At 70.0% G+C, this 49,150-nt stretch carries 42 protein-coding genes and 1 pseudogene; 39 read left to right on the top strand and 4 right to left on the bottom strand.

All coding sequences use genetic code 11. The annotated features are described in order from the left end of the window. Positions 1-295 precede the first annotated feature (295 nt). Positions 296-1,297, bottom strand: a complete 1,002-nt coding sequence (locus ACYQ0U_RS20470; RefSeq protein ID WP_459975732.1) for a LacI family DNA-binding transcriptional regulator — start codon at positions 1,295-1,297, stop codon at positions 296-298. 519 nt (positions 1,298-1,816) lie between these two features. Here ACYQ0U_RS20470 and ACYQ0U_RS20465 point away from each other — a divergent pair. The 11 genes from ACYQ0U_RS20465 (at position 1,817) to ACYQ0U_RS20415 (ending at position 14,296) form a co-directional block, all read left to right on the top strand. Beyond that, positions 1,817-3,280 carry a nicotinate phosphoribosyltransferase gene (locus ACYQ0U_RS20465; protein WP_459975731.1) on the top strand — a complete coding sequence of 488 codons (1,464 nt, stop codon included), beginning with the start codon at positions 1,817-1,819 and terminating at the stop codon, positions 3,278-3,280. Positions 3,281-3,429: 149 nt separating this feature from the next. Further along, positions 3,430-4,524 carry an LLM class flavin-dependent oxidoreductase gene (locus ACYQ0U_RS20460; protein ID WP_459975730.1) on the top strand — a complete coding sequence of 365 codons (1,095 nt, stop codon included), beginning with the start codon at positions 3,430-3,432 and terminating at the stop codon, positions 4,522-4,524. A 31-nt stretch (positions 4,525-4,555) separates the two neighbouring features. Continuing rightward, entirely contained in the window at positions 4,556-4,897 is a 342-nt protein-coding gene (locus ACYQ0U_RS20455; protein ID WP_459975729.1) for an NIPSNAP family protein, read from the top strand. Positions 4,898-5,050: 153 nt separating this feature from the next. Then, positions 5,051-6,553 (top strand): aldehyde dehydrogenase, encoded by a 1,503-nt coding sequence (locus ACYQ0U_RS20450; protein ID WP_459975728.1) that lies wholly within the window; start codon positions 5,051-5,053, stop codon positions 6,551-6,553. After that, a complete protein-coding gene (locus ACYQ0U_RS20445; protein ID WP_459975727.1) occupies positions 6,550-7,233 on the top strand; it encodes an HAD family hydrolase in 684 nt (227 codons plus the stop codon). The genes ACYQ0U_RS20450 and ACYQ0U_RS20445 overlap by 4 nt, the downstream gene beginning before the upstream one ends. Then, positions 7,230-8,027 carry a glutamine amidotransferase gene (locus tag ACYQ0U_RS20440; protein ID WP_459975726.1) on the top strand — a complete coding sequence of 266 codons (798 nt, stop codon included), beginning with the start codon at positions 7,230-7,232 and terminating at the stop codon, positions 8,025-8,027. Before ACYQ0U_RS20445 ends, ACYQ0U_RS20440 begins: the two co-directional genes overlap by 4 nt. Before the next feature lie 34 nt (positions 8,028-8,061). Next, entirely contained in the window at positions 8,062-9,012 is a 951-nt protein-coding gene (locus tag ACYQ0U_RS20435; protein WP_459975725.1) for a PfkB family carbohydrate kinase, read from the top strand. A gap of 54 nt (positions 9,013-9,066) precedes the next feature. Then, positions 9,067-10,140, top strand: coding sequence for a ribose-phosphate diphosphokinase (locus tag ACYQ0U_RS20430; protein ID WP_459975724.1), 1,074 nt, complete (start codon positions 9,067-9,069; stop codon positions 10,138-10,140). 43 nt (positions 10,141-10,183) lie between these two features. Beyond that, positions 10,184-11,488, top strand: coding sequence for an amidohydrolase family protein (locus ACYQ0U_RS20425; protein WP_459975723.1), 1,305 nt, complete (start codon positions 10,184-10,186; stop codon positions 11,486-11,488). Between the two features lie 123 nt (positions 11,489-11,611). Further along, positions 11,612-11,800, top strand: coding sequence for a tautomerase family protein (locus ACYQ0U_RS20420; RefSeq protein ID WP_459975722.1), 189 nt, complete (start codon positions 11,612-11,614; stop codon positions 11,798-11,800). A 216-nt stretch (positions 11,801-12,016) separates the two neighbouring features. After that, positions 12,017-14,296, top strand: coding sequence for an FdhF/YdeP family oxidoreductase (locus ACYQ0U_RS20415; protein ID WP_459975721.1), 2,280 nt, complete (start codon positions 12,017-12,019; stop codon positions 14,294-14,296). A gap of 46 nt (positions 14,297-14,342) precedes the next feature. Here the strand turns inward: ACYQ0U_RS20415 and ACYQ0U_RS20410 are convergent, their stop codons facing one another. Further along, positions 14,343-15,293: a flavin reductase gene (locus ACYQ0U_RS20410; RefSeq protein WP_459975720.1), complete on the bottom strand. Its 951-nt coding sequence runs from the start codon at positions 15,291-15,293 to the stop codon at positions 14,343-14,345. A 320-nt stretch (positions 15,294-15,613) separates the two neighbouring features. Between ACYQ0U_RS20410 and ACYQ0U_RS20405 the strand changes: the two genes are divergently transcribed. From ACYQ0U_RS20405 to ACYQ0U_RS20385, 5 genes are all read left to right on the top strand, one after another. Further along, positions 15,614-16,714, top strand: coding sequence for a phosphotriesterase family protein (locus tag ACYQ0U_RS20405; protein WP_459975719.1), 1,101 nt, complete (start codon positions 15,614-15,616; stop codon positions 16,712-16,714). 119 nt (positions 16,715-16,833) lie between these two features. Further along, a complete protein-coding gene (locus ACYQ0U_RS20400; protein ID WP_459975718.1) occupies positions 16,834-17,196 on the top strand; it encodes a cupin domain-containing protein in 363 nt (120 codons plus the stop codon). Positions 17,197-17,227: 31 nt separating this feature from the next. Next, entirely contained in the window at positions 17,228-18,241 is a 1,014-nt protein-coding gene (locus tag ACYQ0U_RS20395) for a nucleoside hydrolase (protein ID WP_459975717.1), read from the top strand. A gap of 190 nt (positions 18,242-18,431) precedes the next feature. Beyond that, positions 18,432-19,166, top strand: coding sequence for a response regulator (locus ACYQ0U_RS20390; RefSeq protein WP_459975716.1), 735 nt, complete (start codon positions 18,432-18,434; stop codon positions 19,164-19,166). 56 nt (positions 19,167-19,222) lie between these two features. Beyond that, positions 19,223-20,887, top strand: a complete 1,665-nt coding sequence (locus ACYQ0U_RS20385; protein ID WP_459975715.1) for a GAF domain-containing sensor histidine kinase — start codon at positions 19,223-19,225, stop codon at positions 20,885-20,887. Positions 20,888-20,961: 74 nt separating this feature from the next. Here the strand turns inward: ACYQ0U_RS20385 and ACYQ0U_RS20380 are convergent, their stop codons facing one another. Next, a complete protein-coding gene (locus ACYQ0U_RS20380; protein ID WP_459975714.1) occupies positions 20,962-21,279 on the bottom strand; it encodes a PNPOx family protein in 318 nt (105 codons plus the stop codon). Positions 21,280-21,524: 245 nt separating this feature from the next. Here ACYQ0U_RS20380 and ACYQ0U_RS20375 point away from each other — a divergent pair, with 245 nt between their 5' ends. The 20 genes from ACYQ0U_RS20375 to ACYQ0U_RS20280 all read left to right on the top strand — a co-directional run bounded on the left by ACYQ0U_RS20375 (position 21,525) and on the right by ACYQ0U_RS20280 (position 44,523). Next, a complete protein-coding gene (locus tag ACYQ0U_RS20375) occupies positions 21,525-23,069 on the top strand; it encodes an AMP-binding protein (protein ID WP_459975713.1) in 1,545 nt (514 codons plus the stop codon). Positions 23,070-23,201: 132 nt separating this feature from the next. After that, positions 23,202-24,188 carry an LLM class flavin-dependent oxidoreductase gene (locus ACYQ0U_RS20370; protein WP_459975712.1) on the top strand — a complete coding sequence of 329 codons (987 nt, stop codon included), beginning with the start codon at positions 23,202-23,204 and terminating at the stop codon, positions 24,186-24,188. Positions 24,189-24,388: 200 nt separating this feature from the next. After that, positions 24,389-25,624, top strand: coding sequence for an epoxide hydrolase family protein (locus tag ACYQ0U_RS20365; protein WP_459975711.1), 1,236 nt, complete (start codon positions 24,389-24,391; stop codon positions 25,622-25,624). A 22-nt stretch (positions 25,625-25,646) separates the two neighbouring features. Next, positions 25,647-26,594 carry a beta-keto acid cleavage family enzyme gene (locus tag ACYQ0U_RS20360; RefSeq protein WP_459975710.1) on the top strand — a complete coding sequence of 316 codons (948 nt, stop codon included), beginning with the start codon at positions 25,647-25,649 and terminating at the stop codon, positions 26,592-26,594. A gap of 228 nt (positions 26,595-26,822) precedes the next feature. Then, entirely contained in the window at positions 26,823-27,944 is a 1,122-nt protein-coding gene (locus tag ACYQ0U_RS20355; protein WP_459975709.1) for a sugar ABC transporter substrate-binding protein, read from the top strand. Positions 27,945-28,021: 77 nt separating this feature from the next. After that, positions 28,022-29,050: an ABC transporter permease gene (locus tag ACYQ0U_RS20350; RefSeq protein ID WP_459975708.1), complete on the top strand. Its 1,029-nt coding sequence runs from the start codon at positions 28,022-28,024 to the stop codon at positions 29,048-29,050. Then, complete coding sequence (locus tag ACYQ0U_RS20345; RefSeq protein WP_459975707.1) at positions 29,047-30,603, top strand: sugar ABC transporter ATP-binding protein; 1,557 nt, start codon at positions 29,047-29,049, stop codon at positions 30,601-30,603. Before ACYQ0U_RS20350 ends, ACYQ0U_RS20345 begins: the two co-directional genes overlap by 4 nt. A gap of 4 nt (positions 30,604-30,607) precedes the next feature. Next, complete coding sequence (locus ACYQ0U_RS20340; protein ID WP_459975706.1) at positions 30,608-31,624, top strand: ABC transporter permease; 1,017 nt, start codon at positions 30,608-30,610, stop codon at positions 31,622-31,624. Between the two features lie 48 nt (positions 31,625-31,672). After that, positions 31,673-33,136: a beta-Ala-His dipeptidase gene (gene pepD, locus ACYQ0U_RS20335; RefSeq protein ID WP_459975705.1), complete on the top strand. Its 1,464-nt coding sequence runs from the start codon at positions 31,673-31,675 to the stop codon at positions 33,134-33,136. A gap of 33 nt (positions 33,137-33,169) precedes the next feature. Beyond that, entirely contained in the window at positions 33,170-34,627 is a 1,458-nt protein-coding gene (locus ACYQ0U_RS20330) for an iron-containing alcohol dehydrogenase (RefSeq protein ID WP_459975704.1), read from the top strand. Position 34,628: 1 nt separating this feature from the next. After that, positions 34,629-36,140 (top strand): xylulokinase, encoded by a 1,512-nt coding sequence (locus ACYQ0U_RS20325; protein ID WP_459975703.1) that lies wholly within the window; start codon positions 34,629-34,631, stop codon positions 36,138-36,140. A 38-nt stretch (positions 36,141-36,178) separates the two neighbouring features. Next, complete coding sequence (locus ACYQ0U_RS20320; RefSeq protein WP_459975733.1) at positions 36,179-36,985, top strand: HAD-IIA family hydrolase; 807 nt, start codon at positions 36,179-36,181, stop codon at positions 36,983-36,985. After that, positions 36,982-37,947: a sugar-binding transcriptional regulator gene (locus tag ACYQ0U_RS20315; protein ID WP_459975702.1), complete on the top strand. Its 966-nt coding sequence runs from the start codon at positions 36,982-36,984 to the stop codon at positions 37,945-37,947. Before ACYQ0U_RS20320 ends, ACYQ0U_RS20315 begins: the two co-directional genes overlap by 4 nt. 82 nt (positions 37,948-38,029) lie before the next feature. Further along, positions 38,030-39,016, top strand: coding sequence for a thiamine pyrophosphate-dependent dehydrogenase E1 component subunit alpha (locus ACYQ0U_RS20310; RefSeq protein WP_459975701.1), 987 nt, complete (start codon positions 38,030-38,032; stop codon positions 39,014-39,016). Beyond that, positions 39,013-40,068, top strand: coding sequence for an alpha-ketoacid dehydrogenase subunit beta (locus ACYQ0U_RS20305; RefSeq protein WP_459975700.1), 1,056 nt, complete (start codon positions 39,013-39,015; stop codon positions 40,066-40,068). The genes ACYQ0U_RS20310 and ACYQ0U_RS20305 overlap by 4 nt, the downstream gene beginning before the upstream one ends. A 55-nt stretch (positions 40,069-40,123) precedes the next feature. Further along, entirely contained in the window at positions 40,124-40,366 is a 243-nt protein-coding gene (locus ACYQ0U_RS20300; protein WP_459975699.1) for a biotin/lipoyl-containing protein, read from the top strand. 41 nt (positions 40,367-40,407) lie between these two features. Then, on the top strand, positions 40,408-41,268 hold the full coding sequence (locus tag ACYQ0U_RS20295) for a class II fructose-bisphosphate aldolase (protein WP_459975698.1): 861 nt from the start codon (positions 40,408-40,410) through the stop codon (positions 41,266-41,268). Continuing rightward, positions 41,265-41,933, top strand: coding sequence for a 2-oxo acid dehydrogenase subunit E2 (locus ACYQ0U_RS20290; RefSeq protein ID WP_459975697.1), 669 nt, complete (start codon positions 41,265-41,267; stop codon positions 41,931-41,933). The genes ACYQ0U_RS20295 and ACYQ0U_RS20290 overlap by 4 nt, the downstream gene beginning before the upstream one ends. Before the next feature lie 26 nt (positions 41,934-41,959). Further along, complete coding sequence (locus ACYQ0U_RS20285; protein ID WP_459975696.1) at positions 41,960-42,799, top strand: serine hydrolase domain-containing protein; 840 nt, start codon at positions 41,960-41,962, stop codon at positions 42,797-42,799. Continuing rightward, positions 42,799-44,523, top strand: coding sequence for a glycerol-3-phosphate dehydrogenase/oxidase (locus tag ACYQ0U_RS20280; protein ID WP_459975695.1), 1,725 nt, complete (start codon positions 42,799-42,801; stop codon positions 44,521-44,523). The genes ACYQ0U_RS20285 and ACYQ0U_RS20280 overlap by 1 nt, the downstream gene beginning before the upstream one ends. A gap of 1 nt (position 44,524) precedes the next feature. Here the strand turns inward: ACYQ0U_RS20280 and ACYQ0U_RS20275 are convergent, their stop codons facing one another. After that, positions 44,525-45,526, bottom strand: a complete 1,002-nt coding sequence (locus tag ACYQ0U_RS20275; RefSeq protein WP_459975694.1) for a sugar-binding transcriptional regulator — start codon at positions 45,524-45,526, stop codon at positions 44,525-44,527. Between the two features lie 132 nt (positions 45,527-45,658). On the opposite strand from ACYQ0U_RS20275, the gene ACYQ0U_RS20270 reads away from it, so the two are divergent. The 3 genes and pseudogenes from ACYQ0U_RS20270 to ACYQ0U_RS20260 all read left to right on the top strand — a co-directional run. Continuing rightward, positions 45,659-47,290 carry a glycerol-3-phosphate dehydrogenase/oxidase gene (locus tag ACYQ0U_RS20270; RefSeq protein ID WP_459975693.1) on the top strand — a complete coding sequence of 544 codons (1,632 nt, stop codon included), beginning with the start codon at positions 45,659-45,661 and terminating at the stop codon, positions 47,288-47,290. Continuing rightward, a complete protein-coding gene (locus ACYQ0U_RS20265) occupies positions 47,287-48,783 on the top strand; it encodes an FGGY family carbohydrate kinase (protein ID WP_459975692.1) in 1,497 nt (498 codons plus the stop codon). Before ACYQ0U_RS20270 ends, ACYQ0U_RS20265 begins: the two co-directional genes overlap by 4 nt. Further along, a pseudogene (locus ACYQ0U_RS20260) lies at positions 48,780-49,150 on the top strand (lipoyl synthase); the annotation flags it as partial. The gene ACYQ0U_RS20265 and the pseudogene ACYQ0U_RS20260, both read left to right, overlap by 4 nt.

Genomic DNA, 49,150 nt, shown 5'->3' with positions numbered 1-49,150 from the left:
GCCGTCGGTACGGCGGGGTCTCCGAGCGCGGTCCTTGCCGCCACCGGTACACGCGGCCTGTACCGACGTGCGGTGCGTCCACGCGAAACGTTTATGGAAATCTAGAAATTCGGCGAACCGCGTCGTTTTCTCGGGTTCGCGACTGATTCCACTTCCGCGTTCTAATACCGATTCCATTCACAGGCCCGTGTCCGGGCCAAGCACTCCGGCGAGGCCGACCATAGGCGGGCAGCCGCGGCGGCTCGCAGCTGCGCGTAGGGTGCGAGCGCGGAAGCCACGCCTCGACGCGCTCGTCTCACCCGCAGGGAGGTGGCCCGGCGGACTCGCGGATCTTCAGGGAGACCGGCGAGGGCGGCGGCGGCTCGGGCTCGGCGCCGTCGACCATGCCCAGCAGCAGCTTGGTGGCCTGCGCGCCCATGTCCCGGGCCGGCTGCCGGACGGTCGTCAGGCCCGGGGTCAGGAGCCAGGCGAAAGGCAGGTCGTCGAACCCCACCACGGACACGTCCTCGGGGACCCGCAGCCCGGCGCGCCGACAGTAGGTGAGGACGCCGATCGCCATCATGTCGTTCGCACAGATCAGCGCGGTGGGTCGGTCGGCCGCAGGCCGGTCCAGGACCTCCGCTGCCAGCCGCTCGCCCGACGACATCTGGTAGTCACCCGGCAGTACGGGAACGGTGTCGGGGTCCAGGCCGGCGGCGGCGATGGCCTCGCGGTAGCCCGAGAGGCGCTGGTCGGACGTCCACAGCTCGTCCGGTCCGCTCAGGATGGCCAGGCGCTCGTGCCCCAGGGAGGTGACGTGGGCCGCGATCTCCCTCGCACCTCGGCGGTTCTCGGAGACCACGCAGGGCAGATCGAAGCCGGGGAGCTTCTCGTCGACGAGGACGACGGGGCCAACGCGCGTCAGCTCGACGAGCGCAGCCATCCGCGTCTCCGCCCCCGAGAGGTAGATCAACCCGTCGAGCCGCTGGCTGCGCAGCAACCGGCTGTTCCAGGACTCCTTGGTGCCGGACGCCTCGGGAGTGCAGAACACCACCAGCACGTCCTTCTCGGACGCGGCCTGCTCGACCCCCTCGGCGATCATGGCGAAGTACTGGTTGACCAGGTCGGGCACCACCAGCCCGATGGTGGCCACGCTGCGCCGCTTGAGGTTGCGGGCCGACTCGTTCGGCAAGTAGCCCAGGGCACGGATGGCCTCGAGCACGCGGACGCGACGGTCGGCGGCGACGGGACCGCTGTCGTTGAGGACGTAGCTCACCGTGCTGACCGCGACTCCGGCCCGCTCCGCCACGTCCTTCATCGTGGGCCTTCGCGTCGGCATGCCTCCCGAGTCCCGCACCAGGTCACCACCCCTCCGTGTGACTTCGCCACGCTGCATACGCGGCTCGCTCTACGCGACCATACTCGATTCAAGTGGTCGACGCCCTCGGGCGCTCTGTGCCCGGACGAGCAGGAAGTCGGTCTGCGCCGAGCCGGGGGTGGGTCTGAGGGCGTCCTCGACACGCCGGTCTCGGGCGAATCTCGCCGGGTTCCAGCCCCGTTGTCCCGCCTCACCGCGCCGGTCACTCGCGCCCTGACCTGCGCAGACACGTCTCCTCCGCGCCCGCCGGATCCCGGTCGAAAGATTGCGAAACTAACCGTTTACATCCTCGTTCAACCGCTGATACAGTCCGCGACTAGAAAGGTTTCTACCGGTTCTTTCCGGACCGGAAGTGACGGAATGAGAGGCGCCCATGTGCCCGCCGCTCCGTCCGCGATAGAACCGTTAATAGCCAGCCCGCTACTTCGTGGCGATGGCGCGACAAGAAGGGGCGCTCCAATGTCCTTGGGCGAGCAGTTCGACAACCTCATCATCAACACCGACAACTACAAGCACTGCCACTACCCGCTGTACCCGCCGGGCACGGAGTACATCTCGTCGTACATCGAGTCGCGGGGAGGTCAGTTCCCCGTCACCATGTTCGTCGGCCTCCAGGCCTACCTCCGGGACTACCTGATGCGCCCGGTGACGCTGGAGGACGTCGACGCGGCGGAGTTCCTCATGCGCGAGCAGGGCATGCACTTCAACCGTGAGAACTGGATGGGCATCATCAACGACCACGACGGCTACCTGCCCGTCGAGATCGAGGCCGTGCCCGAGGGCACCGTGCTGCCCAGCAACAACGTGCTCGTCCAGCTCATCAACACCGACCCGAAGTACTACTGGGTGACCAGCTTCTTCGAGACCGCTCTGCTGAGGGCGATCTGGTACCCGACCACGATCGGCACGCTGAGCTGGCTGTGCAAGCAGGTGATCCGCACCGCCCTGGAGCGGACCTCCGACAACGAGGGGATCCTCCGGCACATGCTGCACGACTACGGCGCCCGCGGGGTCAGCTCGCAGCAGTCCGCCGCACTGGGCGGCATGGCGCACCTGGTCAACTTCAGCCAGAGCGACACCACCCCGGGCATCCTCGCCGCCAAGCGCTGGTACAACGCCGTGGCACCGTCGAACTCCGGCCCCAACTCCGAGCACGCCGGCTTCACCGCCTGGGGGCGGGACTTCGAGGTCGACGCCATCCGCAACATGCTGGAGACTTACCGGGACCACGGCTTCGCGCTCGTCCTGACCGACACCTACGACCACGAGAACTGCGTCAAGAACATCCTCGGCGGCGAGCTGAAGGAGCTGGTCCAGAACTTCCCCGGATTCGTGGGTGCGCGCCCGGACTCCGGCGACGTCGTCCAGGTCACCTCCGACACCACCGAGTGGCTCATGGACGCCTTCGGCTACGAGGTCAACAGCAAGGGCTTCAAGATCCTGCCCCCGTTCATCCGCGTGGTGCAGGGCGACGGCGTCACGGGGGAGAGCCTGCGGGACGTCTTCATCGAGATGGAGCGTCGCGGCCTGGCCGCCGACAACGCCGTCTTCGGCATGGGCGGCGGCCTCCTCCAGCACGTCAACCGCGACACGAACAACTTCGCTCAGAAGGCGAACGCCGTCTGCGTGAACGGTGAGTGGCGCGACATCTCCAAGCAGCCCACCGGCGCCAGCTTCAAGAGCTCCAAGGCCGGTCGGCTCGCCCTGATCCTGGAGAACGGTGAGTACAAGACGGTGCCGCGAGACTCCGTCAGCCCCGAGCAGAACCTGCTCCAGCCGGTCTTCCGCAACGGCAAGCTGCTCAAGAAGTGGGACTTCTCCGAGCTGATCGCCGCGAGCGAGTCACCGGTTCCGCAGGAGTGGTACGCCGACTACATCGCGCCGATGCTCGAGCCGAAGAGTGGGGACCTGGTCACCGCCTAGCACCACCGGGTGCCCGGGGCGGTCGGCGAGGGCCGTCCCGGGCACGAGGTGGTGGTGCTTGCACCGCCATCGCACGACAGACTGCCCTGCGCGTCGAAATCAGATGGGTCCGACAGGGCCGAGATCGAACACAGTTGAGGAGTTGCACCATGGGAATGAAGATCTGGGTCACGGCTCCGTTCTTCTACGCCGACATGAGCCGTTCCTGGTCCGAGACGCTGGATCAGATGCTCAGGATCGTGGACGCGGCAGAGGAGTACGGGTTCGAGGGCATCACGATCAACGAGAACCAGTTCCAGAACTACGTCTGCAACCCCTCCGCGATGATGTTCGCCGCGGTGGCGGCACAACGCACCAAGCGGCTTCGCATCGTTCCGGGCGTGGTCGTGCTGCCCGCGTACAACCCCCTCCTCGTCGCCTCCGAGATGAGCTTCCTGGACCACCTGGCGCCGGGCCGGATCGGCATCGGTGTCGCCCGTGGAGGGAGTCGACTCCAGCTCGATCGGCTCGGGGTGAAGCCCGAGAACCAGCGAGCGCAGTACGAGGAAGGCCTGGAGATCATCCGCAAGCTGTTCGCCGAGGACGACGTGTCCTACGACGGCCAGTTCTACTCCTTCCCGCCGACCACCCTGATGCCGAAGCCGGTGACCACGCCGCATCCCGACATCTGGATCGCATCGCAGAGCACGGACGGCGTCCGGAAGGTCGCCCACACGGGCCTGAACCTCATCACCGCCCCGAACTACGGCAACTTCGAGCCCTACGGCGACCTGGAGGAGCTCCTCGCCGCCTACAACGACGAGGTGGAGAAGTCCGGCAACCCTCGGGGAGAGGTCATGGTGCTCCGGCACACCTGGGTGGGTCACACCGAGGAGGAGGCGCTGGAGTACTTCGACGACGTGGTCAACGAGTACAACTACTACATGGCCCTGGTGAAGGGGCCCGGCACCGTCGACACCAAGGAAGGGCGACTCGCGACCCGCGACGTCGGCGAGAGTCGCGACTACGTGCACGGTGGACGGATGACACCGGAGAACCACACCTTCTCCAAGGACGACCTGCTGGAGAAGTACGCCGACCCGATCCTGACCACACCGGACCGGATGATCGAGCGCTTCAAGCACTACGAGAAGCTCGGCGTGGACCACCTCGCCTGCCTCATCGCGGTCGGCCAGTCGACGGAGGCCATCGTCGAGAACATGAAGATGATGGGCGAGGAAGTCCTCCCAGCCTTCGCGGACTAGTGCCGAGCGAGCGCCTAGGAAAGGTCAGCACATGATCTACGAAGTACGCGAGTACGTCCCGATGCCGGGCCGGCTCCCCGACGTCATCGACTTCTTCCGCTCGGTGGTGATCCCCCTCTTCGGCAAGCACGACATGGAGATGACGCAGGTCGGCTTCACCACGTTCGGTGACAATTCCTTCAATGAGCTCGTCTACACGATGCGGTTCTCCGACCTCGCCGAGCTGGAGGCCAAGTGGGGGGCGTTCATCGCGGATCCCGAGTTCACGACCGGACTGGGCAGCCGGGAGGAGAGCGGTCCGCTCTACCAGTCGATCCGGCGACGGGTGGTGGACGCCGCCCCGTTCGAGGGCGCACTCGACACCTCGAGGTGACCCCACGCGCGCGCAGCGACCGCCCACCCGAGGCCGGCGCCGCGCGCACGTGGGACCCCACCGCCGAACGCGTGACATCCGGGACATCCGGTCGGCACGAGATGAACACCATGAGCGCTGCCGCACTCGGGCAGTTGGAGGGACAACGTTTCAATGACAACCAAGACGACCCAGGCACCCATCGCACACGCAGGCAAGTTCTACATCGACGGCCAGTGGGTCGACCCGTCGACCAGCCGCACCATCGAGGTGGTCGACGCCGCGACGGAGGAGCTGTACTACACCGTCGCGGAAGCCGAGGCGGCTGATGTCGCGCGAGCCGTCACCGCGGCCCGCCGGGCCTTCGACGAAGGACCCTGGCCACGGATGTCGCCCAGTAAACGAGCGGAGTACCTGCGGGCCATCGCCCGGGCTCTGGCGGAGCGCTCCGGTGACCTCGTCGAGCTCTGGCCGCGCGAGACCGGCATCATCGCCCGCATTGTCCCGGCCGTTCTCGAGGAGGTCCCGGCGGCCTTCGACTACTACGCCGGCCTCGCGGACGAGTACCAGTTCGAGCGGGAGGCCCCCACGAGCTCGGGCGACGGCTTCGGCATGATCGTCGGCGAGCCGGTGGGTGTCGTGGGGGCGATCATCCCGTGGAACACGCCGATGCACCTGGCCGCCTGGAAGCTCGCCCCCGCACTCCTGGCTGGGTGCACGGTGATCGTCAAGGCCTCTCCCGAGGCACCCGGCGCGGCCTACGTGATCGCCGAGGTCGCCGAGCAGGTGGGGCTTCCCGCAGGCGTGGTGAACGTGCTCACCGCCGACCGGGAGGCCTCCGAGGCGCTGGTCACCGACGAGCGCGTCGACAAGATCACCTTCACCGGCTCCACCGCGGTCGGCAAGAGGATCGGCACGATCATGGCGGAGCGCATCGGGCGCTACACCCTCGAGCTGGGTGGCAAGTCGCCCGCCATCATCCTCGACGACATGGACGTCGCGGAGGCGGCCGACAGCCTGACCAGGGGCGCCTGCTTCGTCTCCGGGCAGATCTGCGCCTCGCTGACCAGGATCATCGTGCCTCGGCAGAGGCACGACCAGATGGTCGAGGCGCTCGCCGACGGGTTCTCCCGCGTCAAGGTGGGGAACCCGTTCGATCCCAGCGTCCAGATGGGGCCGCTCGCCTCCCGGCGTCAGCGCGAGCGGGTCGAGGGCTACATCGAGATCGGCAAGGACGAAGGCGCGACCCTGGCGTTCGGCGGGAAGCGTCCCGCGGACCTCGAGCGGGGTTGGTTCATCGAGCCGACGGTGTTCGGGAACGTCGACAACTCCTCCCGCGTCGCCCAGGAGGAGATCTTCGGTCCGGTCATCTCGGTGATCGCCGCAGCAGACGAGGACGACGCGATCCGGCTCGCCAACGACACGGTGTTCGGCCTCAACGCCGCGGTCTTCACCCACGACGCGGACCGCGCCCGCGAGGTCGCCGGCCGGCTGCGCGCGGGAACCGTCGGGCAGAACGGCAACCGGGCCGACTTCGGGATCGGCTTCGGCGGCTTCAAGCAGTCGGGCGTCGGCCGCGAGGGCGGCGTGGCCGGCCTGCTGCCGTACCTGGAGAACAAGACCGTCGTGCTCGACGAGCGGCCGCGCCGCGCGTCCGGGGAGGTGCCGCAGCAGTGAGCGCGACCGAAGCCCCCGCCTGCCTCCACGTCTTCGACATGGACGGGACGCTGCTGCGCAGCACCGCCACCATCGAGCTGGCCCGCCAGCTCGGCCAGCTCGAGGCAGGCAACCGGATCGAGACGATGTGGCTGGAAGGGAGGATCACCGACGACGACTTCTGGTTGAGTCTCCTCGACATCTGCAAGGACGCGACGGAGGCAGACCTCGAGGACGCGTTCCGGTCGTCCCCGTGGATGGACGGCGTGCCCGAGACCTTCGCCGACATCCGGTCTCGCGGTGAGCACATCATCGTGATCTCGCAGTCTCCGACCTTCTTCGTCCGGGGCCTCGAGGCCTGGGGTGCCAACGAGACCTACGGCTCGGCCGTCGCACTGGGCAGCCCGCTGGAGAACTCAGCCACGCTGATGCCGGAGATGAAAGTGGCGATCGCCAAGAAGGCGCTCGCCGACCGCAACCTGGACGAGCTCCACTGCGTCGTCTACGGGGACTCGACCAGCGACGTCGAGCTCTTCACGACGTTCCCCCACTCGGTGGCGGTGAACCCGACCGCCACCCTGGCGCCGCTGGCCGCGCAGTGCTATGTCGGCACCGACATTCGTGAGGCGTACGCGATGGGTCGCGAGCTTCTCGCCCTCTCAACCACCAAGCAAGCAGCGCAAGGGAGTACACACAAATGAGCACAGACGGATCGCCGCTCAAGGTTCTTTTCGTGGGCGAGTCGTGGATCAAGCACACGATCCACATGAAGGGGTTCGACCAGTTCCATTCGACCGAGTACGAAGAAGGCGCCGGCTACTTCCTCGGCTGCCTGGATGACGCCGGGTTCGACGTGACCTACGTCCGCGGGCACGAGATCTCGCTGCGGTTCCCCCGGTCGGCGGAGGAGCTCGATGCATTCGACGTGGTGGTCATCTCCGACATCGGGTCCAACTCCTTCCTGCTGCCCGACGAGACCTTCCTGCGCTCGGAGAAGTCCCCGAACCGGCTCGGCCTGGTGGCCGACTTCGTCCGGCGCGGGGGTGGCCTGGTGATGGTCGGGGGATACCTGTCCTTCACCGGCATCGACGGCAAGGGCCGTTTCGGGATGAGCCCGTTGGCCGACCCGCTGCCGGTGACCATGCTGCCGTACGACGACCGGGTCGAGATGTCGCAGGGCGTCGACGTGGAGGTCTGCGAGCCCGACCACCCGGCCCTCGGCGGCGCGCCGTCCACCTGGCCGCAGCTGCTCGGCTACAACAGGCTCATCGCCAAGCCGGCGGCCAGCGTCCTGGCCCGGGTGGGCGAGGACCCGATGGTGGTGGTCGGCGAGTACGGCGACGGCCGCTCCGCGGTGTTCGCCTCCGATCTGGCTCCCCACTGGGCACCTCAGGAGTTCCTGGACTGGCCGCACTACGGCGCCCTGTGGGCGGCGTTGCTCTCGTGGACCGCGCCGGCCCGCGAGTCCGGCACGCTCTCCGAAAAGGCGTCGTGAGCTCGATGACCGTGCCGAGTCTGGTGGCGCAGCCATGAGCGGACGTCTCCTCGTCGTCGGGGCGGTGAACGTCGACATGGTGGTGGCAGCCCCTCGGCTACCGGGGCCAGGGGAGACCGTGGTCGGCCCCGGCCTGCAGCGTCACGGCGGCGGCAAGGGCGGCAACTCCGCCGTTGCCGCCGCCCGGGCCGGCGCCGACGTGCGCTACGTCGGCGCCGTCGGGCGGGACGAGCTCGGCAGCTCTGCACTCGGTGAGCTGCAGGCCGAGGGGATCGACACCGCCGACGTGGCGGTCAAGGAGGACGCGAGCACGGGCGCGGCCCTCATCGTCGTCGATCCCTCCGGTGAAAACCAGATCGCTGTGGCGGCCGGTGCCAACGCGGCGATCACTGCCCAGGACGTCGACGCCGCCATGGGTCGGGCGCACGACTGGCCCGGCTGTCTTCTCGTGAGCACGGAGATCGCCATGACTGCCGTCGTCACCGCGGTGGATGCCGCGTCGACGCATGGCTGGCTCTGCGTGCTCAATCCGGCACCGGTCACGCCCGAGATCGCAGACCTTCTCCGACTCGGGCCGGTCCTCACCCCCAACAGGGGAGAGCTGGCCGACCTCTACCGGCTGCTCGGTGAGCCCGGAGAGCCCCCGGTCGAGGCGATGGCCGCCGCGCTGGCGCTCCACACGCGGGCGCCGGTGGTCGTGACGCTGGGTGCCGACGGCGTGCTCGTCTGCGATCCCGACGGCGCGACCACGCGGATCCCAGCTGCATCGCCACGCCGCGTGGTGGACACCACGGGAGCGGGCGACACGTTCAACGGCGTGTTCGCCGCCAGCCTGGCATCAGGGTCGGACGTCATGAGCGCCGCGCGCCGCGGCGTGGCGGCCGCCGCGTTGTCGGTCGAGTCCGCCGGTGCCCGTTCCGGCATGCCGGGTGTCGCCGCGATCGACGCCGCGCTCGAGACCGCCCCCCACACCACGCCCGCGTGACCGCGTCGGGACGTCAGTCATTTTTTTTGAACTTGAGTCGAAAGGTTTCTACCCATGGACGTGAGCGTTGCCGGTGCGGGGTTGGCAGAGGTTCCCGCGGGCGTACTCAACCCGCATCTGCGGGACGCCGACTCCCTGGAGGCGCCGGTGCGTGCGGGTTCCGGCAAGAGGCTGATGCTCTTCTCGGGCCGATCGAACGCGCCGCTGGCGCGCGCCATCGGTGACCTACTCGACATCGACCTGGGCAAGGTGACCCTCAAGACCTTCTCCAGCGGCGAGGTCTACAGCCGCTTCGACGAGTCGATCCGCGGTGCAGACGTCTTCATCGTCCAGCCGATGTGCGGCAACCCGGAGACCGGGGTCAACGCGAACGACGCGCTCCTCGAGCTGCTGGTGATGGTCGACGCGGCAGTCGGCGCCAGCGCCCACCGCGTGATCGCGGTGACCCCGTGGTACGGCTACTCGCGGCAGGACAAGAAGTCCGCTCCGCGCGAGCCCATCTCGGCGCGGATGGTCGCCCGCACGCTCGAGGTGACCGGCGTCGACCGGGTGCTGACGATGGACCTGCATGCCGGCCAGCTGCAGGGGTTCTTCGGCATCCCGGTCGACCACATGACGGCCGTGGGGATCCTCAGTGACTACTTCGCCGGCTTCGACGACGACCTGGTGATCGTGGCGCCCGACTCGGGTCGGGTGAAGCTCAACAAGCAGTTCGCCACCCAGATCGGGGCCGGCCTGGCGATCCTGGACAAGGAGCGCCCGCAGCAGCAGGTCGCCGAGATCACCACCGTCATCGGCGATGTCCGGGGGAAGACCGCGATCGTGATCGACGACATCATCGACACCGCCGGCACCCTGTGCGCTGCCGCAGAGGCGCTCCAGCGTGCGGGCGCTCGACGCGTCCTCGCGGCGGCCACCCACGGCGTCTTCAGCGGCCCGGCGTACGAGCGTCTGGCGGCTTCCCCGTTCGAGCAGGTCGTCGTCACCGACACCATCCCGCTGCGTGCGGGTGCTCCTGACAAGATCAAGGTGCTTTCATGTGCCCCGTTGCTTGCGGACTCGATCAGCCGGATCTTCACCGATGACTCGGTGAGCGCGGTCTTCGGTGGCAAGAACTACACGTTCTGAAGGGGAACGGCATGTCACATCCAGCAACCCTGCCGGGCACTCGATGACGCCCGGGGACATCGCCATCGAAGGCGGCCTGGTCTGGCTGGGTCCCGGCGAGCAGCACCACGACGGCCTGGTCCACATCCGAGACGGCGCGGTCGTCCATGCGGGGCCGCGCTCGGACGGCACGGTGCCGCCCGGGACGCCCGTGCTCGACGCTGCGGGTTGCACCGTCCTCCCGGGCCTGATCGACGCCCACGTCCACCTCACGACCAACTCCGTCCATCACCAGGTGATGGCCAGTGACGTCTTCCGGGGGCAGGTCACCCAGCCGGCCAAGCTGCTGCACGGGGTGCGCAACGCTCACCGCGCCCTGGCCGCGGGTTTCACGACGCTGCGGGTGATGGGGCATCGCGGCGCCGGCGAGGTGGAGCTCCGCGACTTCATCGAGGAAGGCGTGGTGGTCGGGCCCCGGCTGCTCGTCGCACCGTGGTGGATCACCATGACCAACGGTCATGGCGACCTGTTCTACCCGCCCTACACCCCACGGCAGCAGTGGGACACCGCGGACGGCGTGGAGGAGTGCCGCAAGCTCGTGCGGCTCCTCGCCAAGGCCGGTGCGGACTTCATCAAGGTCATGGCCAGCGGCGGGATGTCCAAGGGCGAGCAGCCGCACTGGCCCAACTACAGCATCGCCGAGCTGGCCACCATCGTGGAGACGGCCCACGAGCTCGACCTGCGGGTCGCCGCGCACGCGCTGTCCGCGGAGGGCATCCGGCGCAGCCTGGCGGCGGGCGTGGACTCGATCGAGCACGGCTCGTACCTGGACAAGGACATGGCCGTCGAGATGGCCGAACGCGGCACCTTCCTCGTCCCGACCATGTCCTTCAACGACTGGTGCCAGCGCGAGGGCACACGCAGGGGCCTCGCCCCGCAAGGGGTCGCCGACCTCCGCGAAGCCCACGACCGAACCATCGAGTCATTCGCACTGGCGCGCGAGGCGGGAGTCAAGGTCGTGATGGGCACCGACTCGTCGGGAACCCTGTGTCCCTTCGGTGCCCACGCTCGCGAGCTCGAGCTCTACGTCCAGCACGGCATGTCCACCGACGAAGCACTGACGACCGCCACCGCCCACGCCTCGGCGCTGCTGGACCGGCCGGAGATCGGCACGCTCCGGCCCGGCGCCGCGGGCGACGTCGTCGTCGTCGAGGGCGATGTGCTGGCCGACATCGGCCTCCTGGCGCACCCCTCCAACATCAAGCACGTGGTTCGCGCGGGGCAGGACCTGAGCCCCTACTTGCGGGAGGCATCGGTCGCACTGGGGATCCAGGAGCCAGCGACCGCGGATCGCCCCGACGCGTCCTGAGCGAATCACGAGACGACCGCGGCGACGACCGCGACCCTCCGTGACCGGCCAGGTCGAGAGACCTCCACAGTTGTCCCACCACAGTTCCCACCCCAGTTCGTCCACCAGAGAGTGAGAGATCCCATGGCCCACATCGAAGCATCGTTCTTCAGCCGCCGTTTCGAGGACGAGGACTTCAGCCAGAAGATGGTCGAGGCGCTCACCCAGGCGGTCGGCTCCGTCCTGGGCGAGGAGGCGGCGAACGACACCGCCATCGTGCTGCGCCCCGTGGACCCGTCCCACTGGGGCTACCGCGGCAAGCTCCTGGGCTGACACCTCCGCGCGTCCCACGACCGGACCGGGGTCACCCGCGCAAGCCGTGGTGTCGACGAAGTGGCCGGCCGCTCGGGCCTGTGCGCCCTCGGCCCGATGATCAGGAGACAGCGACCGGCGACGTGATCGAGGACGTCACCGACGGTACGCCGCACGACGCGGTGCCCGCGAGGGCATCCGCGAGTACCGCACCACCTACCGAAGGACGATGACGCCGTGAGCGAAAGCCCTGGTGACGAGGAACGCGCGCGGACCTCCCCACCGAAGACCTGGGCTGCCGGCGCCACCGCCGTCGGACACGCTGTGGACTACGCCGTGCGCCACAGCGGCATCCGCCGTACGGCGTTGACGCTGCTGAGCCTGAACCAGACCGAGGGCATCGACTGCCCCGGCTGCGCGTGGCCGGATCCGACACAGCGGCACCGGAACGAGTACTGCGAGAACGGCGCGAAGCACATCGCGGATGAAGCCACGACCCGGCGCGTGACCCGGGAGTTCTTCGCCGAGCACTCGGTCGCCGAGCTGGACGGCAAGTCGGACATGTGGCTCAACCACCAGGGCCGGCTGACCGAGCCGATGGTGAAGCGGCCCGGCGCCAGCCACTACCAGCCGATCAGCTGGGACGACGCCTTGGGGATCGTCGCCGACGAGCTCAATGGCCTGGACTCGCCGGACGAGGCGATGTTCTACACGTCGGGGCGGCTCAGCAACGAGGCCGCCTTCCTGCTGCAGCTGTTCTCTCGCGCGTACGGCACCAACAACCTGCCCGACTGCTCGAACATGTGCCACGAGTCCAGCGGCTCGGCGCTGGGCGAGACCCTCGGGATCGGCAAGGGCAGCGTCTCGCTCGACGACATCCACGAGTCCGATCTGGTCTTCGTCGTCGGCCAGAACCCGGGCACCAACCACCCGCGGATGCTCTCCGCGCTCGAGAGGACCAAGCGCAACGGCGGCAAGGTGATTGCGGTCAACCCGCTGCCCGAGGCCGGCCTGATCCGGTTCAAGAACCCGCAGCACCCGCGCGGGCTCGTCGGGAAGGGCACGGTGATCGCCGACCAGTTCCTCAAGATCCGGCCCGGCGGCGACCTCGCGCTCTTCCAGATGCTCAACCGGCTGCTCCTCGAGGCCGAGGACGCCGCGCCTGGCACGGTCCTCGACCACGAGTTCATCGCCGCCGACACCACCGGGTACGACGCCCTGGCCCGCCACCTGCGCACGATCACCTGGGAGCACGTCCTCCGGGCCACCGGCCTGGACCGCGCGGAGATCGAGCAGGTCCACCAACTGGTGTTGAACAGTCGCAGCATCATCGTCTGCTGGGCGATGGGGTTGACCCAGCACAAGCACGGCGTCCCCACCATCCGCGAGATCGTCAACTTCCTGCTCCTGCGCGGCAACCTCGGCCGGCCCGGCGCGGGCGTGTGCCCGGTGCGCGGTCACAGCAACGTCCAGGGCGACCGCACCATGGGCATCTGGGAACGGGTGCCCGACTGGTTCCTCGACGCGCTGGGGCGCGAGTTCGACTTCGATCCACCCCGCCGGCACGGCTACGACTCGGTCGCCGGCGTCCGCGCGATGCGTGACGGCCGGGCGAAGGTCTTCGTCGGCGTCGGCGGCAACTTCGTTCGAGCGATGTCGGACAGCGACGTCACGGAGGCCGCGCTGCGGTCGTGCTCCCTCACCGTCCAGGTCTCCACCAAGCTCAACCGCTCGCACACCGTGTGCGGCGAGACCGCGCTGATCCTCCCCACGCTCGGGCGCAGTGACCGTGACGTGCAGGCGAGCGGCGAGCAGTTCGTGACCGTCGAGGACTCGATGGGGGAGGTCCACCAGTCGCGCGGCCGGCTCACTCCGGCATCCCCGCACCTGCTGAGCGAGGTCGCGATCATCGGCCGGCTCGCCCGTCGTACCCTCGGGCGCGGCGGGTCCATCCCGTGGGAGGACTTCGAGCGGGACTACGCGGTCGTGCGGGACCGCATCGCCCGCGTGGTCCCCGGCTTCCAGGACTTCAACGCCCGGGTCGCCGAGCCCGGCGGATTCCGGCTGCCCAACCCGGTCAACGAGCACCGGTACCCGACCGCCAGCGGCAGGGCCGTCTTCACCTGCAATCTGCCGGAGCTGATCGCTCCGCCTCCCGGTCACCTGGTGCTGCAGAGCCTGCGCTCCCACGACCAGTGGAACACCATCCCCTATGCGATGAACGACCGCTACCGCGGCATCCGCGACGCCCGTCGGATCGTGATGGTCAACCCCGCCGACCTCGCCCACCTCGGCCTCGAGGACCGTCAACTGGTGGACCTGGTGAGCATCTGGACCGACGGGACCGAACGTCGCGCGGAGGGCTTCCGGGTCGTGTCATACCCGGCGGCGCGCGGCTCGGCCGCGTCGTACTACCCGGAGACCAACGTGCTGGTGCCCCTCGACAGCGTCGCCGAGACCAGCAACACGCCCACGTCCAAGGGCATCATCGTGCGGCTCGAACCGGTCGGAGGATGACCTGGCGGCGACGCGGGGCCGCCCGACCAGGCGACCCGGGGACCGCTCAGATCTGCGTGAGGGATGCCCCGTCGTAGAACTTGCCCGCCTTGTAGACCATCGGCTCCAAGGCGGAGATCTCGAGATAGGTGACCTGCGCGACGATCAGGACGTGCGTCTTGGCGCGGAAGCGCTCCTTGATCTCGGCCTCGATCGAGGCCGCCGAGCCACGAAGCAGAGGAGAGCCTTCGGGTCCGGTGTGCCAGTCGAGCGCTGCGAACTTGTCGTCGGACTTCGAGGCGAACCGGTCGACGACGGCGAGCTGCGTGTTGGCGATGATGTTGATGCCGAGGTGCTCGGACTCGAACAGCGACGGGTAGGTCGAGGACGACTTCTGCACACACACCGCCACCAGCGGCGGTTCCAGCGAGATGGGCATGTAGGCGCTGACGGCCAGCCCGCGTGGCTGACCGGCGGAGTCCATGGTCGTCACCACCGTGACCCCGGTGACGAACTTCCGGTTGAACTCCTTGAGGTCCTCGATGCTGGGCATCTCGACCGCATCCCCGGAGGCCTGGGGCTCGCGGGGCGCATCGAGCGCGGATCGCAGGCCGGGCACTCCCAGGTCCGACAGCATGTCGACCGTCGGATCCCAGGTCACGCGCTCACGGATGATCCGGCCATCGCGCAGGGTCCCCTGGACGGCGCCGCGGGCCTGCAGCGCACGTCCCGTCGGCGGCACGTCGCCGAACGGGCTCGCGAACGTACCGGTGGCCGACCAGAAGAGCGCGAAGTCGGCGCCGTCCACGACGATCGAGTCCACCGTCGTCCGCAGGTCCGGAATGGCAGACCGCATGTCGCGGACCTGGCGCTTGAGGTCGATCAGCCCCGAGGTGCGCCCGAGGCCGGCGTTCTCCAGCTCGTAGTCGGGATGGAGGATCTCGTCCAAGGCGTCGGAGTCACCGTGGTTCCAGGCTGCGTCCCAGGCCGAGCGCACCAGATCCTTGAAGTCCGACATCTCTTCCATCCTCATCTCTGCACACGAGGCCGACGACGCCACGGTCCCGGTCGCCCGACTTCGATCCCGGCTGTCGCCAACCGGGGGGAGGGACCTGGGAGCGAGTATTATCGATTCGACTTTCACTGTCAACGACGCGCTCGGACGCGATGTTTCAGGCGTTCCTCACGCAGGCACACCGGCGGAAGCGCCATAGTCGAAACGTTTCGGCACCCTCCTGCGATGCCGCCATCTACTAGGCTGTGCGCGGTCAGCACGAAACGAATCCAAAACCCGGGCCGCGGCGGAGCGGCGCGGTGATCCCACGAGGAACCACGCCTGTGGACGACGTCTCCTCCGGCCAGGTCCAGGTCACCACCGTCCTGGGGCCCGTTCCCGCCGACGAGCTCGGGATGACGCTGACCCACGAGCACCTCATCTGCGACTGGACCGCACCCCTGGGCGAGCCGCGGGGAGCCGGGGGCCCCAGCCTCTTCACCCGGCGGGTCGAGCCCTCGATCCGCTGGCTGCTCATCGAGGATCCGTCGTGCTGCCGGGACAACCTCCGCGTGGACGACGCCGCCGCAGTGGCCGACGAGCTCCAGCGCTTCGTCGAGGCCGGAGGGCAGACGGTCGTCGACTGCACCAACGCCGACATCGGCCGTGACCCGGGCGCGCTTCGCGAGATCTCCCGGCGAACGGGTCTCAACATCGTCATGGGGTCCGGGTGGTACGTGCACCCGTACCACGACAGTGGGACCGCAGGGGCCACGGCGGACGAGCTCCACGCCCAGCTCCTGGCCGAGTTCTCTGACGGCGTCGGCGAGACCGGCATCAAGCCGGGGGTGATCGGAGAGATCGGCGTGTCGCCCCAGTTCAACGACGCAGAGCGGGTGCGTCTCCGCGCCGCGGCCGGGGCTCAGCGGGAGCTGGGCGTACCGCTCCTCGTCCACCTGCCGGGATGGCAACGCCGTGCCTTCGAGGTGCTGGACATCCTCCTGGGCGAGGAGGGCGTCGCGCCGGAGGCGGTCGTCCTGTGTCACATGGATCCGTCCGGGGAGGACGCCGGCTACCAGAGGGAGGTCGCCGGTCGAGGAGCGTGGCTCGGGTTCGACATGATCGGCATGCCCCACCACTTTCCCGGCGAGGGCCAGTCGCCTGCGCCGGACCAGACCGCGGCGGCGATCACGCGCCTGGTCGAGGCCGGCCACGCCGCGCGGCTCCTCCTCAGCCATGACCTGTCGGTCAAGGCCATGTGGACGCGGAACGGCGGGAACGGAGTCGGCTACGTGCCTCGGCTCTTCCTGCCCCGGCTCGAGCGCCACGGCGTGCCGGCCGAGATCACCGCCGACCTGTTGACGGGCAATCCTCGCCGCCTGTTCGTCGCGGCGGCGCTTGCCTCGTCTTCGACGTCGGGTGAAGGTGCCGCCGGACCGGTGTAGAAACGTTTTGACTTTGGCCCGCGGTGGGCTAGGTTCGCCCTAGTCGTTGTCTGCCGGTGATGTCTCGGCGGGGAGCGTCGCTGGCCGCGCAGCAAGTTCCTCCCGGAAGGATCGACAAGGTGACGCAACACCTCGGGAACGTCTTTCGCTACGACCTCGAGCCGGAGGGCTACGAGTCCCTGGAAGACAGCCGCACGACCGTGGACACGGCCACCTATCGCATCGGAACGGTGGACGGCGTGAACGTCGGTGTGTGGGAGGCGGCGCCGGGTCTCATCGGAGGACATACCGCCGACGAGATCTTCGTGATCCTCGAGGGCCGCGCCGAGGTGACCTTCGAGGACACGGGGGAGAGCCTCTCCATCGGCCCGGGCGATGTCGTCCGTCTCCACGCCGGCCAACGCAACACCTGGCGCACCGTGGAGCGGCTGCGCAAGGTGTCCGTCTGGTCGGAACCCACGGTCCAGCCACCCTCCTCCTGACCGTCCGTCCCCTGACCTGAGAGGCCTTCGCATGGAGCGCCGTCCCGTGATCCTCGACGTCGACACCGGCAATGACGACGCTGTCGCCATCACCATGGCCGCGACTCATCCTGCCCTCGAGCTCCTGGGCTGCACGACCGTGGCCGGCAACCTCTCCGTCGAGGAGACCACCGACAACACCCTCCGGGTGCTGCAGGCGATCGGCCGGAGCGACATCGAGGTGCACGCCGGGCTCACGCGCCCCTTCGCCCCGAGTCCCTACCCGTCGGACGTGAGAAGGCTGGAGGGCGCCTTCCACCAGAGCCCCCTGCCCGTCGGCGTCTCGGGGCTTCAGCCCCGCAGCTGGCGCGGCGTCGAATGGCTCATCGAGACCCTGCGCCAGACGACGAGGCAGGTCACGTTGATCCCGATCGCCCCGCTCACGAACATCGCCGCCGCGATCACGGTCGCGCCCGACATCCTCGACGCGATCGACGAGGTGGTGCTCATGGGTGGCGCATCGATCGTCGGGAACCGGACGCTCGCCGCGGAGTTCAACACCTACACCGACCCCGTCGCAGCGAACGTCGTCCTGAGCGCCGGCATCAAGCGGCTCACGATGGCCGCGCTCGACGCCACCCACGAGGTTCTCATCAGCCGCGACGACCTGCAGCGCTACCGAGCGCTGGGCACGCGCGCCGGAGACCTGGCGGCCACGGTGACCGAGTACTACATCGCCGGCTACGACGCGGCTGTCGGGTCTGTCGGCGCCGACTCGTCCGCCCCGCCGCACGACGCACTGTGCGTCGCCTACGCGATCGACCCCGACGTCCTCGAGCTCACCGACGCCTACGTCGAGGTGGACACGGTGAGCCCGTACAACTACGGACGCACGACCGTCGACCTCCACGGGTATCGCGGCGAGCCGGCGAACGTCCGCTTCGCCCAGCACGCGGACTCGGCTCGATTCCACCGCCTTCTCGACCAGTGCCTCCGACAGGACGCCGAGCTCGCCGATGGCGAGGCAAGCGAGGAGTCGCGGGCCGGGTCCTTCGATCGGAGATGACAGGCGGGGGTAGGGCGCTGCCGACCACCGAGCGGTGACCCACGGGCCCGACGGGCGGCGTGCTCGGCCGGCCGGGCCCACGGTGCTGTCCCTCGCAGCCCTCCACGCCGGTCAACGCGAGATCAACGGTGCCTCAACGCTGCCCGCCGACCCGGTGGCTGAGCCCTCGGGCATGTGGTACTCATCTCGCATGACCCAGTCCGCAGGGGAGCGGACGCCCGACCGGCGGGCGCCGATCGTGCTGGTCGTGGACGACGACGCTGCGATCCGCAAGGTCGTGCGCTGGCAGCTCGACGACGCCGACTTCCGCGTCGTGGAGGCCGAGGACGGAGAGGTGGCGCTTCGCCGGATCCGCGACGACCGTCCCGCGCTGGTGATCCTCGACCTCTCTCTTCCCCGGCTCGGCGGCCTGGACGTGCTCCGTTCCCTGAGGGGCGGACGGGCCGGCCGGTCCGACACCCCGGTCATCGTGCTGTCCGGGCGCAGTGGCGAGACCGACCGGATCGTGGGTCTCGACCTGGGTGCCGACGACTACCTCGTCAAGCCGTTCTCTCCCGGTGAGCTCGCAGCCCGGGTCCGGTCGGTGCTGCGGCGCAGCTACCCCGAGCTGTCCGGGGAGGCCATCGTCGCCGGTCCGGTGCGCATCGAGCCGACCAGCCGGCGGGTCTGCGTCGGGGACGGCGAGGTGGACCTGACGCCGAAGGAGTTCGACCTCCTCGTCTTCCTCGCGACCCATCCGCGCCGGGTCTTCACCCGCAGCGAGCTGCTCGACAGGGTGTGGAACTCCTCGTCGGAGTGGCTCGGTGACGCGACGGTGACCGAGCACGTGCACCGGCTCCGGCTCAAGCTGGAGCCGGACCCGTCGCAACCGCAGCTGCTGCGCACCGTTCGCGGCGTCGGCTACCAGCTGGTGGACGACTCGTGAGCGCGCCGGGGCCGGTCGGACCCGGACCCGGGGCTTGGTCCGACGACGCCCGGGAGATGCTGGAGCGGCAGACCGACGTGCTCGAGATGATGGCGCGGGCTGCCCCGCTGCGCGAGGTTCTCGACGAGATCCTCACCTCGCTCGAGCACCTCATGGGCGGCAGCAGGTGCTCGGTGCTGCTCCTGGACCGCGCCCGGGGAACCCTGCACCACGGGGCGGCGCCGAGCCTGGGGGAGGAGTACGTCTGCGCCATCGACGGGATGGCGATCGGCGACGGGGCCGGATCGTGCGGGACCGCGGCCGCGTTGAATGTCCCGGTCGTGGTCACCGACGTGCGGACCGATCCGCGCTGGGCCGACTTCCGGGACGCGGCCGTCGCCGCCGGACTGGTCAGCTGCTGGTCCACCCCGATCGTGGGTCGCGACGGCCTGCCGGTCGGTACCTTCGCGGTCTACCACTCCGAACCGCACCATCCGGTGGGGCGCGAAGAGCTCCTGGTCGACCGCTTCACCCACCTGGCTTCCGTGGCGATCGAGCACGCCGCTCTCCTCAAGGACCTGATGGAGAGCGAGGAGCGCTTCCGGCGCTCGTTCGACGACAACTCCCTCGGGATGGCGATCGTCGGGCTGAACCACAGGGTGGTCATCGGCAATCCGGCGCTCACGACCTTGGCGCGACGCGGGCACGGCCTGGGTGGGAGCGCCCTCGCCGACCTCCTGACGCCACGGGAGATGTCGCTGGACGCGTGGCTCGACGAGCTCGACGATGTCCACGTCGGACCCATCGCGTTCGAGGCTGTGCTGCACCGCGACGACCTGGCGGGCGTCGAGGTGGAGGTGACCGTCTCGCTGCTGCGCGACCCCGACGGGACCCCCCAGCGCTACCTCGTGAACGTCTTCGACCTCAGCGAGCGTCGCGCCGCCGAGCGGGACCGGCGCGCGCGGCTGGAGGCCGAGGCGGCCCGGCGAACGGCTGAGGAGCTCTCCCATGCGAAGTCCGAGCTGCTTGCGGCCGTCGGGCACGAGGCCCGTACGCCGATCCAGGCCATCGTCGGCTTCGCGGAGCTGCTCGGCACCATCGACCTCGACGAGGCCCGCCGGCGGGAGGCGCTCGTCCACATCGGCGCCGCTGCCGGTCACGTGATGGACCTCCTGGCCGACGTGCTGGACCTGAGCCGCCTCGAGGCGAACGCGCTGCCGCTGGCGCTGGAGCCGGTCTGCCTCCGCGACGTCGTCCTCGAGGCGTTCGACCTGCTCGCGTCGACGGCGCGGGAACGGCGGTTCGAGCTCGTGCAGCACCTAGCCGCGGACGTCGTCCTCGGCGACTCCCGGCGGCTCCGGCAGGTGGTCTTGAACCTCGTGGGCAACGCGATCCGGCACGGCTATGTCGGCGGTCGCGTCGAGGTCTCCTCCCGACGCGCCCCCGACGGTTCGGCCGTGCTCGTCACCGTCGACGACGACGGCCCCGGGATCCCGCCGGACCTGCTGCCCCGGATCTTCACCCCGTTCGTGTGCGCGACCCGGGCGCCCGGCCGGACGCCGACGACCGGCGGGCTCGACGCCGCCCACGAGGAGAGCATCGGCCTCGGGCTGGGGCTCGCGCACGGGCTGGTGCGAGCCATGGGCGGGGACCTCTCGGTGGGTCGGTCCGGACCGACCGGCACGTCCGTGCACCTGCGGCTCCCCCGCCCCGACCCGGTGGCCGCCCGGAACGTCTCCTAGTCCGGCGGCTCGCCGACCGGCAGCCGACGTCACCCGGGTCGTGACCGACGGCTCGCCGCCCCGCCCAGCCGCTCTCACCCCTCGGCGGCGGACCACCCGGTGACCGTGACGATGCGGCAGACCAGGATGCGGTGGAACGGCTTGTCGGCGTACTGCGGCACGGTACGCGCCAGGCGGTCGGCCAGGTCGTCGACGATCGAGGAGGCCGGCTCGGCCACGTGCTCGACGTCGGCACGCACCCACCACAGCCTGGACCAGTCCTCGGCATCCCAGCATTCGACGAGCAACGAGCCGCGCGGGTCTGCCGCCAGGTTGTCCTCGCGCTGCAGCCGTGACGACGCCTTGGGCTTCACGCGGTCGATCGGCACGCCGACGTGACCGTCGTCGCTCACGGCGTATACCACCGGCTGCGGGTGCGGACCGCGCCGCGGGTGAAGCGTGCAGAACACTCCGTGGACCTGGGCGCCGAGTCGAGATCGTGCTGCTTCTTCGCTCAGCCTCATCAGGCTCGTCCCCGGGTTCGTGGGATGGTCGGTCCCGCCAGCGTCCACCCTGGCGGTCCTCGGGACAATCATCTGTTCCTCAACGCCTTCGGCGGCGCCTTGACCCGCCGGGGGTTCCGGGAAAGATTGGCGCCATGAACCTGGCCACGTGGGTCGAGCGGCACGGGCGCAGGCTTCGCGACGCTCCCGCGCTGGCCGAGGGGTCTCGAGTGCACGCGACCTGGTCGGAGCTCGCGGGAAGGGTCGCGCCGGCCGCCGGCGGGATGCGGGACCGACTCGGACTCGAGCCGGGCGACCGGCTCGCGATCGTGATGCGCAACCGGCCCGAGTACCTCGAGGTGCAGTACGCGGCCTGGCACGCGGGACTCGTCGCCGTACCCGTCAACGCCCGCCTGCACCCCGACGAGATCGCCTACATCCTCGACCACAGCGGCAGCAGGATCCTCGTCACCGACGACGAGCACGCCGCGGACGTCGCGCCGCTGGTCGACCGCATCGCGACGCTCGACGGCGTCGTCGTGGCTCCCGGCCCGCAGTGGGCGGACCTCGTCGCGTCGGATCCGGTGCCCCTCGCCGACCGGGGGAGCGGGGACCCGGCCTGGCTCTTCTACACCAGCGGCACCACGGGGCGTCCCAAGGGGGCCACCCTCACCCACGGCAACCTGCTGATGGCGTCCCTGAGCTACTTCGCCGACATCGACCCGGTGGCGGCGACCGACAGCGTCCTGCACGCGGCGCCGCTGTCCCACGGGTCCGGCCTGTACGGGCTGCCGCACGTGGCGCGGGGCGCGGTCAGCGTCTTCCCGTCGCCCGGCACCCTGGACGGGCAGGAGTTCCTCTCGCTGTCGAGCCAGTGGCCCGGGATGTCGTTGTTCGCCGCCCCCGTCATGGTCAAGCGGTTGGCCGCGGACCCCGCGCTGGCCGGCGCCGACCTGTCCGCCCTCAAGACGATCATCTACGGCGGGGCGCCGATGTACCTCGCCGACCTCGAGGACGCCCTGGCGGCGTTCGGCCCACGCCTGGCCCAGATCTACGGCCAGGGCGAGACGCCGATGACGATCACCGGACTGTCCAAGGCCGACCACGCCGAGCGCGACCATCCCCGGTGGCGCGATCGGATGCAGAGCGTCGGCTTCCCCCGGACCGACGTGGAGGTCAGGGTGGTCGACGCCGAGGACCGCGAGCTGCCGGCGGGCGAGGTGGGCGAGGTGGTCGTGCGCGGCGGAGTCGTCATGGCCGGGTACTGGAACCAGCCGCAGGAGACCGCGGAGACGCTGCGCGGCGGCTGGCTGCACACCGGCGATGTGGGCAGCTTCGACGACGACGGGTTCCTCACCCTGCGCGACCGGTCCAAGGACCTGATCATCAGCGGGGGCATGAACATCTACCCCCGGGAAGTCGAGGAGGCGCTGCTGTGCCACCCCCACGTGGAGGCAGCTGCCGTGGTCGGCAGGCCGGACCCGGAGTGGGGTGAGTCCGTGGTGGCCTTCGTGGTCACCGACGGCACCCAGCCGCCCGTGGCGGAGCTCGACCGCGTCTGCCTGGACCGCATCGCGCGGTTCAAGCGACCCAAGGACTACAGCTTCGTTGACGCCCTCCCCACGAACAGCTACGGCAAGGTCCTCAAGCGGGAGCTTCGAGACCGGCTGCGCAAGGAGTCCGCTCCCCGCGAGCGTTGAGAAAACGATGAGCACGGGGACCCTTGCGGCCCGTCTGTGCCCACTTGTTGAGTACCGGGCAAGGGCCGGACCGGGTCCGCGTGGACACCCATCGGTCGATGGCCGACACCCTCCCGAGGAGATGTTGACACGATGAAGCTCGCCCTCTACCTCCCCACCTTTCGCAACCACGTGACGGTCCAGGAGCTCGCGGACCTCACCGACCTGGCGGAGGAGCTCGACTTCGACTCCGTCTGGACGCTCGACCGCGTCGTCGTCCCGGAGGCCTCGGACCGCGGCGAGCTGGCGTACTCGTTCGGCATGATGAAGGAGTTCCCGACCCAGCTCCCCGTGGAGTCGAAGGGCAAGTGGTTCCAGGGTTGGCCCCTCATCCCCTGGCTCGCGGCCCGGACCGAGAAGGTCCGGATCGGGATGAGCATCACCGACACGCCGTACCGGTCTCCCGGCGTCTTCGCGGCCGAGTGCGCCACCATCGACCACCTGTCCAACGGGCGACTCAACGTGGGCGTCGGTGCGGGCTGGATGCCGGAGGAGTTCGCCGCCGCCAGCGCCACGGACATCTTCCCGCGACGGCACGCCCACGTGCGGGAGACCATCGAGATCTGCCAGGGGATCTGGACCAACGAGCTGTTCGAGTACCACGGGGAGTTCGCCGACTTCGACCGGTGCGGGTTCGGGCACCAGCCGGTCCAGAAGCCGCACCCGCCGATCTACTTCAGCGGCCTGCGGGACCCGAAGCGCTCGGCCAACCGGGTGGCCAAGTACGGCCTCGCGGGCTGGATCGGCATCCAGGACACCCCACGGGAGTTAGCCGAGTGGCGCACGGCGATCGCGCGCGAGCTGGAGGAGCTCGGCAAGTCGATCGACGACCTCGACATCTGCAGCATGATCTGGTTCACGATCACCGACGAGGACGTCGACCAGACCGACAACGGCAAGGTGTCGAACATCCTGGTCGGGAGTGCCCGGCAGATCACCGACATGCTCAAGCGCTACCAGGAGGTCGGGCTGACCATGCCGCTGCTGTGGCCGCCCTTCGCGGACGTGCCGGTGTCGAAGACCCTCGACGACCTCAAGCGGCTCAAGGAGGAGATCATGCCGAAGGTGGAGGCCTCCTGAGCTGACGCTGGGCCGGCTTGCTCACCCGAGGGTGCCACCCCGTCGCGGTGAGGGTGCGTCCGCCGATCCCGGCCGCAACTCCTCCCCGCGTGGGTGGTCACCGCCTGCGGACCCTTGACATCCCCCTGTGCCACGCCGATGCTTTGAATCCAAACTCAGTACGCAAATAAATACCCAAAGCCGATTCGAGGTAGTCGTCCATGCAGGGGAATCACGAAGTCCGCAAGTTCAAGATCGACATCCCCGACGAACAGCTCGAGGATCTGGCGGACCGGCTGCGTCGAACCCGGTTTCCCCGGGACTTCGCCAACGACGACTGGCGCTACGGCTACAACGGCGAGTACCACCGCGAGATGGTGCGCTACTGGCTCGAGGACTACGACTGGCGCGACGTCGAGCGGCGGATGAACGAGCTGCCGCACTTCAAGATCGACCTGATGGGCGTGCCGCTCCACTTCATCCACGTCCGCGGCAAGGGCTCGAACCCTGTCCCGCTGCTGCTGCACCACGGCTGGCCGTGGACCTTCTGGGACGTGCGCAAGGTGATCGGCCCACTGACCGACCCGGCCGCGTACGGGGGTGACCCGGCCGACGCCTTCGACGTCGTCCTCATCTCGCTGCCCGGCTACGGGTTCTCCTCGCCCCTCACGGAGCCAGGATGGAACTGGTGGCGCACGGCCGACCTGGAGAACACCCTGATGAAGGAGGTCCTGGGCTACGAGAAGTACGCCGTGGCCGGCGGCGACTGGGGTGCCCTCGTGACCCAGCAGCACGGTCACAAGTACCAGGACGACGTTTTCGGCATCTATACCCACTTCCCGGCACAGATGAGCCACTACCTGTTCGAGCACCCCGACGCACCCCCCGGCATCTCCTACGACCCGCTGCTCGGGTTGCCCGCAGCAGAGGAGTACGGCCCGGGCGAGGAGGGCTGGTTCGAGCGCGGGAAGTTGTTCGTCGAGAACGAGAGCGGCTACGGGGAGATCCAGCTGACCAAGCCGCAGACGCTCGCCGCGCTGGTCACCGACTCTCCCGCGGGCCAGCTCGCCTGGATCACCGAGAAGCGCTACTTCTGGGGGCTCGAGGAACGCGGCAGCGGCACGGAGGCCTTCGAGCGGGTCTGGCCCAAGGAGGACCTGGTGACGACCGCCGCCGTGTACTTCCTGACCGAGACCGGTGGCACGTCCTCGCGCTACTACTGGGAGTGCCGCGGCAACCCCTGGAAGCCGTCGCACGACCGGTTCCCGGTCGTCGGTGCCCCGACCGCGGTGAGCATCTACCCCGGGGAGATCTACAAGCCGCCGCGGACCTGGACCGACGAGTACTTCAACCTCCAGCAGTACCGCGTCCACGAAGTCGGCGGCCACTTCGCCCCGCTCGAGGTGCCGGAGATCTACGTCGACGACGTCGCCACGTTCTTCCGGCAGTTCCGGTGACGGCGGGGAAGGGGACACGCTGATGAGCACCGCGCCGGACAGGTACGCGGAGAAGCAGCCGGCCTGGGACTACCCGGTCGTCATCGAGTCGCACATCAACGGCGTGCGCACCAAGGAGATGAACCCGAACACTCCGGTCTCGTACGAGGAGATCGCCGAGGACGCGGTGCGGTGCTGGGAGGCGGGCGCCGGTGCGATCCACGCCCACAACACCAGCTTCGACCTGCTCGGTGAGAACGCGTACAAGGACTACATGCGCACGTGGCGCCAGGTCCTGGACCGACACCCGGACATCACGTGGTACCCCACCACGTGCAACAACCTGCGGCTGCTGCCGAACGAGAACGGACTCGAGCACGTCCCGTACCTCTACGACAACGCGAACGTGCGGATCGGCTGTGTGGACACCGGGCTGACCCTCTTCGCCACCGACGTCGACGACGAGGGCTATCTCTCCGGCCCTGAGTTCGGCTTCAACTACGCACGGGTGGCCAGCCAGGTGCGGATGTTCCGCGAGCGCGACCTCGCGATGGTGTTCGGGGTGTACGAGCCGGGCCACCTGCGCCACGCGATGCACTACGTGAACCGCGGCCTGTCCACCCCGGGCTCGATGTGGGACTTCTACCTGATCGGGGACTACGGGCTGACGGCGACCGAGCCAATCGGCACCAACGGGATGAAGCCGACCCTGGAGAGCCTCTACTACTACCTCTCCATGGTCGAGGAGGCCCAGGTCCAGCACCCGTGGTACATCTCCATCTGGGGCCAGGGAGCTCTCGACGATACGGCCCTCCTGCGCCGGGCCATCGAGCTCGGTGGGCACATCAAGACGGGGCTCGAGCTCTTCTACGACCCTGAGCGGAACCCGACGAACCTGGAGCTCCTCCAGCAGGCTCAAGAGATCGCGCGTGAGGTGGGCCGACCGATCGCGACTCAGGCGGAGGCACGAGCGCTTTACAACATCCGCTGAGCGCCGCCGCCCGCTCGCCGGGCGTCGATCCGAGCGTGCGGGCACCGAGCCGGACTCCCGAACGGGGGCCGGCTCGGTGCTTCGTGCATCGCTATTCGAAACATGCATGGCGTGCCCCGGGCCCTTGACACCGCCGTGTGTCGTCACTCACACTCAACATGCCGATGCGGCATACGAATAAACATTCACTAGTCACGTCCGAGCGGCCGTGGCCCACAAGGAGTCCAGATGTCCACCAGCAAGTCTTTCCGGAAGCGCCTCGCGGCCGGTGTGGCCGCCCTGGCCGCGCTCGGCCTCGCGACGGCGTGCTCCTCGACTTCGGGGTCCGGCGCCAACGCCGGGCCGATCGCGAAGGAGGACATCGTCCTCGTCGCCTCCGTCATCAACACGACCAACCCGTACTTCGCCTCGAACATCGAGGGCGCCCAGGCCCTGGGCAAGAAGCTCGACCTGCCGGTGGAGATCGTGGACTCCGAGGGCTCCTCCCAGAAGGAGATCTCGAAGATCCAGGCGATTCTCGCCCAGGGCAAGAAGGTCGTGCTGTTCGTGAACACGGTGGCCAGCTCGGACGTGCCGCCGATCATCAACGCCTGCAAGCAGGCCGGCGCCTACTGCACCATCTGGTGGAACAAGCCCGACGACTACGAGCCGTGGGACCAGGGCGACAACTTCGTGGCCTTCCAGAAGCACGGCGGCGTGGACAGCGGCCGCTGCACCGCCCAGACCCTGGCCGAGTCCATCGGCAAGGGCGGCATCATCGCGCTCGCCGGCGTGCAGGACAGCACGACCAGCCAGACGCGCGTCGCCGGCCTGGAGGACGAGCTCAAGAACTACCCGGACGTCGACCTGCTCGAGGTGCGACCGGCCAACTGGGACCCGCAGCTAGCCTTCCAGGAGACGCAGAACATGATCGCCAAGTACGGCGACCAGATCAAGGGCATCTGGGCCGCTGACGACGGCATGATCATCGGCGCCAAGGAAGCGGTCGACAAGGCCGGTCTGACCGGCATCAAGTTCTCTTCCGACGGCCTCTACCCGCCGGTGATCGACATCATGAAGCAGCCGGACAACCCCATCGTCGGCGAGACCTTCCACCGTGGCTACATGGCCTCCGCGATCGGCCTCTACACCGCCTACCTCGCGGCCACCGGTGAGATCGACCCGTCGGAGCTCCCGCACGAGAAGCGCAACAGCCTGTTCAAGATCAGCTGCGTCACGCCTGAGAACCTCGACGAGTACACCAAGTACGACGACGACATCGACGGCTGGATCGACTCTCTCATCGAGAACGGACCGTGGGACACCGAGCCCGTCCCGCTGGTCGGCGGCGGCCCCGAGGTCCTGCCGTAGGGCTATGGATCGCCGTCCGGTCGCGCGTCGTTGCCGCGCGCGGCCGGACGGCACCCTCCTCATCAAGGGAAGTTGCCATGACCAACCCGAATGCCACACTCACCGCTGCACCGAGGGACAGCCACCCGACGCGCACCCCGAAGAGTCAGAAGCGGGTCCTGCGCCAGGGCGGTGAGGGCCTCGCGCTCCTGCTCCTCGTCGTCGTCTTCAGTGTGATCAACCCCGACTCGTTCCCCACTGTCGTCAACCTGCAGACGGTCCTCGACCAGGCATCGACCCCCCTCATCATCGGAGTCGGGGCCACGCTCGTGATCCTGCTCGGCTGCATCGACCTCTCGGTCGAGGGACTCATGAGCGCCTGCGGGCTCGCCTTCGTGCTGCTGTCCGCGAACAGTCGCACCACCGCCGATCTCGGGCTCTGGGCGATCGCCGTCGGGATGCTCCTGGGGGCGTTCCTGGGGCTGGCGAACGGGCTCGTCCACACGCTCTTGAAGATCCCGTCCTTCATCGTGACGCTCGGCATGGGATTCGTGGGCTTCGGCATCGCGACCCTGCTCTTCGGTGACGAGCAGCTCCCCTTCCTCGCCGAGGGCGGGATCACGGACTGGCCGACCGAGAAGTTCCTGGGCCTCACCCACTCGTTCTGGCTGGCCGCCGTGGTCGTGGCGGTCGGAGTCGTGGTCAGCCGCTTCACGCGACTGGGCCGCTTCACGTACGCCATCGGCGACAACGAGCAGATCGCACGCGACAACGGCGTCGCCGTGGCGAGGTACAAGGTCGCCGTCTTCACCATCGGCGGTGCCTGCAGCGGCCTGGCCGGCGTTCTCACCACGATGCAGCTCGGCTCCGCGCCGGCCCGCGTCGGCATCGGGATGCTCTTCCTCACGATCGCGGCCGTCGTCATCGGCGGCACCTCCCTCGGCGGAGGCCGGGGCGGGATCCTCCGTACGACGGTGGGAGTCCTGATGCTGACCGTCATCAACAACGGGCTCATCCACTCCGGTGTGAGCCCCAATGTCCAGACCGCCGTGTCCGGCGGGGTCCTCGTCGCCGCCATCGTGATGGCGTCCTGGCCTCACCGCAGCCGCCTGAGGATCATGAAATGACCACCCCACTCTTCACCGACGAGGCGCGCCCCGACCCGGATGCTCCGGTGCTGCGGCTCGCCGGCATCTCGAAGTCCTTCAGCAGGGTCACGGCCGTCAAGGACATCTCGCTGGAGGTCCGCCGCAACGAGGTGGTCGGCCTGATCGGCGAGAACGGCGCCGGCAAGTCGAGCCTGCTCAAGATCCTGACCGGCATCTACCAGCCGGACGCCGGCACCATCGAGGTGCTCGGCCGCAAGGTCAAGTTCCGTCGCCCCCAGGACTCGCTCGCCGCCGGCATCGGGGTGGTGCACCAGGAGCAGTCCCTGCTCACGAACCTCTCGGTCGCCGAGAACATCGCGATGAACGCGATGTCGGGCAAGGACGCCGCGACCAGGTTCGGCTGGTACCGCTGGAAGAAGCTGAACGACGAGGCGGCGAGGGTGCTCGCCCGCGTCGGATCCAGCGTCGACCCCCGCGCCATCGTCGGCGACCTGCCGTTCGTCGACCGCCAGATGGTCGAGATCGCCCGAGCCCTGCGGGTCGACGAGCTCACCCACGTGACGCCGCTGGTCATCCTCGACGAACCGACCGCGGTGCTGGAGCGTGACGAGACCGAGACCCTGGAGCGGGAGATCCGGGCACTGCGCGAGCTCGGCTCCGTCATCTTCGTCTCCCACCGGCTCGACGAGGTCATGCGCATCTGCGACCGGATCCTCGTGATGCGGCAGGGCAGGCTCGTGGCCGACCGGGTGACCCAGGACGTGACGCAGGACGAGCTGTTCAAGCTCATGGTCGGTCACGCGCAACGGGCGCCCCAGCGGTCGGGGGTGCAGCATCAGTCCCAGACCCCGGCGCTCGAGATCACCGGGCTCGGCAAGAAGGGTGCCTACAGCGACGTCTCCCTGACGGTGCACCCCGGTCAGTGCGTCGCGATCGTCGGCACGATCGGATCCGGGCGCGAGGAGGTCTGCCGGGCCGTCTTCGGTGCCGAGGGCTACGACGCCGGGACCATCAAGGTCGAGGGCAAGGACATCCACGGCTGGCGGATGGGGAAGGCTGTCCGCAACGGTGTGGCCTACGTGCCCGCGGAGCGCAAGGTCGAAGGGATGGTGGGCGGCCTCTCCGGCGCGGAGAACCTGACCCTCGCCAACCCGGGCAGCGCCGCCTCCGGGCCTCTGCTGCGCCCCCGGGCGCGCAAGCGGATCGCTGAGGAATGGTTCGAGACGCTCGACGTCCGCCCGCGCGACCCGGGCCTCAAGCTCGAGCGGTTCTCGGGCGGCAACCAACAGAAGGTCGTGCTGGGCAAGTGGCTCCTGGACGACGACCTCAAGGTGCTGGTGCTCGACCACCCGCTGCGTGGCCTGGACGCAGGGGCCGCCGAAACGGTGAACGAACAGATCCAGGCCGCCTGCGCACGCGGGACCGCCGTCCTCCTCATCGCGGACACGCTCGAGGACGCCCTGGAGATGGCGCACGTCATCGTCGTCATGCGCGACGGCGAGCTGACCGCCCGCTACGACCTCTCGATCGAGTCCGCCACCTCACTCGACCTCCTCGAAAGGATGGTGTGAAGCCATGAGCACCGACGCCAAGCACGCCGAAGCCAGCGTCGACATCGCTGTCGGCACGCCACCCCGGAAGCGCGGCGGGTCGGGAACGCGGTGGTGGCAGACCGGGGGGCCCGTCGCCGTCACCCTGCTCATGCTGGTCGTCGTCGTCATCAGCAACCCGAACTTCCTCAGCGGGGGCGGCCCGGGCATCCTCGCCCTCCAGGCCACGTTCGTCCTGCTCGCCGCGCTCGGCCAGTCCTGCGTCCTCAACGTCGGCAGCATCGACCTGTCGAACGCAGCGCTGGCGGTCCTGTCCGCCATGGTGCTCGCGATGACCCTGGGCAGCCTCGGGCCCGCCGCGATCCTCGTCTCGATCGGGCTCGCCACGCTCATCGGGGTCGTCAACGGCCTCATCGTCGCATTCGCCCAGGTGCCATCCTTCGCCCTGACGCTCGGCACGCTCGGGATCCTGCAGGCGGCATCGCTGGTGATCAGCGATGCGACCACCGTCTACGTCAAGGGCAACTCCGACGTGCTGCTGCCGCTGTTCAGCACCTTCTTCATCGACCTGCCCATGGCGTTCTGGCTCGCGGTGCTCCTCGCCGTCGTGCTCTGGTTCCTCACGAAGCTCACGCGCACGGGCCAGGCGATGACCGCAGTCGGGGTCAACGAAACGGGGGCGATCTTCTCGGGGATCGCGAACCGCCGCGTCAAGGTCGTGGCGTTCGGGATCTCCGGGTTCTTCTCAGGGGTGGCCGGCGTGATGATCATCGCGCAGGGCGGCGCGGCTTCCTCGTTCGGCCTGGGCAGCGACCTGCTCCTGCCGGGCATCGCGGCGGCCATCGTGGGCGGCACCGCGATCACCGGCGGTGTCACAAACCCGCTCCTCGTCATCTTCGGCGCCCTCACGGTCGCCCTCATCCCCATCGCCGCCGCAGTCGTCGGGGTTCCCGCGTCCGCCCAGAGCCTGGTGTACGGCCTGGTCATCATCGTGGCCGCCGCGCTGACCATGCAGCGCCGCTCCGACGCCTCGGTCAAGTAGCCGTTGCCCCTCAGCTCCCACCTGAACGAACCACCGAAAGGAACCCCGATGTCCGTCCTTGCTGATCTGCAGCCCCGAGAGGTCTTCTCCTTCTTCCAGACCCTGGCCGACATCCCGCGCGGCTCGGGCAACGAGGAGCGGGCCGCGCAGTGGGTCGTCGACTTCGCGCGCCAGCGGGGGCTCGAGGCCGAGAAGGACGACATGCACTGCGTGCTCGTGAAGAAGCCCGGGCAGGGTGGCCTCGAGAACGCGCCGGCCCTCATCCTGCACGGCCACCTCGACATGGTTTGCGAGAAGGAGGAGGGCGTCGACATCGACTTCGAGAAGGACCCCATCACGCTCGTCGTCGACGGGGACTACATCAAGGCCGACGGCACCTCGCTCGGGGCGGACAACGGCATCGGTGTCTCCTACATCCTCGCGCTCCTCGACTCCGACGACATCCCGCACCCGCCCCTGGAGGCGGTGCTGACGGCGATGGAGGAGAAGGGCAAGGCGGGTGCTGCCCAGTTCGACGCCTCCCGCCTCACCGGGCGGCGGATGATCGACTTCAACTGGATCACCGACAAGGAGATCCTCGCCGGGTGCAGCGGTGACGTCACCTTCACCGTGGACATCCCCGCGGAGTGGGACTCCGTGCCGGAGAGCCACTCGGTCGGCCGGCTCCTCAAGATCCGCGGCCTGGTCGGCGGGCACTGCGAGTTCGACATCCAGCTCGAGCGTGCCAACGCGATCCTCCTCCTGGCGCGCGCCCTCAACGTCGCGCAGGGCGCCGGTGATGTCCGGATCGCGAACCCGCACGGAGGCGCGCAGAACAACGCGATCCCGGCGGACGCCCAGGTGTTGCTGGCCCTCCGTCCGGAGGACGTCGCCGGCGTCGAGCGCGTCCTCGCCGAGCTCGCCGGAGACGTCTCCGGCGAGTACGCGATCGCCGATCCCGGCATCCGCATCGAGGTCGAGGACGCAGCCCTGCCCGAGAGGGTGTTCTCCCGGGAGGCCGGTCTCCGCTTCTCACGCCTCACCGCGCTGGTGCCCAACAGCGTCCTGAGCTGGAGCATGACCGTCCCGGGCATCGTCGAGAGCTCCAACAACCTCGGCACGGTGCGAACCACCGAGCAGGGCGCCCGGCTCATGTCGACGATCACGGCGGCCGTGACCTCGCGCAAGCACGAGATCTTCGACCGGGTGCGGGCCCTCGTACAGCTGGCGGGCGGCGGCGTGACGGTGGAGCAGTTCGGCCTCGACGCCCCGGAGTTCCCCTACAAGCCGGACTCCCAGCTGCTCAAGGTCGCCTGTGCGGCCTACCGGGATGTACTGGGCGCCGAACCGGAGGTCCACGTGTCGCAGTGCAGCCTCGAGCTCGGCATCTTCAGCCGACGGGTCCCCGGCCTGGACACGATCTCGATCGGGACCGAGCTGCACGACCTCCACAACCCCAAGGAGTCGGTCAGCCACGTCTCCGTCGCACGGGTGTGGCCGCTGGTCCGCGAGGTCGTCGGTCGGCTGGGCTGACCGACCGCGTCGAGAAGCCGAGAGGGAGCCATCATGTCGCCGTACGTCGGGGAACCGCTGCGCGCGATCCTGTCCGCGGTCGACCCAGACGGCGAGCTGGCGCCGTGCGGATTGAACCGCCTCGTGCTCGGCAGCGACGCGTTGTTCGCGGTCGCGGACACGGTGGCGGACCTCGTGCGCGGCCGGGCCGCGAAGCGCGGGACCGTCGTCGTGCTCGTGGATCCCACCCGGATCCTGCGGGGTGGCGTTGCGGTCAAGGAGCTCGTCCGGGACCAGCTCGCCGAGCGGTTCGACGTGCGGGTGCGGGTGCTCGACGACGGCCGCCCGGAGCTGCACGTGGTCGACGAGGTCCTGGACGCGGCGACCGCGGCGGTGCGTGGGGCGGACGCGGTCGTCGCGCTGGGTGGCGGAACCATCAGCGACATCGGCAAGGTGGCGGTGCAGCGCGAGCGGGCAGCGGGCGGGCAGCCGGTGCTGGTGTCAGTGCAGACGGCCGCGTCCGTGGACGGCTACACCGACGACGTCTCGGTCGTGCTGCGCGGCGGGGTCAAGCGCACCGTCCCCTCGTGCTGGCCCGACGCCGTGGTGGCCGACAGCGAGACGATCGCCGGCGCGCCCGCGGCGATGACCCGCGCGGGCTACGGCGAGATGACGTCGATGTTCGTCGCCCCGGCCGATTGGCGGCTCGCCTCGCTCGCCGGAGCGGACCTCGGCTTCAAGGCGGGGGCGGTCCGGCTCCTGGAGGTGGTCGGCAGGGACATCGACGGGTGGAGCCCGGGGATCCGTGAGGCGGAGCCGCGGGCCGTTGCCGCCCTCACTCGTGCTCTCGCACTGCGCGGGGTCGCCACCGGCGTCGCCGGCACGACCGCGGTCCTCTCCGGCGTGGAGCACCTGATCAGCCACATGCTCGACCAACGCCACACGCAGCGACACGAACCGATGGGCTTGCACGGTGCCCAGGTGGGCGTGGGCGCGGTCGCGGCGGCAGCGGCGTGGGAGATGCTCTTCGACCGCCTGGCCTCGACCGCCCCGGCGCTGGACGAGTCCGCGTTCGACGCCGACCTGGCACGCATGCGCGTGCTGGACGCCTTCGGCGACCTCGATCCCTCCGGCCGCGTGGCGCGGGAGTGCTGGCGCGACTACTCGGCCAAGCTCGACGTACTCGCCCGGCTGAGACCGCGGCTGCAGAACGTGCTGGCCCACTGGGAGGTCCACGCGCCGGAGCTGCGCGGACTGGCGCGGTCGAGCAGCTCGATCGCCGCCGGCCTCCGCGCCGCCGGGGCGGCCAGCAGCTTCGAGGATCTCGAGCCGCAGGTGTCCCCTGCTGTCGCTCGCTGGGCAGTCGGCAGCTGCGCTCTGATGCGCAACCGGTTCACGGTCGTGGACCTGCTGACCCTGCTCGGCTGGTGGGGCCGCGACAACGTCGACGAGGTCCTGGCCAGGGCGCGACGCGCCGGCGCAGCCGCCCGTGACGACGCGAGGACGTCCTGACATGGGGTACGACTACGTGATCGGAGTGGACTGCTCCACCACCGCTGCCAAGGCGGTGGTCTGGAGCGCGCGCGGCGACGCACTGTCGCAGGACCGACGCACCTTCGAGCTGAGCCAGCCGCGACCCGGGTGGGGCGAGCAGAACGCCGAAGACTGGTGGACCGCCACGGCGGGTGCCATACGCCGCGCCGTGCAGACCGTCGACACCTCCCGAGTGGGCGCGCTCTGCATCACCCACCAGCGGGAGAGCTTCGTGTGCCTCGACGACTCGGGGAACCCGCTGCGGCCCGCCATGTTGTGGCTGGACACCCGGGCCACCCAGCAGGTCGAAGAGCACGGAACGCCGGAGGTGCACCGGGTGACCGGGAAGCCACCCAACCCGACGCCGGCTTGGTACAAGCTGAGGTGGCTGTGGGAGCACGAGCTCGAGACGATGTCCCGTGTCGGCAAGGTCGTCGACGTGCACGGCTTCCTGGTGCACAAGCTGACCGGCGAGTGGGTGACGTCGTGGGCGAGCGTGGATCCGCTGGGCCTCGTCGACATGGACACCTTCGACTACGACGACAAGCTGCTCGCCGCGGTCGGCCTGGACCGCAGCCAGGTCAGCGAGCTGCGGGCACCCGGCAGCATCCTGGGACGGCTCACCGACGACGTGGCCGAGCAGCTCGGCCTGCCTGCCGGGCTGCCGCTGGTGGCCGGTGCGGGTGACGGGCAGTGCGCGCAGCTGGGGACGGGCGTGACCTCTCCCGGCCGGGCGTACCTCAACCTCGGCACCGGCATCGTCTCAGGCACGTTCTCCGAGTCGTACTCGCACGGCATGGAGTACCGCACGCTGTCCGCCGCGGTGCCGGGCGCCTACACCCTCGAGACGTTCCTCGGCGGCGGCACGTTCAACCTCAACTGGTTCGTCGAGAAGTTCTCGGGCGTCGACCCGCGTGCGCTCGGCCTGGACCTGACCCCGGAGCAGGTGCTCGAGACGGCGGCGGCCAAGCTGCCGCCGGGCTCGGACGGCCTCCTCGCCCTGCCGTACTGGGCCGGAGCGCTGACGCCGTACTGGGATCACAACGCCCGGGGCGTGCTGCTCGGGTTGACGGGCGTGCACGGCAAGTCGCACGTCTATCGCGCCCTCCTCGAGGGCATCGCGTTCGAGCAGCGCCTGCTCACCTCCGGCGCGGAGAAGGCCCTCGGCGAGCCCGTGACCGACATCGTCGCGCTCGGGGGCGGATCGCGAAGCCACGTGTGGTGCCAGATCGTCGCCGACGTCATGCAGCGACCGGTGTCGGTGGTCCGGGAGCCCGAGAGCACGTGTCTCGGCGCGGGGGTGCTCGCCGCGGCGGCCGTGGGACTCTACGACTCGATCCCGGCTGCCGCCGCCGCGATGAGCGGGCTCGCCACCCGCTTCGAACCCGACGAGGCGACCTCGGCCGCCTACGACCCGCTGTACTCGGTCTACCGCGAGATCTACCCGGCGACGCGTGGCCTCTTCGCCCGGCTCGCCGAGGCGACTCCGTGACCGCCCGGACCGCGGTCCCGCCGGCTCGACCGACGCGGATGTACGGCGGCTACCTGTTCGACCTGGACGGCACCATCTATCTCGGTGACGAGCTGCTGCCGGGCGCCCACCGCCTCGTGACCACGCTGCGGGAGGTCGGGTGCCGGACCCTGTTCCTGTCCAACAACCCGACCCGCGATCCGCAGATGTACGCCGACAAGCTGGCCCGCCTGGGGTTGCCGACGCCGCCCAGTCACATCGTCAACACCGTGGTCACGATGACCGCCTGGCTGCGCAAGGAGGCACCGGGCGCCGCGGTCTTCGTGATCGGTGAGGAGCCGCTGCAGCGGGCCTTCCGCGACGCCGGGATCCGCATGACCGAGCGGCCCGAGGAGATCGACATCGTGGTCGCCAGCTACGACCGAACCTTCGACTACCGCAAGCTCCAGATCGCGTTCGACGCGCTCTGGGGCCACCGCCGCGCCCGGCTCGTCACGACCAACCCCGACGCGTACTGCCCGATGCCCGGCGGGCGCGGGGAGCCGGATGCCGCCGCCGTCGTGGCCGCCATCGAGGCCAGCACCGGCGCGCGCTGTGAGGCCAACCTGGGCAAGCCGTCGCCGGTGATGCTGGAGACCGCGCTCGCCATCCTCGGCCTGCCCGGGTCAGAGTGCATCATGGTGGGCGACCGGCTCTCCACCGACATCGCGATGGCGGTGGACGCGGGCGTCGACTCGGCGCTCGTGCTGACGGGGGAGAGCACGCGGCAGACGGTGGCCGCCGCGCCGCCGCACCGGCAACCCACCTTCGTCCTGCCGCGCATCGACGACCTGCTCGCGCCCCTGGGGAGCAGGACCGCGCAATGACCGCGCTGGGGAGCCCGGCGCCCGCCGAGACGTTGCGCCTGTCGGCGGCGGTGGCCCGCCTCTACTACGTGCACGGCGTCCGGCAGCGCGAGATCGGCCGCCGGCTCGGGATGTCGCAGGCGCGGGTCTCGCGCCTGCTGCGCCAGGCCGAGGCGCTGGGCATCGTGCGCACCGTGATCGCGGTCCCCGAGGGACTGCACCCGGAGCTGGAAGACGCGGTGGAGCACCGCTTCAGGGTGCCGGAGGTCCACGTCGTCGACGTCCCCGACGGAGCCGACCTGCCCGACACGCTGGGTCGGGCCGCCGCCCGCCAGCTCGCCGACGTCCTGGCCGGAGCCCCAAGGGTCGGCTTTACCTCCTGGAGCACCACCCTCCAAGCACTGGCGTTCGCCCTCCCGGAGCAGTCGCGGCCCGCGTGCCGGATGGTCGTGGAGATGCTCGGGGACCTCGGCTCGCCCGCGTTGCAGCACGCGGCCACGCGCTCGACGCAGGCGATGGCACGAGCGCTGGGCGCGGATCCGGTCTTCCTCCGCACGCCCGGCGTCTCCGCCTCACCGGCGCTGCGCGCGGCGGCTCTGCGCGACCTCCACGTGCAACGGGCTCTCGAGCTGCTCGATGACCTCGACGTCGCGCTGGTCGGGGTCGGCCCGGCCGCCGTCCACAGCCAGCTCCGCGCCGGAGCCGGCTACTTCAGTCCGGGCCAGCTGGCCGGGCTGCGCCGGGCGGGCGCTGCCGGCCAGCTCAACCAGCGCTTCTACGACGACTCCGGGCGCCCGCTCGCGACCGACCTCGACGACCTGGTCATCGGCATCCGCCTGGACCAACTGGCGCATGCGAGGCGCCGCATCGTGGTCGCCGGTGGTGCCGACAAGCACGCGTCGCTGCGAGCCGCCCTGCGCGGCGGCTGGATCGACGTCCTGGTCACCGACGCACGTACCGCCGCGTTCCTGTCCCACGGCTGAACGGTTCCCGGCCTTGTGCCGGGCACAGGTGTGCGCGTAGAATTCCAATTCGTACGGTGAATATTTAGGCAAGCGAGGAGACATGGCCCCTACTCCAGAGGTGATGGTGGAGATGCAGCGGCGGATGCTGCGCATCCGCCGGTTCGACGAGCGTGCCTCGAAGATGGTCAAGCGGGGTCAGATCCCCGGCACCGTGCACACGAGCATCGGCCAAGAGGCCCAGGTGGTCGGCGCGTGCATGGCGCTCGGTGACCACGACTACATGTCGGGCAACCACCGCAGCCACGGCCACCCGATCGGCAAGGGCTCGCCGCTCGGACCCCTGATGGCCGAACTGGTGGGCAAGGCCGGCGGCGTGTGCGGCGGCAAGGGCGGTTCCCTGCACCTGGCCGACTTCGCCGTCGGCAGCCTGGGAGAGTCCGGGATCGTCGGCTCGTCCATCCCGATCGCCACCGGGGCGGCGTTGTCGAGCAAGGTGCTCGACAACGGCCGTGTGTCGCTCGCCTTCTTCGGTGATGGCGCTGCCAACCAGGGCTGCCTGTACGAGGCGATGAACATCGCCGGCGTCTGGGACCTCCCGGTCGTGTTCCTCTGCGAAAACAACCAGTACGCGCTGTCGACCCCGGCGCACACGGTGACCTCCGGAGTCATCGCGGACCGCGCGAGCGGCTTCGGCATGCCCGGCGTCCGGGTGGAGGACGGCCAGGACGTGCTGGCCGTCCACGACGCGGTCACGACGGCGGTCGAGCGCGCCCGCACCGGCGGCGGACCCACGCTCGTGGAGGTCGTGACCTACCGCTTCAACGAGCACTCGGAGGGGCTGCGCCTCGGCACGGACTACCGCGATGCCGAGGAGCGCGCCGCCTGGGTCGAGCGGGACCCGATTGTGCTGTTCCGCCGGGTCCTGGCGGAGAGGGGGGTCGCGACCGACGAGGAGCTCGATGCCCTCGAGGCCGAGGTCCTGGAGGAGGTCGAGGAAGCGGTCCGCTTCACCGACGCCAGCCCGTTCCCCGACCCCGAGGTGGCCTTCAAGGACCTCTACACCGACCCGATCGGAGCGCAGTCATGACCGTCATGAGCTACCTCGGAGCCATCGGCGCCGCCCAGCGCGAGGCGATGGAGGCCGACGAGCGCGTCGTCATCATCGGCGAAGACGTCGAGGCCAACGTCTACGGCACCACAGGAGGCTCCGGCAAGTCCCGGGCCGACAAGGGCGACTTCCTCCAGATGTTCGGCAGCAACCGGATCCGCAACACGCCGATCTCGGAGGAGGTCATCGTCGGCGCCGCCATCGGTGCCGCGATGACCGGACTGCGCCCGATCGTCGACCTGTCCTACTCCAGCTTCCTGTACATGGCCATGGACCAGTTCGTAAACCAGGCAGCCAAGAACAGGTACATGTTCGGCGGCCAGGCCTCGATCCCCGTGGTGTTCCGCTCGGCGATGTTCTACGGCCTCAACACCGGCGCCCACCACTCCGACCGGCCCTACCCGATGTTCATGAATGTCCCCGGCCTCAAGATCGTCGTCCCGGCCAGCCCGGCCGATGCGAAGGGCCTGCTGCGAGCGGCGGTCGACTCCGAGGACCCGGTGCTGATCTTCGAGGCCTGCATGCTGTGGGGGATGAAGGGCGAGGTCCCCGACGAGGAGTACACGATCCCCTTCGGCCAGGCACGCACCGTGCGCCCCGGCGACGACGTCACGGTCGTGGCGATCTCCAGTGCGGTCCCCGAGGCCGTGGCCGCGGCGGAGTCGCTGGCCGAGGAGGGTGTCTCGGTCGAGGTCATCGACCCGCGCACGCTCGTCCCGTTCGACTCCGAGGCCGTGATCCGCTCGGTCCAGCGGACCGGACGCCTGGTCGTCGCCGATCCCGCCCACCGCACGTGCTCGGCGGCCGCGGAGGTCGCCGCGATCGTCGCGGAGGAGGCGTTCGAGTCCCTGCGGGCACCGATCGTCCGGGTCACCACTCCGGACACGCAGATCCCCTTCAGCCCGGCGCTGGAGAAGCAGCTCTACCCCGGTCGCGTCGGCATCGCCGACGCCGTCCGCCGGGTCACGGGCGGTCCCTCGCTCGCCCGCCAGGAGGACCTGGACCGCCTGGCGACACAGCTCCCGCGCTGAGTCAGACCCGCTGCACCCCCAACTCACACAGACACACACGAACAAGGAGAACGCAATGGCGAAGGTCGAGGTCCTGCTCCCGCAGTGGGGGATGGGCATGAGCGAAGGCACCATCACGACGTGGCTCAAGTCCGTCGGCGACACGATCGCCGAGGACGAGCCGCTGGCGGAGGTCGAGGCGGAGAAGGTCGAGGAGACGCTCGAGTCCCCGGTGGCCGGCACCCTCACCGAGATCGTCGTGCCCGAGGGCGAGACCGTCGAGGTCCGCGCCGTCGTGGCCTACATCGAGACCGCCTGAGCCCCGAGGCAGCGGACACCAGCGAGAAGGAGCACCAGGTCATGGCACAGATCGATCCGCGCCAGCTGATCCAGGATGCGGTGGCCGGCGGCTACGCCGTCGGGGCATTCAACATGCACAACACCGAGACCACCGAGGCGCTCGTGAGCGCGGCCGAGCAGGCCGCAGCTCCCGTCTTCCTGCAGGTGGGTCGGGCCGTCGTCCCCCACATGGGGCTGCGGAAGGCCTACGAGATGGCCCGACGGGTGGCGGAGGAGTCCGAGGCCGACTACGTCATCCACCTCGACCACGGCCCGTGGGACGAGGTGTTCGAGGCCATCCGCCTCGGCTTCGCCTCGATCATGTACGACGGCGCCCACCTGCCGTTCGAGGAGAACATCCGCACCACGCGCAAGGTGGTCGAGGTCGCCCACGAGTTCGGCATCCCGGTGGAGGCGGAGCTCGGCAAGATCCCCGACGCCGACGAGGAGGTCGACTGGCAGGCGTACTACACCGACGTCTCCGAGGCCGAGAGATTCGTCGAGGAAACCGGCGTCGACTTCCTCGCCATCTCCGTCGGCATCGTGCACGGCGTGCCGCTGGCCGCACCCCAGCCGCTCGACATCGAGCGCATCACGGAGATCAAGCAGGCGACCGGCATCCCGTTGGTGCTGCACGGCGCGTCCGGCGTGCCCGAGGAGGAGGTGCGAGCGGCCACCGCGGCCGGCGTGCACAAGTTCAACGCGGACACCGACCTCCGGCACGCTTTCCGCGCCGGCCTCGAGGCCGTCTTCGCCCAGGGTGACCGCCAGCTCGAGGAGGCGATGGCCGAGGGCCGCGAGCGCATGGTCGCCGCCACGGTCGAGAAGATGCGTCTCTACGGCTGCGCCGGTCGCGCCCCGAGCCTGCGAGACCCGGCGTGACCGTGGCGGAGCCCGGCAGCGCCGGGATGGCCACGCCGCTCACGGGCATCCGCCGCACGGCGGCCCGGCGGATGGTGGCCGCGTGGGAGGCGCCGGTGTTCCACCTCGACGTGGAGGTCGACATGACCTCGGCGCTGACCGTCAAGGAGCGCGCCCCGGGGGCCACGGTCACCGACGCCCTTCTCTCCGCGTGCGCCCGCGCGCTGGTCGAGCATCCGGCGTTGAACGCCTGCTACGCCGACGAGGTGGTGACGACGTACGACACCGCGAACCTCGGCCTGGCCGTGGCGACGGACGCCGGCCTGATGGTGCCGGTCATCCACGGTGCCGACACCCTCGGCCTCGCCGAGCTCGGCGAGGCCCGGCGCGACGTCACCGTGCGAGCCCGCGAGGGGCGGCTCCAGATGGCGGACGTGACGGGCGGGACCTTCACGGTGTCCAACCTCGGCATGATGGGCATCGACCGCTTCGACGCGATCCTCAACGTGCCGCAGGTGGCGATCCTCGCGGTCGGCACGACGCGCGAGCGCCACGTCTGGAACGGCGGCGAGCCGGGCTGGCGCCCGATCGCCCAGCTCACGCTGACCTGCGACCACCGTGCCGTCGACGGGGCGACCGGGGCGGCCTTCCTCGCCGCCGTCCGCGACCACCTCGCTTCGGCCTGAGTGGCCGCGTCCGACAGGAGACAGCGGTGCGGGACGAGACGGGGCTCGGCGACCTCCTCGAGCAGGAGGTCGCGTCGTGGCCGACCGGTGCCTCGGGCCTGGTCGTCGTCGACGCCGGGGGAGAGGTCGCCCGGGGCGGCGACGTGGATGCCGTCCGGCCCTGGGCCTCGGTCACCAAGGTCGTCACCGCACTGACCGTGCTCCGGACCGTCGAGGCGGGCGTCGTCGCTCTCGACGACCCGGCCGGACCGGAGGGGTCGACGATCGCGCACCTGCTGGCCCACGCCTCGGGTCTCGCGGTCGACTCCGACAGGACGCTCGCGGCGCCCGGACTCAGGCGCATCTACTCGAACAGGGGCTATGAGGTCCTCGCCGCACACGTGACCGGGAGGTCCGGAGGGGCGTTCGAGTCACTGGCCCAGGAGTGGGTTCTGGAGCCCCTCGGGCTCATGGGCACGACCCTGGCCGGCTCACCCGCGCACGGTGCCCGAGGGCCCGTCTCCGACCTCGCTCGGCTCGCGCGCGAGCTCCTCAGCCCGACCGCCCTTCCGCCCGCCGTGGTATCCGCCGCTTCGACCCTCGCCTTCCCGGGGCTGTCGGGCGTGCTCCCGGGCTTCGGGAGGCAGGCACCCAACGACTGGGGGCTGGGGTGCGAGATCAGGGACGGCAAGACGCCGCACTGGACCTCCCCCGGCAACTCACCCGGGACCTTCGGCCACTTCGGCCAGGCCGGCTCCTTCGTCTGGGTCGACCGCGAGGCCGGCCTCGGGTGCGTCTCGGCCGGCGACACCGCGTTCGGTCCCTGGGCGGCCGACGCGTGGCCGCGCGTCTCGTCCCTCGTCCTCGAGCACCGTAGGAACCCCTGATGACCTTCAACCCTGCAGCCGGACGGCTGGGACCGGCTGAGCACGCCGAGGCCTGGCGGCACCTCGACGGCACCCACCTCGAGATGCTCATCATCGGGGGCGGGGTGACCGGCGCCGGGGCCGCCCTGGACGCCGCCACGCGCGGGCTGTCCACCGGGCTCGTCGAGGCTCGCGACTTCGCGAGCGGGACGTCGTCTCGTTCCAGCAAGCTGTTCCACGGCGGCCTGCGCTACCTCGAGCAGCTGGACTTCCCGCTCGTGCGCGAGGCGCTGCGCGAGCGGGAGCTCATGCTGACACGCCTGGCGCCGCACCTCGTGCGCCCCGTGTCGTTCCTCTACCCGCTGGCGCACCGCGGCTGGGAGCGCGCGTACGTCGGGGCGGGTCTCGCCCTTTACGACCGCCTGGGCGGCGCCAGCTCGCTGCCCCGGCACCGTCACCTGTCGAAGCGGGCCGCGCGGGCACTGTGTCCCGCGCTACGGCCGACCGCGCTCGCGGGCGCGATCCGCTACTACGACGCGCAGACCGACGACGCCCGTCACACGATGACCCTGGTGCGCACCGCCGCGCTGCACGGGGCGACGGTGCGCAGCTCCACGGAGGTGGTGCAGCTGCTGCGAGACGGCGACCGCGTCACGGGCGCCGTGCTGCGCGACACCGACACCGGAGCCGAGTGCCGGGTGCTGGCCGACGTGGTCATCAACTGCACGGGCGTGTGGACCGACGATGTCCAGCGGCTCTCGGGCGACGGCGGCCGGTTCCGCGTGCGCGCGTCCAAGGGAGTGCACCTGCTGGTGCCGCGGGACCGGATCAACTCCGACACCGGCCTGATCCTGCGGACGGCCACCTCGGTCCTCTTCGTCATCCCCTGGGGCAGCCGCTGGATCGTCGGCACCACCGACACCGACTGGTCCCTGGACCGCGCTCACCCGGCGGCGAGCAGCAGCGACATCGACTACCTGCTCGACCAGGTGAACTCGGTGCTCGAGGTGCCGATCACCAGGGCCGACGTCGTCGGCGTGTACGCCGGGCTGCGGCCCCTGCTCTCCGGGGAGTCCGAGCAGAGCAGCCAGCTGTCGCGCGAGCACGCCGTCGCGAGGTCCGTCCCGGGGTTGGTGAGCGTCGCCGGCGGGAAGTACACGACGTACCGCGTGATGGCCCGGGACGCCGTGGACGCCGGCACCGAGGACCTCGCCCGACCGGTGCCGGCGTCGGTGACCGAGCACGTCCCGCTGATGGGCGCCGACGGTTACGCCGCGCTCGTCAACCGCCATGTCACCGTCGCCTCGAACCTGGGAGTCCCGAGCTGGCGGATGCGCGGACTGCTCGACCGCTACGGATCGCTCGTCGGCGAGGTGCTGGCGCCGGCGGCGCAGCAGCCCGACCTCCTCGACCCGGTGCCCGGGGCGGAGGAGTACCTGCGGGCGGAGATCGCGTACGCCGCGACGCACGAGGGCGCGCTGCACCTCGACGACGTCCTCACCCGCCGCACCCGCATCTCCATCGAGACCACCCACCGGGGGAGGGACTCGGCCCGCGCGGTGGCCGAGGTCATGTCCCCGATCCTGGGGTGGGACGCCGCCACGGTCGAGCGCGAGGTCGAGACGTACCTGGCTCGCGTGCAGGCGGAGCGGGCGTCGCAGGACGAGGCCGAGGACGTCGCGGCCGACGCCGCGCGCCTGCTCGGGCCGGAGCTGCGCCGAACCCGGGAGACGCGGCTTCGGTGAGTCAGATCTGCGCGGCGCGGCCCGGGGGGTCGACGGGACGCACCGGTTCGGGGCCGGAGAGGAGGTAGGTCGCGGTCTCCACGTCGGTGACCAGTGTGTCGACCCAGCCCCCGGTCAGGGCGGCCCGGATCGCCCGGTGTTTGCGAGTTCCGCCCGCCACTGCCCAGCGCCGACCCGCTCTGCGCAGCTGCTCGCACGTCACGCCGATCACCCGCTCGTCCAGGGGCGAGTCGATCGGCACGCCGTCGGCGTCGAGAAAGTGCAGGCAGACCTCGCCCACTGCTCCCTGCGCCCGCACGTCCTCGAACTGCTCGTGCGTGAAGAAGTTGTCCCCTGAGCGCAGGATCGGGTCGAGGTCGGCCGCGCCGATGCCCACGAACGCCAGGTCGACCGAGTCGAGCATCGCGAGTGCCTCGGTGGCGTACACGTCGCGGTCGAGGAGCAGCGCCTTGATCTCTGCGGACGGCACCACGCCCGGCGTGCGCAAGAACACCGCCTGGCCGCCGGTGAGGGTGGCCAGGCGCTGGGTGGAGCGGGCCGCGTCATGCTGCAGGTCGGGTGGGCCGAGGTCGCCGAGCATCTCCACGACGCGTTCGGTCCTGGTGCGCAGCGGCTGCAGGGCGTCGACCATCAGTCGCAGCGTGCCGCTCCAGGAAGTGAACCCGATGGTGGCGGCCTCGAAGGAGCTGTCGGCGAGCAAGGAAGCGGTGGTGTGGGCGAGATCGCGGGCCAGCTCGGTGGCATCGTCGCTGACCGCGTCGATCACGTGCACCTCCGCGAGGCCGTAGCGGGACTCGACGCGCTCCTCGAGGTCGGCGTGGATGCGGTGCGGAACCGCGACCACGGTGCGGACGATCGAGGCCTCCTCGGCCTGGGTGAGCAGCCGGGAGACTCGCGACTGGGAGATCTTCAGCCGCTGGGCGATCTCCGTCTGCCGGAGCCCGTGGCTGTGATAGAGCCGCGCGACCTTGATCATCAGTCGCTGGGCGTCCAACTCGCTCATCGTCGCCACCTTACTCCTCAAGGGTCCCGCCGGGTGTCCGGCCCCGGCATCCCACGGCTCTTGACACTGCGACGCCGGACGCCGACACTGATAGTAATGCGAGAAACGAATATACATGCGAGGAGCATTGCTGTGGACGGTGGCCGGCCGATTCCCTACGACCTGATCGTGGTGGGCGCCGGCATCAACGGGCTGGGTGTCGCGCGCGACGCGGCCTCGCGCGGGCTGCGCGTGGTGGTGCTCGAGCAGGATGACATCTGCAGCGGCGTCTCGGCATGGTCGGGCCGGCTGGTCCACGGCGGACTGCGCTACCTCGAGCACCGCGACTTCGCGCTGGTCCGCGAGTCCCTGCGCGAGCGCGAGCGGCTCTTCCGGCTCGCGCCCCATCTGGTCAAGCCGCGCCGGCTGCTCATGCCGCTCTACCGTCACAACCGCAGGTCGCCATGGCTGATCCGGGTCGGCATGGTGGTCTACGACGTGCTGTCCTTCGACAAGCGGACGGGCCGGCACGAGGTGCTCGACGCCGAGAAGACAGTGCGCCGCTTCCCCGGCATCTCGTGCGACGGACTCGGCGGGGCCACGGTGTTCACCGACGGCCAGGTCGAGTACGCCGAGCGGCTGTGTGTCGAGGTCGCCGTCGCAGCCGTGGGCGATGGTGCCGAGATCCGCACCAAGGCGCGTGTCGAGGAGCCCGTCCTCGAGGGGAACCGGCTCGTCGGTGTGCGCTACCGGGACACGACCACCGACACGATGCACGAGGTCAGGGCGCCGGTGGTCCTCAACGTCGCCGGGCCGTGGATCGACCGCATCTTCCGGCGCGGATCCCCCGAGCAGCCGCGTCTGAATGGCGGCACCAAGGGTAGTCACCTGGTCGTCGACCCGTTCCCGGGCGCTCCGGACGACGTCGTCTACTACGAGTCCAAGACCGACGGCCGGCTCGTGCTGGTCATCCCCTGGATGGGGCGCTACCTGATCGGCACCACGGACCTGCGCTTCGACCGCGACCCGGACGAGGCGCGCTGCGACCACGACGAGATGACCTATCTCTTGGGCGAGGCGAACGCGCTGATCCCCGACGCCGACCTGACCCCCGACGACGTGCTCTTCACCTATTCCGGCGTGCGGCCCCTGCCGTACGCGCCAGGTGTCGAGGAGTGGGAGATCCCGCGTACGCACGTGCTCCACGACCACGCCCCCGACCTGGAGGGCCTGGTCACCGTGGTCGGCGGCAAGTTGACGACCTACCGTCAGCTGGCCGAGGACGCGGTCGACGACGTCTTCCGGCGGCTGGGCCGCGCGAAGCCGCGGTGCGCCACCGCCAACCTTCCGCTCCCGGGCGTGGTCGGCGATCTCGCCGCTGTACGGCGGTTCCTGGTGGAGCGTGGTCTCGCCGACACCACTGTCGAGCGGCTGCTGGCCCGCTACGGCGGCCGGGCGGTGGACGTGGTGACCGATGCCGGCACGGACGCGGAGCTCCTGCAGGTCGTGCACGAGCCGACGGGCGCCATCGGCGCCGAGCTCGTCTTCGCCATGCGGCACGAGCTCGCACGCACGCTCACCGACGTGCTCGCGCGCCGTGTCCTGCTCGCCTTCGAGCGAGGCCACGGCCTGGAGTCGCTCGAGCGGGTCGTCGCAGTGCTCGCTCCGCGGCTGGGCTGGGACGAGGCTCGGATCGAGGCCGAGGTCGCGGAGTACCGCACCTGGCTCACCCGGCTCGCGGTGCCCGGACGAGCGGTCACCCACGCCGAGGGAGCGCAGCCGTGAGCCGGCGCTTCGCCCTGGCCCTCGACCTCGGCTCCACGAGCGCGCGGGCCGTGCTCGTCGACGAGGACGGTGAGGCGGTCGCCGAAGCCCGCCGGCCGACCGAGCCGTTGTTCCCGCAGCGCGGCTGGGTCGAGCTGGACCCCTGGCACTTGTGGCACGCGTTGCGCGACTCCATGCAGGAGGCGATGGCGGCGGCGTCGGCGACGACCGACGAGATCGCGGGCGCGGGCGTGACGACGTCGCGCGAGACCTGCCTGGTGTGGGACCGGGCCACGGGCGAGCCGATCCACCCCGCGATCATGTGGATGTCGAAGCAGACCGACTCCGTCGTGGAGCGCTGGCGAGCCGCCGGACTCGACGACGAGTTCCGTTCGCGCACGGGATTGTTCAACGACTCGTTCTTCAGCGCCGCGAAGCTGGCGTGGATCCTCGACCGCGTCCCCGGCGCCCGCGACCGAGCCGAAGCCGACGAGCTGGCAGCGGGCACCCTCGACACGTGGCTCGCCTGGAACCTGACGGGCGGCCGCAACCACGTGACGGACCCGAGCGAGGCCTCGCGGACCGCGTTGTTCTCTCTCGCGGCCCTCGCCTGGGACGAGGAGCTGTGCCGGGTGACGGGCGTGCCCCGCCCACTCCTGGCCGACGTGCTCGACTCCGACGCGCTGTTCGGGGAGGTGCGGCCCGCCGAGGTGGGTCTGCCCGGGACCTCCGCGTTCCCGCTCACGGCGATCATGGGCGACCAGATGGCCGGGATGTTCGGCCAGGGCTGCCTCGCCACCGGCTCGGTCAAGAACACCTTCGGCACCGCCGGGGTGCTCACGGCCAACACCGGTAGCCAGCCGGCCGCCCTCGACGGACTCACCGCCAGCGTCTCCTGGACGCTCGAGGGAGTCACCGACTACGAGGCAGAGGGGGTGGTGTTCCACAGCGGCCAGACGCTGCAGTGGATGCGGGAGAAGCTCCAGCTGATGGGGGTCGACGAGCACAGCGAGCAGGTGGCCTCGCGGGTCACCGACAGCGGGGGCGTGTACGTCGTCCCCGCGTTCGCGGGGATCTGCGCGCCGCACTGGGTGCGGGGCGCCTCGGCCAGCATCGTCGGCCTCACCCTCGAGAGCACCAAGGCCCACGTCGTGCGCGCGGGGCTGGAAGCCATGGCCTACCAGACCCGGGACAACGTCGAAGCGTTCACCGCTGGAGGTTTCGAGGTGCCCGAGCTGCGCGTCGACGGCGGGGCCGCCGCCAATGACCTGCTCTGCCAGTTCCAGGCCGACATCCTCGGCGTACCGGTGCTGAGACCGCGCCAGCTCGAGCGGACCGCGCTGGGCATCGCGCACGTGGCCGGGGTGGCGGGCGGGATGTGGAAGCTGGGGGACCTGGCACGGAGCTGGGAGGCTGAACGGGTCTTCGAGCCGCAGATGAGCGAGGACCGGCGCGAGATCCTGTACGCCGGCTGGACCGCCGCCGTGCGCACCGTCACCGGACGCGACACGTGACCGGCCCCGCCGGCGCGATCACGCCGGAAGGACGCAAGCTGCTACGGCTCGAGGTGCGCAACGCGGAGACCCCGATCGAGCGCAAGCCGGAGTGGATCAAGACCCGGGCCAAGATGGGCCCCGAGTACAAGCACCTCCAGAGCCTGGTGAAGTCCGAGGGACTCCACACGGTGTGCCAGGAGGCGGGCTGTCCCAACATCTTCGAGTGCTGGGAGGACCGCGAGGCGACCTTCCTCATCGGCGGCGACCAGTGCACCCGGCGCTGCGACTTCTGCCAGATCGACACCGGCAAGCCGCAGCCGCTGGACCGTGACGAGCCGCGCCGCGTGGCCGAGTCGGTGCGGACCATGGGCCTGCGCTACGCCAC

It is taken from the genome of Nocardioides pyridinolyticus (assembly GCF_054653575.1).
Note: the sequence above shows the minus strand (reverse complement) of the source record. Positions and strands in the feature narration are given on the sequence as shown.

Coding starts and splice junctions, on each gene's coding strand:
- ACYQ0U_RS20370 (WP_459975712.1), top strand. CDS start 23,202: ATGAAGCTCGCCCTCTACCTCCCCACCTTTCGCAACCACGTGACGGTC.
- ACYQ0U_RS20460 (WP_459975730.1), top strand. CDS start 3,430: ATGGGAATGAAGATCTGGGTCACGGCTCCGTTCTTCTACGCCGACATG.
- ACYQ0U_RS20455 (WP_459975729.1), top strand. CDS start 4,556: ATGATCTACGAAGTACGCGAGTACGTCCCGATGCCGGGCCGGCTCCCC.
- ACYQ0U_RS20280 (WP_459975695.1), top strand. CDS start 42,799: ATGACCTTCAACCCTGCAGCCGGACGGCTGGGACCGGCTGAGCACGCC.
- ACYQ0U_RS20325 (WP_459975703.1), top strand. CDS start 34,629: ATGGGGTACGACTACGTGATCGGAGTGGACTGCTCCACCACCGCTGCC.
- ACYQ0U_RS20340 (WP_459975706.1), top strand. CDS start 30,608: ATGAGCACCGACGCCAAGCACGCCGAAGCCAGCGTCGACATCGCTGTC.
- ACYQ0U_RS20360 (WP_459975710.1), top strand. CDS start 25,647: ATGAGCACCGCGCCGGACAGGTACGCGGAGAAGCAGCCGGCCTGGGAC.
- ACYQ0U_RS20435 (WP_459975725.1), top strand. CDS start 8,062: ATGAGCGGACGTCTCCTCGTCGTCGGGGCGGTGAACGTCGACATGGTG.
- ACYQ0U_RS20330 (WP_459975704.1), top strand. CDS start 33,170: ATGTCGCCGTACGTCGGGGAACCGCTGCGCGCGATCCTGTCCGCGGTC.
- ACYQ0U_RS20350 (WP_459975708.1), top strand. CDS start 28,022: ATGACCAACCCGAATGCCACACTCACCGCTGCACCGAGGGACAGCCAC.
- ACYQ0U_RS20355 (WP_459975709.1), top strand. CDS start 26,823: ATGTCCACCAGCAAGTCTTTCCGGAAGCGCCTCGCGGCCGGTGTGGCC.
- ACYQ0U_RS20305 (WP_459975700.1), top strand. CDS start 39,013: ATGACCGTCATGAGCTACCTCGGAGCCATCGGCGCCGCCCAGCGCGAG.
- ACYQ0U_RS20430 (WP_459975724.1), top strand. CDS start 9,067: ATGGACGTGAGCGTTGCCGGTGCGGGGTTGGCAGAGGTTCCCGCGGGC.
- ACYQ0U_RS20345 (WP_459975707.1), top strand. CDS start 29,047: ATGACCACCCCACTCTTCACCGACGAGGCGCGCCCCGACCCGGATGCT.
- ACYQ0U_RS20410 (WP_459975720.1), bottom strand. CDS start 15,293: ATGTCGGACTTCAAGGATCTGGTGCGCTCGGCCTGGGACGCAGCCTGG.
- ACYQ0U_RS20275 (WP_459975694.1), bottom strand. CDS start 45,526: ATGAGCGAGTTGGACGCCCAGCGACTGATGATCAAGGTCGCGCGGCTC.
- ACYQ0U_RS20440 (WP_459975726.1), top strand. CDS start 7,230: ATGAGCACAGACGGATCGCCGCTCAAGGTTCTTTTCGTGGGCGAGTCG.
- ACYQ0U_RS20390 (WP_459975716.1), top strand. CDS start 18,432: ATGACCCAGTCCGCAGGGGAGCGGACGCCCGACCGGCGGGCGCCGATC.
- ACYQ0U_RS20465 (WP_459975731.1), top strand. CDS start 1,817: ATGTCCTTGGGCGAGCAGTTCGACAACCTCATCATCAACACCGACAAC.
- ACYQ0U_RS20450 (WP_459975728.1), top strand. CDS start 5,051: ATGACAACCAAGACGACCCAGGCACCCATCGCACACGCAGGCAAGTTC.
- ACYQ0U_RS20425 (WP_459975723.1), top strand. CDS start 10,184: ATGACGCCCGGGGACATCGCCATCGAAGGCGGCCTGGTCTGGCTGGGT.
- ACYQ0U_RS20365 (WP_459975711.1), top strand. CDS start 24,389: ATGCAGGGGAATCACGAAGTCCGCAAGTTCAAGATCGACATCCCCGAC.
- ACYQ0U_RS20295 (WP_459975698.1), top strand. CDS start 40,408: ATGGCACAGATCGATCCGCGCCAGCTGATCCAGGATGCGGTGGCCGGC.
- ACYQ0U_RS20320 (WP_459975733.1), top strand. CDS start 36,179: ATGTACGGCGGCTACCTGTTCGACCTGGACGGCACCATCTATCTCGGT.
- ACYQ0U_RS20375 (WP_459975713.1), top strand. CDS start 21,525: ATGAACCTGGCCACGTGGGTCGAGCGGCACGGGCGCAGGCTTCGCGAC.
- ACYQ0U_RS20310 (WP_459975701.1), top strand. CDS start 38,030: ATGGCCCCTACTCCAGAGGTGATGGTGGAGATGCAGCGGCGGATGCTG.
- ACYQ0U_RS20470 (WP_459975732.1), bottom strand. CDS start 1,297: ATGAAGGACGTGGCGGAGCGGGCCGGAGTCGCGGTCAGCACGGTGAGC.
- ACYQ0U_RS20315 (WP_459975702.1), top strand. CDS start 36,982: ATGACCGCGCTGGGGAGCCCGGCGCCCGCCGAGACGTTGCGCCTGTCG.
- ACYQ0U_RS20395 (WP_459975717.1), top strand. CDS start 17,228: ATGGAGCGCCGTCCCGTGATCCTCGACGTCGACACCGGCAATGACGAC.
- ACYQ0U_RS20300 (WP_459975699.1), top strand. CDS start 40,124: ATGGCGAAGGTCGAGGTCCTGCTCCCGCAGTGGGGGATGGGCATGAGC.
- pepD (WP_459975705.1), top strand. CDS start 31,673: ATGTCCGTCCTTGCTGATCTGCAGCCCCGAGAGGTCTTCTCCTTCTTC.
- ACYQ0U_RS20385 (WP_459975715.1), top strand. CDS start 19,223: ATGCTGGAGCGGCAGACCGACGTGCTCGAGATGATGGCGCGGGCTGCC.
- ACYQ0U_RS20420 (WP_459975722.1), top strand. CDS start 11,612: ATGGCCCACATCGAAGCATCGTTCTTCAGCCGCCGTTTCGAGGACGAG.